The following is a 56109-nucleotide window of genomic DNA, read 5'->3' on the forward strand; positions in this document are numbered from 1 at the left end:
TATTGCAGGCGACTCAGGCGCAAAAACTGGGGCTAAGGGCGGATTACGGCATTGATTATCAGCTGCTGATGGCGGCGCGCGAGAGCAATATCCGCGTGATGGAGCTGGAGGGAGCCGACAGCCAGATAGCGCTGCTGCGGGATCTGCCCGACGGCGGCCTGGCGCTGCTGGAGGATACCCTCACCCACTGGCGCACGAATGCCCGTCTGCTGCAGGTGATGATCGGCTGGTGGCTGGAGCAGCCGCCGTCAACGGGCGCAACCTCGCTGCCGACAACGTTTAGCCAGTCGCTATATGATGTGCTGATGCATCAGCGCAATCTCGCCTGGCGCGAAACGCTGCTGGCGCTGCCGCCGGGGCGCTACGTGGTTGCCGTAGGGGCGCTTCATTTGTACGGGGAAGGAAATCTGCCGGACATGCTGACGTAAAAAAATGGCCAATATTGCTATTGGCCCGTCAAAGAGGAATTTCATCATTATTATTATCCCGGGGTTCGCGCCCCGGATCGTCTGATTGTCGCTCAAAGTGACCATCACTGCCAATACTATTGCGCAAGATGATACTATTTTTTAGACAGCCGTCGGGCGTATGCTTATGTCACATTAAATCGGTTGGTAAGAAGGATAACGATGACTCCCGCCGTAAAATTACTCGAAAAAAACAAAATTAGTTTTCACATTCACAGCTACGATCACGATCCGAACGAAACCAATTTTGGCGATGAGGTGGTGCGTAAGCTGGGGCTCAACGCCGACCAGGTCTATAAAACGCTGCTGGTCGCCGTCAACGGCGACACGAAGCATCTGGCCGTCGCGGTGACGCCGGTAGCGGGTCAGCTGGATTTGAAAAAGGTGGCGAAGGCTTTAGGCGCTAAGAAAGTCGATATGGCAGACCCGATGGTCGCGCAGCGGGTCACCGGCTATCTGGTGGGCGGTATCAGCCCGCTCGGGCAGAAAAAACGTCTGCCGACGGTGATTGACGCGCCGGCCCAGTCGTTTGCCACCATCTATATTTCCGGCGGCAAACGCGGGCTGGATATTGAGCTGGCGGCCAGCGATCTGGCGAAGATCCTTGAGGCAAAATTCGCCGATATCGCGCGTCGCGATTAATTGACGGTTTTTCGTCAGAAAACACTCCCGGAGGCGGTGCTGACGCGCCTTGTCCGGGCTACAAAATCCCAAACCGCTCAGACCTGTTGCCCCGGTAAGCGCAGCGCCACCGGGGCGCTGCTCTGACGTTACTGCCAGCTGACCTCGCCTTTCGGTTCATAAGCTGCCGCGTCCAGCGGTGAGTTTTTCTGGATATACTCTTTCAGCACCTCGGCGTCGATAAAGCCGGTATTCACATAGCCGGGCCTGGTATCGATATGCGGGTAGCCGTCGCCGCCGGTGGCGTTAAAGCTCAGGGTCGCCATACGGTAGGTCTTCGCCGGATCGACCGGTTCGCCTTTGATGGTCAAATTATTAAGCTTACCGTCTTTGGCCACAAAACCGACGTTGGCAAACTGCGGATAGGCGCCAGAATCGGGCTTCATCTGCGCCACGGCGGTCAGATACTCCGTCACTTCCTTACCGCTCATATCGACATACACCAGCACGTTGCCGAAAGGTTGTACCTTCATCACGTCTTTATAGGTGATATCGCCCGCTTCAATCGAATCACGCACGCCGCCGCCGCTCATCACCGCGAAATCGGCATTGCTGCGCGCCATTTGCGCCGCCAGCAGCAGACGTCCCATATTGGTTTGCACAAAACGCACTTTGCTGCGATCGCCTTCCAGGTGCGCGTTTACGCTACCGATTTTGACCTGCAGCTGCGCTTTGCCCTTATTCTGGAACGGCGTCAGCAGGGAGAGCATCTGCGGATTTTCGGCGATTTGTGGCGTATAGAGCACGCGCTCGCTCTCGCCGTTGTCGTAAGTGACCTTTTTCTTCAGGTTGACCGGGATCAGCTGATAGTGCACCAGCTTCATTTCGCCGTTGCGGAATTCGAAGTCGGCGCGGCCCACATATTTGCCCCACTCATGGGCCTGGACGATCCAGATACCGTTCTGCTTGTCCGGCGCGCACGGGCTGCCCGGAACGTAATCCACCTGTTTTTTATTCTCAGAGGCCATGCATACCGGGTCCTGCGAGTGGCCGCCGACGATCATCGCCAGCGAACCTGCCGGCAGGCTGCGCGCCATCTCGACGTCGCCCGGCGCATTCGATCCGTGGGCGCCGTTGTCATAATGGCCCATGTGGGTGGTGGCCAGAATAACGTCCGGTTTTTCATTCTGCTGCAGCTCCTGGATAACGAGTTTGGCCTCTTCCGCCGGTTTGCGGAACTCGATATCCGTAAAGTACTCAGGGTTACCAATTTTGGCCGTATCGTCGGTCGTCAGGCCGATAACCGCAATATTCAGCCCGCCGCGTTTGAACAGCGCCCACGGCTTAAACAGACGCTCGCCGGTGCTTTTCTGGTAAATATTGGCGGAGAGGAACGGGAACTTCGCCCATTTTTCCTGCTGACGCAGTACGCTAAGGGGGTTATCAAACTCGTGATTGCCTACCGCCATCGCATCATAGCCAATCAGGTTCATCCCGCGAAAATCGGGTTCCGCGTCCTGTAAATCGGATTCCGGCACGCCGGTGTTGATATCGCCGCCGGATAACAACAGCACGCTGCCGCCCTCTGCCGCCACCTCTTTGCGAATGCTGTCTACCAGCGTTTTTTGTGCCGACAGCCCGTATTCGCCGTAGTCGCTGCGCCAGAAGTGGCCATGATGATCGTTAGTATGCAGGATGGTAATTTTATAGGTTTTATCCTGCTCATAAGCTTGCGCTGACAGGCTCCCCAGCGATAACGCCGTGAATAGCGCCAGCGCGACGCCTCGTTTAATAAGGTGCATATTTCTCTCCCTGACAAAGTAACAAGTGCCGAAAGTATAGCGAGTTAGCGGATTAGACAAATATGTTTTCAGAATTGCGACTTCCTTCAAACCTTAGCGGCAGGTATGTTAGGCAGATAATAATTCCACCTGCATCCTCTATAAAAAACACTTAAGCGAACCTATGGCAATGAATCAGACCGCACAACCCTTATCCGGCCCTGCTGCTGCGCCGCAAAAAGCACGCACCTCGTTTCGCATTCTCGGGGCCATCAGCCTCTCGCATTTGCTGAACGATATGATCCAATCGCTTATTCTGGCTATCTACCCGCTGCTCCAGGCCGAGTTCTCGCTGACCTTTGTGCAGATTGGGATGATCACTCTCACCTTCCAGCTGGCCTCATCGCTACTGCAGCCGGTTGTCGGCTACCTGACCGACAAACATCCGATGCCGTGGTCGCTGCCGATTGGCATGTGCTTTACCCTGAGCGGTCTGGTGCTGCTGGCAATCTCGGGAAGCTTTGGCATGGTTCTGCTCGCTGCCGCGCTGGTCGGGACCGGATCGTCGGTCTTTCATCCGGAGTCTTCTCGCGTGGCTCGGATGGCCTCCGGCGGGCGCCATGGCCTGGCGCAGTCGATATTCCAGGTCGGCGGCAACTTTGGCAGTTCGTTAGGCCCGCTGCTTGCGGCCCTGATTATCGCGCCCTACGGCAAAGGTAACGTTGGCTGGTTTGTCCTGGCGGCGCTGCTGGCGATCGTCGTACTGGCGCAGATCAGCCGCTGGTATGCCGCTCAGCACCGTATGAACAAAGGTAAACCCAAAGCGGTCATTGTCAATCCACTGCCGAAAAACAAAGTCATTCTGGCGGTTAGCATTCTTTTGCTGCTGATTTTCTCAAAATACTTCTATATGGCGAGCATCAGCAGCTATTACACCTTTTATCTGATGCAAAAGTTTGGATTATCGGTGCAAAACGCGCAGTTTCATCTGTTTGCTTTCCTTTTTGCCGTCGCGGCGGGAACGGTGATTGGCGGGCCTGTAGGCGATAAGATTGGGCGAAAATATGTTATTTGGGGCTCTATCCTTGGCGTAGCGCCGTTTACTCTTGTTTTACCCTACGCATCGCTGGAATGGACCGGCATTTTAACGGTGATAATTGGTTTTATCCTCGCGTCGGCTTTTTCCGCCATTCTGGTCTACGCTCAGGAGCTGTTGCCGGGTCGGATCGGTATGGTTTCTGGTTTGTTCTTTGGATTCGCTTTTGGCATGGGTGGCCTTGGCGCCGCGGTGCTGGGGCTGTTAGCTGACCATACCAGTATCGAGCTGGTCTATAAAATCTGCGCTTTCTTGCCACTGATTGGCATCCTGACGATATTTCTGCCTAACAACCACCAAAAGTCCTGATTCTTTGGCAGCCAAAGTGTAACTTTGGCTGCCTCAATCCCTTACCCCACCAGCGTTACCCCACATAAGCTGCTGCCATTTTGCTGTCCGTGCTTTTTTGCATGCCAATTCCATCTTTCTGCAAAATTCAACGATTATTCATAAACAAAACCGCTAAAATTGTCATAAACTATTATTCGGTTTTTTGGTTTTATACCCTAAATAATTCAAGTTGCAGGAAGGCGGCGACGCAGGGAATCCCCTGGAGCTTACTGAAGTAAGTGACTGGGGTGAGCGAGGAAAGCCAACGCCCATGTAAATTGAAGTATGACGGGTATATGCCGAAAATGGATCAGCTCACCACTGCAAGGAGACGGAATGCACCACGCAACACCGCTAATCACCACCATTGTCGGCGGCCTTGTGCTCGCCTTTATTCTCGGCATGATTGCCAATAAGCTACGTATTTCTCCTCTGGTGGGATATCTATTAGCGGGCGTGCTGGCCGGACCTTTTACCCCAGGTTTTGTTGCTGATACCAAGCTGGCGCCGGAGCTGGCCGAACTCGGCGTGATCCTCCTGATGTTCGGCGTGGGTCTGCATTTCTCCTTAAAAGATTTGATGGCGGTCAAAGCCATCGCCATTCCGGGCGCTATCGCCCAGATTGCAGTGGCGACGCTGTTGGGTATGGCGCTCTCTGCCATGCTGGGCTGGTCGTTAATGACCGGGATCGTTTTTGGTCTGTGTCTTTCTACCGCCAGTACCGTGGTGCTGCTGCGCGCGCTGGAAGAACGACAGCTTATTGATAGCCAGCGGGGGCAAATCGCCATCGGCTGGCTGATTGTGGAAGATCTGGTAATGGTGCTGACGCTGGTGCTGCTGCCGGCGGTCGCCAGCATGACTGAGAAAGGCGACGTTGGCCTGGCTACCCTGGCCCTCGATATGGGCATTACCATCGGTAAAGTCGTTGCCTTTATCGCCATTATGATGCTGGTAGGCCGCCGCCTGGTGCCGTGGATTATGTCACGCAGCGCGGCAACCGGCTCGCGCGAGCTGTTTACGCTGTCGGTGCTGGCGTTAGCGCTCGGCATCGCCTTCGGCGCCGTTGAGCTGTTTGACGTCTCCTTCGCCCTCGGCGCCTTTTTCGCCGGTATGGTGCTCAATGAATCCGAGCTCAGCCATCGCGCGGCCCACGATACGCTGCCGCTGCGCGACGCCTTCGCCGTACTGTTCTTTGTTTCCGTAGGAATGCTGTTTGACCCGATGATCCTGCTCGATCAGCCGCTGGCGGTGCTGGCGACTCTGGTCATCATTATTTTCGGTAAATCGGCCGCCGCTTTCTTCCTGGTACGAATGTTCGGCCACTCGCCGCGCACCGCGCTGACCATTGCCGCCAGCCTGGCGCAAATCGGTGAATTTGCCTTTATTCTCGCAGGGCTGGGAATGGCGCTGGATCTGCTGCCGCAGGCCGGGCAAAACCTGGTGCTTGCCGGCGCCATTATCTCCATCATGCTCAACCCGGTCCTGTTTACCCTGCTGGAAAAATATCTCGATAAAACGGAGACGCTGGACGAACAGACGCTGGAAGAAGTGCTTGAAGATGAGAAACAGATCCCCGTCGATATCTGTAACCACGCGCTGCTGGTCGGTTTCGGTCGCGTCGGGAGCCTGCTCGGTGAAAAACTGATGGCGCAGGGCGTGCCGCTGGTGGTTATCGAAACCTCGCGTACCCGCGTCGACGAACTGCGCGCACGCGGTATTCGCGCGGTATTAGGCAACGCCGCCAATGAAGAGATTATGAATCTGGCTCATCTGGACTGCGCCCGCTGGCTGCTGTTGACCATCCCTAACGGCTATGAAGCCGGGGAAATCGTGGCTTCCGCGCGCGAGAAGTGCCCGAATATCGAGATCATCGCGCGCGCCCACTACGACGATGAAGTGGAGTATATCGTTGAACGCGGCGCCAACCAGGTGGTGATGGGCGAGCGGGAAATCGCCCGCGCCATGCTGCAGCTGCTCGAAACGCCGCCAGCAGGCGAGCTTATAACCGGTTAATGCTTCCGGCCCCGACGTCTCGGGGCCGGCTTTACTTACCGGCTTAGCGATCCCAGTAAGCCTCTTCCAGGCTATCTTCACGCTCCGGCAGGCCGCGGGTCAGACGCGGCGAGTGCTGGTTCAGCACCTGATAGCTCACGCGGTTAGCGTATTTACACACCTGCGCCAGCGATGAATAGGTCAGCCACTTGCACTTGTGCTTGCTGGAGTTCGGCACGTTGTTGCGATGATAGTTATTGGCGGTGATATCGTGCAGCAGCGCCGCCAGCGCGCCATCGCCCGCGCCGTTGGTATTCATGATCTTCTCCGGCCCGCCCATATAGGGTGCAATATGCGAATAAATACGCAGCGGATTTTCGCAATCCTGATGGCGCATCGCGCGGCTGAATTCATACTGGTTAAACTCGGCAATCGCGCCCGGCAGAAGCGGATGCTGCGTTTTGCGCTTAGCCTCATCCTCGGTAAAACTGGCCATATACAGCCCGGCAGGCCCGGCGGTGCATAGTACCAGGTCAACCCACTCCAGCGCCTTGTCGGAAGCCAGCAGCGGATCGGATAGTCCGGTCAGCGCTTCCGCCTCCTCTTCGTTCATCGCCAGAATAGAGACGTGCTCCTTGAGGAACGCCTGCCACCACGCAGGATTATCGGCGATAACGTATTTGGTCCCCAGAGTCAGGACCACCGGTACATCGTGCTTTTTCGCATATGCGATGGCCTGCATCGTCGCGTCCGGCATCGGCTCGCCCGGCTTGCAGCGCACGAGATAGGAGGTCAGCACCAGCGCGGAGGCGCCGGCGATGACGCTTTCCGGAATGCTTTCCGGACGGAGCTTGTTCATATGCCCGGGGCTGATCGCAAAGGTGCGCTCGCCGGAGTCGCTAATCAGCGTAAAGCAGCGCCCAATCGCCCCATCCACCCCCTGCAGGTAGTTCAGATCGGTACGGCTGGAGGTGTTGCACAGATAGCGGTAGGCGTAGCCGCCGATTTCAATATTGCTGCACATGACGCCAAGCAGAACCGAACGGTCATCCGCCAGCACCGAGTAGTTGTGCATGGTGTTACCGATGGTGCCGCCGGCAAACTGGTGGGTAATCAGGTCGTTGCGAACCAGTTCCTGATACAGCGCTTCAGCGACATCATCTTCAATCACCAGCGAATGCCCGGCGCTCAGGCCGTAGCGTACGATAAACGCCTCATCCACTTTCGCTTCGATATCGACCAGGGTTTGATCGATGCCGACCACCCAGGCGACGTTAGACTCATTGTCCGGCTGAATTTGCTGCAGCAGCGGATCGCGAGCGTTGACGGGAAAATAGTGTTTGGATTTGCGTTTACCGGGAAATTTCATAGTGGCGATTTATTGACAGTGAACAAGCGGGGAATAGTAGCATACTCCCCGCCGCACGCGCGATCAGCGATATTTCGCCGTCAGGTTGACCATCATTTCAATATGCGCGGTGTCCGCATTAAGCGCCGGAATGTACTCATATTGCTGGCCGCCGGCTTCGAGGAAGATTTCCCGGTTCTGCACCGCGATCTCCTCCAGCGTCTCCAGGCAATCGGCGGAAAAGCCGGGGCAGATAACCTGAATATGCTTCACCCCTTTCTCACCGAGCATTTTCAGCGTTTCGTCGGTGTAGGGCGTCAGCCAGGGCTCACGACCAAAGCGCGACTGGAACGTCATCATCACCCGGTCAGGCGGCAGCCCCAGGGCTGAAACCAGCTCACGGGTGGTATCGCGACAGCGCTGAGGATAGGTATCCCCTTGCTGGGCGTACCGCTGCGGGATGCCATGATAGGAGAGCAGCAGTAAATCTGGCTCACCGTGCACCGCAAAGGACGCGCGCACGCTGGCGGCCAGCGCGTGAATATAGTCCACGTCATCGGCGTAGTCGCGAATAAAAGAGATGCCGGGGATGGCGCGCTTTTTGGCAAGGATACGCCCTAGTTCATCCCAGACCGCCGCCACGGTGGAGCAGGAGTACTGCGGATAGAGCGGTAGCACCACGATGTGATCCACGCCCTGCTCCAGCAGTTCATCAACCGCGCTCTCCAGCGACGGCGAACCGTAGCTCATCCCCAGCGCCACCGGCGTATCCGCAAGCCGCGCGGCCAGCGCCTGCCGCTGCTGCTGGCTATAGACCATCAGCGGAGAGCCGTCTTCCATCCAGATAGACTGATAGAGCTTAGCGACCCTGGGCGCGCGCAGGGGCAGTATCACGCCGCGCAGCAGCGGCCACCACAGTAGACGGGAGGTATCCACCACGCGCCGATCGCTAAGAAACTGTCGTAGATAGCGCTTTACCGCGTCGGGCGTGGGCGCATCGGGAGTGCCTAAATTGGCTAATAAGATACCTGTTTTCGTCTGATGCATTACCGCCTCTTAACCATTTGAATCGCTGACAATTGTAGCTGAAATGGCGCTAAACGGAACCAATCATAGAAAAAGGTAAAATGAGAGGAGTTCTCACCCCGCCGCGGCGGGATGAGAACTAAGGAATTAACCGAGGATTTTTTCCAGTTCAACGCGAACGTCGGCCACCGCTTTGGTGCCATCGACTTTCGCGTACTGGGTATTGCCCGCTTCGGCTTCTTTCTGATAGTAGCCGATCAGCGGAGCCGTCATCTGATGATACTCAACCAGACGCTTACGCACGGTCTCTTCCTGGTCGTCTTTACGGGTGGTCAGCTCTTCGCCGGTCACGTCGTCTTTGCCTTCAACTTTCGGCGGATTAAATTTGATGTGGTAAACGCGGCCGGAAGCGGCGTGAACGCGACGCCCGATGATGCGGTCAACGATCAGTTCGTCAGGAACATCGAATTCCAGCACGTAATCCACGGCGATACCCGCTTCTTTCATGGCGTCAGCCTGCGGAATGGTGCGCGGGAAACCGTCCAGCAGAAAACCGTTGCGGCAATCTTCCTGAGTAATACGCTCTTTGACCAGGGCGATAACCAGTTCATCGGTGACCAGCTTACCGGCGTCCATAATATCTTTCGCCTGTTTGCCCAGCTCGGAGCCTGACTTCACCGCGGCACGCAGCATGTCGCCGGTGGAGATTTGCGGAATACCGTATTTCTCCATGATGAACTGAGCCTGAGTTCCTTTACCCGCGCCCGGAGCGCCAAGCAGAATAATACGCATTACGAAAATCCCCTCAAAAGTTGATTCAATTTTTCAAAAAACGCTAAACCATACCACCAGAACGCGGATGGCTCAAGGAAGGCGGGGCGGCTGAAACGGTTAATGGTGAGATATTTTACGTAGAGTGCGGTTTGATGCCCTCACCCCGGCCCTCTCCCACGGGGAGAGGGTTAGAGTGAGGGTAAAGATTACGACGCCAGCAGCTGGTTCATGCGGCGGATAAACTGGTTCGGATCTTCCAGCGTACCGCGCTCGGCCAGCAGCGCCTGATCGAGCAGCAGCTCAACCCACTCGCCGAACTGCGCATCATCCTGGGTATCCGCGGCGCGTTTTACCAGCGGATGCAGCGGGTTCAGTTCAAAGATGTACTTCACTTCCGGCGCGGCCTGGCCCGCAGCGGCAAACAGTTTTGCCATCTGGGTGCTCATTTCATCCGCGTCGGTGGTGACGATGGCCGGCGTATCGGTCAGACGATGGGTCAGACGAACCTCTTTCACCCGGTCGCCGAGCAGCGTTTTGGCACGCTCAACGAACGGCTCCAGCGCCTTCTCGGCTTCTTTAGTGGTTTCATCCACTTCGTCCGTCAGCTTATCCAGCGACTCATCGGCTTTCGCCACCGACTGGAACGGCTTACCGTCGAACTCGGTCAGATAGCTCATCATCCACTCATCGATGCGATCGGAAAGCAGCAGCACTTCAATGCCTTTCTTACGCAGCAGTTCCAGATGTGGGCTGCTCTTCGCGGCAGCGTAGCTGTCGGCGGTAATGTAGTAAATCTTCTCCTGCCCTTCTTTCATGCGGGAGACGTACTCTTCCAGCGACACGGTCTGCGCGGCGGAGTCGGTATGGGTACTGGCGAAGCGCAGCAGTTTGGCGATGGCCTGCTGGTTAGCCTGATCTTCCGCTGGCCCCTCTTTCAGCACGAGGCCAAACTGCTGCCAGAAGGTCTGATATTTTTCCGCGTCGTCTTTCGCTAGTTTCTCCAGCATCTGCAGGGCGCGCTTGCTCAGCGCGGTGCGCAGATTGCGGGTGACGCTGCTGTCCTGAAGGATTTCACGCGACACGTTCAGCGGCAGATCGTTAGAGTCGACCAGGCCGCGGACGAAACGCAGGTAGTTCGGCATAAACTGCTCGGCGTCATCCATGATGAAGACGCGCTGCACGTACAGCTTCAGGCCGTGTTTATGATCGCGATTCCACATATCCCACGGCGCCTGCGACGGGATATACAGCAGGCTGGTGTACTCCTGCTTACCTTCAACGCGGTTGTGGCTCCAGGTCAGCGGATCGCTGTAATCGTGGGCAATGTGCTTATAAAACTCGTTGTACTCGTCGTCTTTGATTTCCGACTTATTGCGCGTCCACAGCGCCTGGGCTTTGTTAATTTTCTCCCAGCTAATGACGGTTTCACCGTCAACGTCTTCGCGCTTTTCAATTTCCACCGGCAGCGCGATGTGATCGGAGTATTTGCTGATGATCGAACGCACGCGCCAGTCGTTGAGGAAATCGTCCTCGCCTTCGCGCAGGTGCAGCGTGATCTCGGTACCGCGATCGGCTTTGTTAATGTCGGCAACGGTATATTCGCCTTCGCCAGCGGATTCCCAGAATACGCCGTTTTCGGCGCTGTCGCCCGCCGCGCGGGTACGGACGGTGACTTTATCGGCGACAATAAACGCCGAGTAAAAACCTACGCCGAACTGACCAATCAGCTGGCTATCTTTCGCCTGGTCAGAGCCCATGGACTCAAGGAACGCTTTGGTGCCGGACTTGGCGATGGTGCCGAGATGGTCGATGACCTCATCGCGGTTCATACCAATACCGTTATCGGCGATGGTCAGGGTGCGGTTGTCTTTATCAAATGAAACACGCACGCGCAGTTCGCCGTCGCCTTCGTACAGATCCGGCTGGGACAGCGCGCGGAAGCGCAGCTTGTCGGCCGCATCGGAGGCGTTGGAAATCAGCTCACGCAGGAAAATTTCTTTATTGGAGTAAAGAGAATGGATCATCAGGTGCAGAAGCTGCTTGACCTCTGACTGAAAACCACGAGTTTCTTGTCCTTTCATCTAAATCAACCTCAACAATGCCATTGTTAATGGTAAAAAAACCGTTGAGGGTGAGATGGGGACAGAGGGAGAAGTTTTCAAGCGGAGGCCCCGAAAAGCGCCTCCGTTTGATTAAAAACGAATCTTATGCCGCCCGGCGAGCGAGTGGGATAGCGTGGTGCCGTCAACCATCTCCAGCTCGCCGCCGACCGGTACGCCATGGGCGATACGGCTCGCGTCTACGCCATACTGCGCGCAGAGCTCGGCGATATAATTCGCCGTCGCCTCTCCTTCCACCGTTGGGTTGGTCGCGAGGATCACTTCCTGCATCGATTCGTCACGCAGACGCTGTTCCAGACGATCGAGCCCAATGTCATCCGGCCCGATACCGTCAAGCGGCGACAGGTGGCCCATCAGCACAAAGTAGCGACCGGAAAACTGCCCGGTCTGCTCGATAGCGTAGATATCCGCTGGGCTCTCTACCACGCAAATCTGGCCGTTTTCCTTGCGCCGAGGGTTGCTGCAAATATTGCATACCTCCTGCTCGGTGAAGGTGCGGCAATCGGCACAGTGGCCGATTTCCGACATCGCGCGCGTTAGCGCCTGCGCCAGGCGCATTCCGCCGCTGCGGTCACGCTGCAGCAGGGTAAACGCCATGCGCTGCGCCGACTTCGGGCCAACGCCCGGCAGGCAGCGCAGTGCTTCCATAAGCTGCGTTAACAGCGGACTGGTCTGCATCAGAACGGCATCTTAAAGCCTGGCGGCAGCTGCATACCGGCGGACACGGACGCCATTTTTTCTTTCTGCGTCTCTTCGATGCGGCGGGCTGCGTCGTTAAACGCGGCAGCCACCAGATCTTCCAGCATCTCTTTGTCGTCTTCCAGCAGGCTCGGGTCGATCTCAACGCGACGGCAGTTGTGCGCGCCGTTGATGGTGACTTTTACCAGGCCTGCGCCGGATTCACCGGTCACTTCCAGTCGGGCCACTTCTTCCTGCATCTGCTGCATTTTTTCTTGCATCTGCTGGGCCTGCTTCATCAGGTTACCCAGACCGCCTTTTCCACCAAACATAGGCTTCTCTCTCAGTAAGTCATCGTTAAGGATGCTGACCGCAAGTCAGACTTGCAATCAAATGGGGCGAATACTCTCTTCATCCAGGTCCGCATCGAAGAATCGACGCAGCGTCTGAATGTTATTATCCGCAATAATCGCTTCACGCGCCTGCGCGAGCTTTTCTTCATAAATTGCCTGCCGCCACTCAAGCGGCGTGCGCATCGCGGGATTATCATCTTCCACGATGGTCAATTCAACCGGCGTACCGTACAAAATGCCGAGCGCTTCCGCCAGCTTTTGCTGCGCGCCCGCCGAATTCAGGTGACGCTGGCTCGGACGCAGATGCAGGCAGACGCGATGGCCCTCCTGCTCTTTCCAGGCGTTAAGGGCCACCTGCTCCACCAGTTTTGGCACCGCGAGCCGGCTGACTTCCGCCGCCCAGCTATCGCGCTCGACCGCTTCGACTGCCAGTTTCGCCGCCAGTTCCGGCGTTTTTTCATGCTCCAGCGCTTTTTTCAGCGCCTTCGGCGTCGCCACTTCTTCTTTTACGGTTTCAACAACCGTCGTCGATTTCCAACGATAGGCTTCTTTTTTCGCCGGAGCTTTTTCCAGCGCAGCCGCAGCCGGACGCGCCTGTACGCGCTCGGTAATCGAGCTCAGTCGTTCCAGCGCAGCGTTATTCACCGGCCGCGCGCGGGAAGCGGCTGCCGGTTCACTCTTTTTTGGGGTGGGCGCTCCCTGGCTACGCTGCAGCTGGCTGCGGGCCGCCAGCACCTGGCTGGTGGTCTGCGGCAAATTCGGCGGCGGCGGCGCGGATTCCGGAACGGCCTGCTGGACGGGGGCGGCCTGAATAGCCTGCACCGGCGGCGCCTCCGGTTCCGGCAGCGGCATACGCGGATGGAAAGCCAGCGCACGCAGAAGCGTCATCTCGACCCCCATTCGTCTGTCCGGGGCGTACGGGAGCTCTTTACGGCCAATCAGTAGCGTTTGATAGTACAGCTGAACATCGGTTGGCGGCACCGTCCGCGCCAGCTCGCGCATGCGCAGCTCAATCGCGGCCATATCCGTTCCCAGCGCCGACGGCGAGAGCTGAACCATCGCAATACGGTGCAACAGGCTCTGCATCTCCACCAGCAAGGCCTCCCACTCTACGCCGCGAGCGGCAGCCTCATTCACGCCGGCCATGACCCGCTCGCCGTCGGCAGCCACCAGCGCCTCAATCAGCGATAGGGCCTGATCGTCGTCAAGGGTGCCGAGCATGGCGCTAACGGATTCTGCCGTCAGGCGACCGTCGCCGCTGGCAATGGCCTGATCGGTCAGGCTTAACGCATCGCGCAGGCTACCGTCCGCCGCGCGCGACAGCAGCTGCAGCGCGCGCGGTTCAAAAGCGATCTGCTCGGCGCCGAGAATATGTTCCAGCTGATGGCGAATCTGTTCGACGTCCAGCGCCTTGAGATGAAACTGCAGACAGCGGGAAAGAATCGTTACCGGCAGCTTCTGCGGATCGGTCGTCGCCAGCAGAAATTTAACGTGCGCCGGCGGCTCCTCCAGCGTTTTTAACAACGCGTTGAAGCTGTGGCGCGAAAGCATATGGACTTCATCGATCAGATAGACCTTGAAGCGACCGCGGGCCGGCGCGTACTGGACGTTATCCAGCAGATCGCGGGTATCTTCGACTTTGGTGCGCGAGGCGGCATCGATCTCAATCAGATCGACAAAGCGCCCCTGTTCTATTTCTCGGCAGTTGTCGCAGACGCCGCACGGCGTGGCGGTAATGCCGGTTTCGCAGTTTAATCCTTTTGCCAACAGGCGCGCGATAGAGGTTTTACCGACTCCGCGGGTACCGGAAAAAAGATATGCGTGATGAATGCGCCCTAACGACAAGCCGTTCGCCAGTGCGGTCAGCACATGTTCCTGGCCGACGACGTCAGCAAAGGTTTGTGGGCGCCATTTACGGGCTAAGACCTGATAACTCATGGGCTGGCTCTGAAACGCTGGAAGGTGAAATCACGAGGGGTCATGCTATCACAGCCCCGCTCAATCAGCGAGGCTATGTGGCGGGAAATGCTTAGTGGCCCGGGAAAGGGACCAGGCTATAGCAGTTGATTCCCAGTTTTTCCAGGCGCTGCTCGCCGCCCAGATCGAACAGATTGATAATAAAGGCCGCGTCATGCACTTCACCACCCAGACGACGGATGAGCTTCACGGTGGCGTCGATGGTACCGCCGGTCGCCAGCAGATCGTCAACCACCAGCACCTTATCGCCTGCTTTAATGGCATCAATATGGATTTCCAGCTGATCGGTGCCGTACTCCAGCTCGTAGCTTTCCGCGATGGTTTCACGCGGCAGCTTACGCGGCTTGCGTACAGGAACAAAGCCTACGCCCAGCGCCAGCGCAACCGGTGCGCCAAATAAAAAGCCGCGCGCCTCGGTACCCACCACTTTGGTAATTCCCGCGTCTTTATAACGCTCGGCCAGCAGCTCAATGCTGAGCGCATAGGCCTTCGGGTCTTCCAGCAAGCTGGTGACATCACGGAAAAGGATGCCAGGTTTCGGATAGTCCTGGATGCTTTGGATGCTGTTCTTCAGATATTCAAGCTGCTGTGCTGTTGCGGTCATAAGTGTATGCCTGATTAAAACGGTGTTACTCACGGGCATGCCAAATGGGCCAAAGAAACTTTTGTTTAACCTTTGACCAGGCTTACCCGCGCTCGAAAACGCCAGAATTTACTGGCTGTCAGCGACAATTGCAACCATCATTATTGCGCATCAGTGCTTTTGTTGCTTTGCATCAACCACCGGAATGCGCCACATAAATATCAGCAGACAGGTCAGAATGATCAGCAGCAAGATGCGCACCCAGGTAAGATTAACCAGCCACAGCGAAATGGCAAAGGTCAGCAAAATCATCGCCACCGCCCGCGGCTTCGCGCCCGGCGGCATGGCGCGGTATTTCTGCCAGTGACGCAGGTAGCCGCCAAACCATGAGCGATACAAAAGCCAGTGGTGAAATCGCGGCGACGAGCGCGCAAAGCACCAGGCGGCAAGCAGGATAAACGGCGTCGTCGGCAGTAGCGGTAAAAACACGCCCAGCGTTCCCAGCGCTACCGCCAGCCAGCCAATGATGATCAAAATAATACGTGGCATAATGCGAATCGTTATCACGAAGATAACGCTAATGTAGCACAGTTGCTTATCAGGGGATGGAGGAGTTATTTGAAAACCGCCCGGCTTTTACATTCACTGGAAAACCAGCTTGCGGAGCTGGCCGCTCAGGTGGCGCCCATGGCCAATCACGCGACCCTCAGCCCGCGCTTCGATCGTCAGTTGTTCCGTACCCGCAGCACGCAGATGCAGGCTTATCTCAATGAGGCCAGAGACGGCTTTACGGCGTTAAAACAGGCGGCCGAACGCCAGCAGCTTGCACAAGTCGCCTGGCTGGCAGAACGTCTCGTTGCCCAAATCGCCGCGATTAACCGGGAAACGGCGACCTGGTCATTACGCGCCTGGGATAGCGCGTCGCCAACGCTTAGCCGCTGGCAGCGCAGACGTCTACAGCATCAGGAGTATGAACGGCGCCTGCTGGCTATGCGCAACGACCGACAGAGACGGCTGGCGCAAGCCATAAGCCTTGATGACCAGCAGCGGCTGGCAAAGGAAGTTGAAGCCTATACCGGGCGCCTGGCCCGCTGTCGCGACGCGCTGGAAAAAATTGAAAACAGACTGGCCCGCTTAACGCGCTAATGGGAGGAAGAAGTATGTCGCTGGAAAATGCCCCTGACGAGGTCAAGCTGGCCGTCGATTTAATTATGCTGCTTGAGGAGAATAAAGTTCCTGCGCGAACCGTGCTAGCTGCGCTGGAAATTATCCGTCGAGACTATGAAAACAAAGTAAAAAGTGCGGAAGAGGCCTCGCATAACGCACAGGAGTAGTCTGTTGGCGGATCGTTGGGGGTGGCAGAGTTGTACCCTGCCCCTTACCACAACGGATAGATGCTCATGGAAAGATTCTCACGTACGCCGCACGATGCTATTTTCGTCAAATGCTGGCCCAGAAAGAGGTCGCTCGCGATTTTTTACAGCTTTATCTTCCCGCACAGTTTTTAAGTATCTGCGATCTCAATACGCTGCCGCTGGTGGTCCCGATTCTGTTTTATCACGGCACCGTCAGCCCCTGGCCACATACGCTCAACTGGCTCCAGCTTTACCTTAATCCGCTATATGCTGCAGGCGGGATCCACGGAAAAGCCCGGGCCACTCATTCGCGAACTGGCGAAGCAGTCGCCCGGGTACAAGGAGCTAATGATGACGATTGCCGAATGGCTGGAAGAGAAAGGTTGTAAAAAAAGTAGAAAAGAAGGAAGGCTCGAGGGGCGTAAAGAAATCTCCCGCAGCATTGACCTGAAAATGCTCGCCAGCGGGCTGGAACCAAAGATGGTGATCGAGCTGACCGGTCTGAGCCAGGAAGAACTCTCCTCGCTCAGCCATTAATACCTGCGGGGCGGAATCCCCGCCGCCCCATTATGCTTAGCCCATCGTCGGCGAGGCATCGCCGCCTTTATCCCGCTTCACCTCTGTCACTTCATCGCCTTTCTCATTGCGCAGATGAACCTCAAGCTGGTTAAAGGCGATATCAATATTGTTCTCGCGGCACAAACGATCGATAGCGCGGTTAAGCTCATCCACCGCATAGCTGCGATCGCGAAGTTCACGCACGTACAGGCGCAGTTCATGATCGAGCGTGCTGGCGCCGAAGGTGGTAAAGAAGACCGAGGGCGCGGGCTCTTGCATCACTTTCGGATGCTCATGCGCGGCCTGGAGCAGCACTTCTTTAACCTTATCCAGGTCGGAACCATAGGCCACGCCAAGGCGGATGACCACTCGGGTGACGGTGTCGGAGAGCGACCAGTTGATCAAGCGTTCCGTCACGAAGGCTTTGTTCGGGATAATGACCTCTTTACGGTCAAAATCGGTAATGGTCGTGGCGCGAATGCGGATTTTGCTGACGGTACCGGAGAAGGTACCAATGGTCACCGTATCGCCAATACGCACCGGACGCTCAAAGAGAATAATCAAACCGGAAACAAAGTTACCGAAGATCTCCTGTAAGCCAAACCCTAAACCAACCGACAGGGCGGCCGCCAGCCACTGAAGTTTGTCCCACGAAACGCCCAACGAGCCAAATACCGTCATCGCGCCAATAACAATAATGGCGTAATTAAGGATAGTCGTAATCGCATACGACGCCCCCTGGCGCATATTGAGTCTCGATAGCACCAGCACTTCCAGCAGGCCCGGCAGGTTGCGAATTAACGCCCAGGCGACCATCGACGCGACAATCGCGAACAGCAGGCTGCCCATAGTGACGCTTTTCACGGCGCTGACGCCAGCTTCCGTACCGTTGTAATGCCACAGCGTAATACTGTCGAGATAGGCGAAGACGGTGATCAGATCGGACCAAATCGCCCAGAACAGCACGGCAAACAGCGCAATCATCACCAGCATCGTAATACGCAGCGTTTGCTGGTTAACCTGCTCGAGGGCAATCGTCGGTTCTTCCTGGGGTTCGGCCCCTTCCGCGCCCTCTTTAACCAGATGCTGACGACGCGCCAGCGCACGGCGCCAGGCAATACGCCGGGCGGCCACGCTCAGGCCGCGCAGAACGGTCTGGTACAGCAGGTTCCACAGCATCACCAGGTAAACGGTTTCAATCCAGCGGCCGGCCAGACGCAGCGTGGTGTAGAAGTAGCCGGTTGCCGTCAGCACCATCAGGGCGATGGGCACTATCGATAGCACGGTGACGGTGATAAGGCGCAGGCTGTGGGATTCTTTATCGCGCCAGCTTTCGCGGCACATCGGCAGGACAAGCACCGCGATCAGCAGCAGGTTGAGGAAAATCACGAACTGCCCGAGCACGTCATCCATCAGGTGCAGCGGCGACAGTTCCGACATCACCGACCAGAAATTGAGCGGCAGTAGCGCAAGGCTGACGCGGACAATCTGCCGCCGCCAGTGGCTGGTCAACTGCGACGGCATATTAAAGTGGCGCACCGCCACGCCGTCTTTCTCCAGAACCTTCCAGCACAGGCCAAACACCAGCCAGAACAGTGCCAGCTTCTTACTATAAGCCCATAGCAAATCGCTGATATTCAGCTGCATGGTCAGCAGAATCAGGCCAATGGCCAGAATAACCAGCACTACAGGCAGCGCGCGGATCAGATCGATAAGAATCGCTTTCGGCGTGTGAAGCTGAGTGTCATTGCGCAGTTGCCCCACCTGTGAAGCCAGCTTCGCCTGATACGCTTTCAGCCAGTTAAGGCGCCAGCGAATCAGACCGGCAATCAGCAGCAACGGCAGGCCGGCAAGGAAAGCGATAAATACCGCAGGCCAGGCTTTTTCCCAGTTTACGGTGATTTTCATCGCCTTAAACTGCCCTTTCAGCGCTTCCGGGAAGGCTTTAACCCACTCCCAGTCCATCGGACGGTTACTGTTTACCCAAAAAATCTGCTGCGTCAGAATGGCTTTCAGGTTGGTCGACACGCTCATTAACTGCTGCTGATTGATCTGCAGGTTAATGGCCATCATCAGCTGGTTACCCAGCTGTTTGTTGAACTGATCGAGCAGCTCCCGGCGCATATCAACGATTTCGAGAAGCGCGCTATGCACTTCGGCATTGACATCACTGCCGTGCCCTTCCTCCAGCTTCGCGACGTACGCATCGCTCTGGAACAACGCATCGCGCTGCTGGTTAACCTCAAACTGTTCGAGGCGCAGGTCGGCGATGCGGTTCGTCATATCACTCAGCTCCTCCGCAGAGGGCAGCGTTTGCTGTTGCTGATAAAGGATACGCGACAGCAGCAGGCTGCCTTTCAGCACGGAAATCTGCTCTTTTATGTCACGCTCGGATTGCAAAGCGCGATCGAGCCAGGTCTTCACTTTGATGTTGCGCTGAACCAGCTGATTACCATTTTCCGTCGCCGAAATCAGTCTTTGGCTAAGCTGGTGGTTAATCTCCAGCTCCTGCTTCACCAGCGGGTTTGCCTGAATACGCGCCGTTTCGTCCGGAGAAACCGCTTCCTGAGCCGTCTTTTCCGTCAGCGTCAGGCGCTTGCTATTTACCGCCTCCTGCAATAACTGAAGCTGGTGTTCAAGACGGTTGCTGTAGGCGGTGATGTAATCACGCTGCTTTTGCAGTGTATCCTGCAGGACCGTGTTACCTTCCAGGCTTTTGCGCTGCTGGTCTATCTGCGCATTCAGCAGAGCCTGCTGCGCCAGCAGCAAACTTTGCTGGGTAGGACGCAGCGCCTCCTCCCCCGTCGAGGTGCCATTCAGGCGGTTACGGATCTGCTGCAGCTGCTGCGAAGCGGAGTACATCGCGTTCTGCACGCGTTCCGGCTGGGTTTGTAGGGAGACTAACTGGCTGTTATAGGTTGCCAGATCGTTCTGCGCGTTTTGCAAATCGTCCAGCGTCTGAGAGACGCGCGATTCCAGCTGACGCAGCGATAACGTGCTCAACGTTTTACGCGTCGCCTCATCATCGGGAACATCGCTTAGCGCGTTGAGGCTATCGATAGCCTGATTCATTTTCGCTGGCGCCTGGGCCACCTGCTGACGCAACTGCGTCGTTTCCGACTTAATGCGTTCGATTTTATCGAGGGTTTCCAGGGTCTGGGTCAGGTCCTGCTGAACCAGCTTGTCCTGCGGGGTCAGTTCTTTTTGCTTATTCAGCGTCGTGAGCTGGCTTTGCACCTCGGAACGTTCAGGTAAATCAGCCGCCAGCGCCGTGTTAACGCTAACACAGCCGATGAAAAACATCAGGGTAAGAACAAAAGCGGATATGGCGTTTCGCCAACGAATAGTATGCAGCATAGTGTTAACATGAGTGATTGCAAAAGCCGGAGAATACCGGGGATCGTCGCAGCGCGAAGGATAGCACTTCTGTTATCGCGCGAATAGCGGCGGACAGCAGGAAAAATCCCCCTTTTGTCCGCGAGGGTACTTAAGCTTCCGCGCCTTCAGAACTGCGCAGGGAGGGGCACAATTGATACATTTCAAGCAGCGTTTCAACATATGCCCGCGCTTCATGCTGCAGATCGAAGGCGTTGGGCGCCAGCAGCCAGTTCTCCATCAGGCCAGAAAGATAGCTGCGCATTAAAATCGCCGCCCGCCGGGTGAGTAAATTTGCGGGCAGCATCTTCGCCGCAATGCACTCTTTTAATGTCTGCTCGATACGATCGTAGCTCTCAAGGCATAAACTTCGCTGCGCTTCTTGCAGCGTGACCATCTCTCCGACGAACTCGCATTTATGGAAAATGATTTCCATCATCAAGCGCCTGCGTTTTTCTGTCACCGTTGCTTCAAGGATATACACTAAGATCTCTCTGACAACTGACAGTGGATCGTTGGGGAATTTTGCCCGATACTCAACTTCGAGATCGTTGATGTTGGCTTCTGAAAGTACCCATATTTCATTAAATAAATCTGATTTATTTTTGAAATGCCAATAGATAGCGCCCCTCGTCACACCGGCCTCTTTTGCAATTGCGGCCAGCGAGGTGGATGATACGCCTTGCTGCGAAAACAGACGTAGAGCAACATCCAGAATATGTTGCCGGGTTTCAAGCGCCTGTTGTTTGGTTTTTCGTGCCATAGGTCGATGAGTTTACAGAGGTTACGTTTACATACATTTGTGAATGTATGTACCATAGCATGACCATAATAGAAACACAGCAGTGGGTTTGTGGTCGATTGAGCCACTGAACAATTTGAAATTGGACACTCGAGGTTTACATATGAACAAAAACAGAGGGTTAACGCCTCTGGCGGTCGTTCTGATGCTCTCAGGCAGCTTAGCGCTAACAGGATGTGACGACAAACCGGCTCAGCAAGGAGCCCAACAAATGCCGGAAGTCGGTATTGTGACGCTCAAATCCGCTCCTCTACAAATTACTACCGAACTGCCAGGCCGTACCAGCGCCTATCGCGTTGCGGAAGTTCGTCCTCAGGTCAGTGGCATTATTCTTAAACGTAACTTCACCGAAGGGAGCGATATCCAGGCAGGGGTATCTCTTTATCAAATCGATCCGGCGACCTATCAGGCCACTTATGAAAGCGCGAAAGGCGATTTAGCCAAAGCGCAGGCCGCAGCAAATATGGATCAGCTGACGGTTAAGCGTTATCAGAAACTGTTAGGCACTAAGTACATCAGTCAACAGGATTACGATACTGCCGTCGCGACCGCGCAACAGAGCAACGCCGCCGTGGTTGCCGCCAAAGCAGCGGTTGAAACCGCGCGCATTAATCTGGCCTACACCAAAGTCACCTCGCCAATCTCCGGCCGCATTGGTAAATCCGCGGTCACGGAAGGTGCTCTGGTGCAAAACGGCCAAACCACCGCCCTGGCGACCGTGCAACAGCTGGATCCTATCTATGTTGATGTGACGCAATCGAGCAACGATTTTCTGCGTCTGAAACAAGAGCTGGCCAACGGCAAGCTGCAGCAGGAAAACGGTAAAGCGAAGGTTGAGCTGGTGACAAACGACGGTCTGAAATACCCGCAGAACGGTACGCTGGAGTTTTCTGACGTCACCGTTGATCAGACCACCGGTTCTATCACGCTGCGCGCCATTTTCCCGAACCCGGATCACACTCTGCTGCCGGGGATGTTCGTCCGCGCGCGTCTGGAAGAAGGCGTAAACCCGGATGCGCTGCTGGTTCCTCAGCAGGGCGTAACCCGCACCCCGCGCGGCGATGCCAGCGCGATGGTCGTCGGCGAAGGTGATAAAGTCGAAGTTCGCCAGATTACCGCCACTCAGGCTATTGGTGATAAATGGCTGGTCACCGAAGGGCTGAAAACGGGCGATCGCGTCATCATCACCGGTCTGCAAAAAGTCAGACCTGGCGTGCAGGTTAAAGCGCAGGAAGTCGTTTCTGACGATAAACAGCAAGCCGCAGGCAACGCTCAGTCAGAACAACCCAAGTCTTAACTTAAACAGGAGCCGTTAAGACATGCCTAATTTCTTTATCGATCGCCCCATATTTGCGTGGGTGATCGCCATTATCATCATGCTGGCTGGGGGGTTATCGATCCTCAAGTTGCCGATAGCGCAATACCCGACGATTGCGCCGCCGGCAATTTCCATTACAGCCATGTACCCCGGTGCCGATGCTGAAACCGTGCAGAACACCGTGACCCAGGTTATCGAACAGAACATGAACGGTATCGATCACCTGATGTACATGTCTTCAAATGGCGACTCCACCGGTACAGCAACTATCACCCTCACCTTTGAATCCGGTACCGATCCGGATATCGCCCAGGTACAGGTACAGAACAAGCTGGCGCTGGCAACACCGCTGCTGCCGCAAGAGGTTCAGCAGCAGGGTATTAGCGTTGAAAAGGCATCCAGCAGCTTCCTGATGGTTGTTGGCGTTATCAATACCAACGGCACCATGAATCAGGATGACATTTCTGACTATGTTGCCGCCAACATGAAGGATGCGATTAGCCGTACAAGCGGCGTCGGTGACGTGCAGCTGTTCGGTTCCCAGTACGCGATGCGTATCTGGATGGATCCGAACAAGCTTAATAACTTCCAGCTTACGCCGGTTGACGTGATCAGCGCCCTGAAAGCGCAGAACGCCCAGGTTGCAGCAGGACAGTTAGGCGGTACTCCACCTGTGAAAGGTCAGCAGCTGAACGCCTCCATCGTGGCGCAGACCCGTCTGACCAATACTGAAGAGTTCGGCAACATTCTGCTGAAGGTTAACCAGGATGGTTCCCAGGTGCGTCTGCGCGATGTTGCGAAGATTGAGCTGGGTGGTGAGAACTATGACGTTATCGCGAAGTTTAACGGTCAGCCCGCGTCCGGTCTGGGTATTAAGCTCGCGACCGGCGCGAATGCGCTGGATACCGCCAACGCCATTCGTGCCGAACTGAAGAAAATGGAACCTTTCTTCCCGTCAGGCCTGAAGATTGTTTACCCGTATGACACCACTCCCTTCGTGCAGATCTCCATTCACGAAGTGGTGAAAACGCTGGTTGAAGCCATCATTCTGGTGTTCCTGGTGATGTACCTGTTCCTGCAGAACTTCCGCGCAACGCTGATTCCGACTATCGCCGTGCCGGTTGTACTGCTGGGGACGTTCGCTATCCTCGCGCTGTTCGGCTTCTCGATAAACACCCTCACCATGTTTGGTATGGTGCTCGCCATAGGCCTGCTCGTGGATGACGCCATCGTGGTGGTAGAAAACGTCGAGCGTGTAATGGCCGAAGAAGGGCTGCCGCCGAAAGAGGCCACGCGTAAATCAATGGGCCAGATTCAGGGCGCGCTGGTGGGTATCGCGATGGTGCTTTCCGCGGTATTTATCCCGATGGCCTTCTTCGGCGGTTCTACCGGTGCGATTTACCGTCAGTTCTCGATCACTATCGTTTCCGCGATGGCGCTGTCGGTACTGGTGGCACTGATTCTGACCCCGGCGCTCTGCGCCACGATGCTGAAACCCATCCAGAAAGGCAGCCATGGCGCCACCACCGGCTTCTTCGGTTGGTTTAACCGCATGTTCGATAAGAGCACGCATCACTACACCGATAGCGTAGGCAATATCCTGCGCAGTACCGGTCGTTATCTGGTGCTGTACCTGATCATCGTTGTCGGCATGGCCTGGCTGTTCGTTCGTCTGCCAAGTTCGTTCCTGCCGGACGAAGACCAGGGCGTCTTCCTGAGCATGGCGCAGCTGCCTGCTGGCGCAACTCAGGAGCGTACCCAGAAAGTTCTGGATGAGATGACCGACTATTATCTCACCAAAGAGAAAAACAACGTTGAATCGGTATTCGCCGTAAACGGCTTTGGTTTCGCGGGTCGTGGGCAGAACACCGGTATCGCGTTCGTTTCTTTGAAAGACTGGAGCCAGCGTCCGGGCGAAGAAAACAAAGTTGAGGCGATTACCGGTCGCGCAATGGGGTATTTCTCGCAGATTAAAGACGCAATGGTCTTCGCCTTTAACCTGCCGGCAATTGTTGAACTGGGTACCGCAACGGGCTTTGACTTCCAGCTTATCGACCAGGCGGGACTGGGACATGAAAAACTGACCCAGGCACGTAACCAGCTCTTTGGTATGGTCGCGCAGCATCCTGACGTCTTAAGCGGCGTGCGTCCAAACGGACTGGAAGATACTCCGCAGTTCAAAGTGGACATCGATCAGGAAAAAGCGCAGGCTCTCGGCGTGTCTATCAGCGACATTAACACGACGCTTGGCGCGGCATGGGGTGGTAGCTACGTCAACGACTTCATTGACCGCGGTCGCGTGAAGAAAGTGTATATCATGTCTGAAGCGAAATACCGTATGCTGCCGGAAGATATCGGCAACTGGTACGTACGCGGCAGCGATGGACAGATGGTGCCCTTCTCCGCCTTCTCGACTTCACGCTGGGAATACGGCTCGCCGCGTCTGGAGCGTTACAACGGTCTGCCATCGATGGAAATCCTCGGCCAGGCGACACCGGGTAAGAGTACCGGTGAAGCGATGAACCTGATGGAAGAGCTGGCGGGTAAACTGCCTGCGGGTATTGGTTATGACTGGACCGGTATGTCTTATCAGGAACGGTTGTCAGGCAACCAGGCACCAGCGCTGTATGCTATCTCGCTGATTGTCGTCTTCCTGTGCCTGGCGGCGCTGTATGAAAGCTGGTCGATTCCGTTCTCGGTCATGCTGGTTGTTCCGCTGGGGGTTGTGGGTGCGCTGCTGGCGGCCACCTTCCGTGGATTAACCAACGACGTCTACTTCCAGGTTGGTCTGCTGACCACCATCGGCCTGTCGGCGAAGAACGCGATACTTATCGTTGAATTCGCCAAGGACCTGATGGATAAAGAGGGCAAAGGCCTGATCGAAGCCACGCTGGAAGCCGTTCGTATGCGTCTGCGTCCGATTCTGATGACCTCGCTGGCGTTCATCCTTGGGGTCATGCCGCTGGTTATCAGCTCCGGCGCAGGCTCCGGTGCGCAGAACGCCGTCGGTACTGGCGTAATGGGCGGGATGGTGACCGCGACGGTGCTGGCGATTTTCTTCGTGCCGGTGTTCTTCGTGGTGGTTCGCCGCCGCTTTAGTAAGAAAAATGAGGATATTGAGCACAGCCATCCGGTTGAGCATCATTAATCTCTCCTCTCAGGGCCGCATTTGCGGCCCTTTTCTTTTGTTCCACGTTAAAACGCACGGATTGTTATTGTCTAATTTATAAGCTGAGATATAATATTTAATGATGAGTCGCGGTGCTTATCTCCATTTTTTCCACAATTTTCTTTCCCGTGCCCCCAACTCAGAATATTCTTAATCACTGATTTTATGTATGGTTGTCTCTCTATAACGGCTAAACGCGTCGGCTAACCTGATGAAATATAAGGTCAGCATTCGTTTTTTCCGATCGGGGTAACGGCACGATATAATAAAGTCCGAGGCATTGAGGATAAAAGGACGCTGATAATTGTAATTTTTCGTAATAGCACGATGAAATCTTTTTAAGAGTGGATTATAGTTAAACAGCAAGATTACAATGTATGTGTCAGGTCTGTTAGTCGTGTTCATCCCACAACGGTGTCGATAATCGTCGTTTAAACCACTCAAAAGGGGATGCGTTATGGACGAATACTCGCCAAAAAGGCATGATATTGCGCAGCTTAAATTTCTCTGCGAAACCCTGTATCATGACTGTCTTGCAAACCTGGAAGAGAGCAACCACGGCTGGGTTAATGACCCGACCTCGGCTGTCAATCTTCAGCTTAATGAATTGATCGAGCACATTGCCGCGTTCGCACTTAATTATAAAATTAAGTATGCAGAGGATAATAAGCTGATTACCCAGATTGACGAATATCTGGATGACACTTTCGTCTTGTTCAGCAACTACGGCATTAACAGCGCAGATCTGCAGAAATGGCGTAAATCGGGCAATCGGTTATTCCGCTGTTTTGTCAACGCCAGTCGGGAAAACCCGGTCAGTCTTTCTTGTTAGTATTATTACAATCAAAAGGTGAATTTATGTCTGATAAAACATTAACCAAAGTAGACTATTTGATGCGCTTACGACGCTGTCAGACAATTGATACGCTGGAGCGCGTAATTGAAAAAAATAAATATGAACTTTCTGATAATGAACTGGCGGTATTTTACTCAGCGGCTGACCATCGTCTTGCTGAGCTGACGATGAATAAACTGTATGACAAGATCCCCCCTTCAGTCTGGAAATTTATCCGCTAGTTTATTTCAAATGAAAGTTATACATCTCGTGCCAAAAACGCCCCTCTCTTGTGATGATAATAAGTGTGACAGCGCTCACAGATGTTGGCTCAATGTGAATATGAAACCGGTTTCTTTTTTATACTATGGCGGCCTAACGATAAGGAAATAAGGAAGCCTCCATGAGTGAAGAGAAACAAAAAATGATTGCCGGCGAACTGTATCTGGCAGGTGACGCCACGTTGAAAGCCGATCGTCTGCGGGCCAGACAGCTGCTGCACCGCTACAATCATTCAGCGCCTGAAGAACGTGAATTAAGAAACGCATTACTTTCTGAACTGCTTGGGCGCGCCAGTGACGCGTATATCGAACCCACATTTCGCTGTGACTATGGCTACAATATCCTCCTCGGCAAAAATTTCTACGCTAACTTTGATTGCGTCATGCTTGACGTCTGTCCAATTCATATTGGCGATAACTGCATGCTGGCGCCGGGCGTGCATATTTATACCGCTACGCATCCCCTTGACCCTGTCGACCGCAATAGTGGTCAAGAGTACGGAAAACCCGTCACCATTGGCCACAATGTGTGGATTGGCGGCCGGGCAGTGATTAATCCAGGCGTCACTATCGGCGACAATGCCGTGGTGGCGTCGGGGGCCGTCGTAGTAAAAAATGTGCCAGCTAACGCCGTCGTCGGCGGAAACCCGGCGCGGATAATCAAAATGCTGGAGAGCGAAAAACGGTAACTGTTATGCTTTTATGCAACCAATCTGTTACTTTCCCCATAGATTTACGCAACATAAAATAGCCTTCAGGCTGAGCCCGGTTTGTCACGCCTGGATACGGGCTCATGGCAGAATTTGGGGAATAAGATGACAGAAATACAGCTGCTGCTGAAGAGCACCATTGATGAGCTTAATGTGAAAGAGAAGCGTGACAACCGTCCGCGTTTTAGCATTAGCTTTATTCGCAACCATCCATGGCTTTTTGTCGCCATGTACGCGGCTTTCCTGGCCACGCTTATTGTAATGCTCCGTTCCGAAACGCTGGTAGATTCTGTCTGGCTGTTAATTGTGTTATTTGTTCTGCTAAACGGTTTCTTCTTCTTCGACGTCTACCCACGCTATCGTTATGAAGATATTGACGTTCTTGATTTCCGCGTGTGCTACAACGGTGAATGGTATAACACCCGATTTGTCCCTGACCAGCTGCTTGAACGCATCCTGCAATCGCCACGCGTTGGCGGCGAACAAAAGGCCCAGCTACAAAAAATGATCGCCACCAAAGGCGAACTCTCCTTTTACGATGTGTTTTCCCTTACCCGCGTCGGTCCAGCACAATAAGGCGGTTCAGCGTCCGTACCGCAGCCATAAAATGTGAGGCTGACGTATTACCGTAGCCCAGAACAAAGCCGCTTCGCGCCGTTTTTACATCCAGGTAAAAACGGCTTAATGCCCCGGGTGCAAGCTGAAACCGCCGGGCCTGCTGCACAATCGCCTGGTCATCTACGTTGTCGATAGCGACGGTCAGGTGCAGGCCCCCCTCTCCGCCAAACAGTTTATAAGGATGCCTGAGCTCTTGAGCCAGAATCTCCCGCAGCTGCTGCTGACGTTTGCGGTATAAACGGCGCATGGCGGCTAAATGACGTGCGTAGTGCCCCTCCTCAATGAACAACGCCAGCGCCCTCTGTTCGGCCCGATGGCCGCCGCGTAATAGCGAACCAACGGCGCCACGTGCGGCCTCCGCCAGCGCGGGAGGCATCACCATAAAGCCAATGCGCAGCGCCGGAAATAGCGTTTTGCTGAATGTCCCCAGATAAACCACCGGCGCCTGCCTGGCCATCCCCAGCATGGCCGGAATGGGCTCACCGCTGTAGCGAAACTCGCTGTCGTAATCATCTTCAATAATCCATGAATCATGCCGGCGGGCATACTCCAGTAGCGCCAGTCGCCTCCCGGCGCTCATCACTGCCCCGCAGGGGTATTGATGGGAAGGTGAAGTAAAGATCAATCGCGGCGCTTCACTATCATTATGACTATCAAAACGCATCCCTTCATGATCCACCGGCACGCCCTCTATATGAAGTCCGGATTTGAGAAAGATGCTTTTTGCTCCCGGATAGCCGGGTTCTTCTACCCATGCCGTATCGCCAGCGACGCTCAGCAAATGCGTGCATAAATCGACGCCTTCCAGCGCACCTTCCGTAATCACAATCTGGCTGGCTTCACAGCGGATCCCCCGCGAGAGCGCAAGGTGGCGGGCAATGGCTTTTCGCAGTACGAGCTCTCCCTGCGCATCGCCGTAGCCCAATAATGCGCTTCCCTCTTCACGCAGTACGCGATCCAGGAGCCGGCGCCAGATGGAAAGCGGAAAGTAGTTAACCGCAGGCATTCCCGGCGTAAAGAGCAGCGTGGGTGAATCACGATGGATTGCCGCCGGTAATCCCTGTAAGTATTCAGGGAGCACAATATGGCGCGCCTCAACGTCTCCCTCTCCCTGAGTTCCTAAAGGCGCGACGGACGTCCCCTGGCGGCTACGTAATAAATACCCCTCTATCGCCAGCTGCTCCAGCGCGCCGTTGATGGTGTTGCGCGACAGTCCCAAACGCTGGGCCATGGCGCGCGAGCCGGGTAAACGGCTATCACCTGCCAGCGCCCCTGCAAAATCGCCTCGCGTAGTGTCTGATAGAGTGTACGCTGTAGAGTTCCACCTCCCCTGCCGCGCAGGGCCTGCTCCAGTAAAGCAAAAAAAGCATCATCCGGAATATTCATCATCGCTCCTCGTGGCACCATAAAAACATACTCATGTGGTTCTTTTTATGGAACCAATAAGCGCCTAATCTTGCAGCATTCACCCGCCAAAGGAAAACCTCATGAGCCATCTTAATCAATTCGATCAACCCGTTGGCGCAGCCCTGCCCGACTGGCAGCCCCGTCCACATCCTGAAAGGTTGAATCTGCAAGGTCGCCTTTGCCGGCTTGAGCCATTGCGCTCCACGCACGCCGGTGCGCTGTTTGACGCCCATCGGCTGGCCCCGGACACCCGAAGCTGGACGTGGCTGCTGCGTGATCCGGATAACAGCGTAGAGGAATACCGCGCGTGGATAGAGCGCGTTTCCGGGCATGCCGATCCCATTCACTTTGCCGTGATAGATCAGCAAACTGACCAGCCCGTCGGCTCACTGGCGCTGATGAGAATCGATGCTAAAAATGGCGTTGTTGAAGTCGGCCACGTTCACTTCTCGCCTTTACTAAGCCGGACGGCGATGGCCACTGGGGCCCAATGGCTGCTGATGCATTATATTTTCGCAACGCTCGGCTATCGTCGCTACGAGTGGAAATGCAACAGTTTGAACGAGCCTTCACGCCGGGCGGCGCTGCGGCTGGGATTTCAGTATGAGGGGCGTTTTCGTCAGGCGCTGGTGATAAAGGGCCACAACCGAGATACCGACTGGTTTTCGATTATCGATTCCGAGTGGCCGCATATTGACAAGGCAATGCAGCAGTGGCTGGCCGCCGACAACTTTAGCGCCGACGGCCGGCAGTTACGAACGCTGGAGAGCTTCCGTTAACGTCTCTTCTTGCGCCCCTGGACGGCCTTAAAGCGAGGATTACTTTTGCAGATAACGTATAGCCGCCCTTTACGCTTGACGATCTGGCAATCCGGGTGGCGCTGTTTCGCGCTACGCAATGAGTTGAGCACCTGCATTATTTACTCCTTTTCGCATCAATAAAACCGCCGAAGCGCTGGCGGAAACGCGCGGTGCTGCCTTCATTGTTGAAGGCCTTCTGTTTACCGGTGTAATACGGATGCGATTTGGAGGAGACATCGAGCGTTACGTAGGGATACGTCTCACCTTCCAGCTCAATTTCACGCTCGGTACGGATCGTTGATCCGACTTTGAAGTATTCGTTGGCGCTGGTATCGTGAAAAACCACCGTGCGATAATGCGGATGAATATTGGGTTTCATAGCGACCTCAATCATTACGTTATAACATAACATTATGGTACGCCGGGTGAATACAAAGATCAACCCTGAGAATGGAAGGGGCTAAAGGGCGGCCCAGGCCGCCCGTTGCGGATTAAGGATTAAGCTGATGCGCCAGCGCTCTGAGCTGTTCGGCAATAGACTGCAGGTTTTTGCCCGGCTCCGTTTTCGGCCCGGTAGAGTGGCGCACGACCAGACGAGCCGGAAGGATAGAAGAAGTATGAGATGTCTCGCGATCGCCACTATCGAGAAGGCGCCGGACGGCCTCTTTTCCTTGTAAATCAAGATCCAGCGAAACGGTGGTGAGCGCCGGGTAAAAGAACGAACTCTCATAGGTGTCATCATAACCAATAACCGATTTTTCCCCCGGAATCGGCACCTGGTGCTGGTGAAACGCGCTCAGTACGCCCAGCGCCATCTGATCGTTACCCACCAGAACGGCGGTAAAGTTTGGCGTCTCCCGCAGCATTTGTAGCGCCCCGGCATAGCCGCTCTGCGCATCCCAGTTACCGCGAATCACCGTGACCGGCTGTAGGCCATATCCCTCAAGGGTCTCAATCCAGCTCTTCAGACGCAGTTTGGCCGATACCGAGCTTTCCGGGCCGGCTAGCAGCGCGATCTCCCGATGCCCCATTTCATAGAGATATTTGACGCTGGCCCGGGTGCCGTCAGCCGGGTTAAACGAAACGTTAAACACGGAGCTGTAGGGGTCAACATCTAAAAAAAGACAGACAATATCATCGTTATCAGCGGCAATTTTTTGAGCCAGTTCAGTCTCCAGCGGCACGTTGATGATGACCTTATCCACCAGTTGAGACTTCAGTTCATTAATGGAATCTTGAATACTTTGGTTGACGCTCTCATCGATCATAGAGATGAGTACCTGATAGCCTTCCACATTCGCATAGCGTTTTACCGCAGCAGCCACCTGAGAAGGCGCGTGCAATGCGAGGGAGATGGTGACCAGGCCCACGGTGCGGCTTTGCTTTCCTACAAGCTGCTGCGCCAGGCGGTTTGGGACATAGCGTAGCTCCTCGATGGATTTCTCCACCTTGCTGCGTGTGGCTTTGGATACATTAGCAGATTTGTTGAGTACCCTGGACACGGTCTGATAGGAGACGCCCGCATGGCGAGCAACGTCTTCTAAGGTCGCGCTTTTAGACTTCATAGTCCGGTTCCTTATGTTGTTATCCCTGGATTGTAACAGGGGCAATGTGAAAAAACGCTCATCGCCGCGTCCTACGAACCACAATCACCACAAAAAGTATTACGCTCACAATACAACAAATTGTGAATGGACTCACTAGTCGTAACAAAACCCGCCAATTTATTTGCAGTTAATCACACTATAGCGATCATTCAATTGCCTGAATTCGGGTTTAGGCATTTTATGACATCGGTTATGTGAACGTAATACAAAACAATAAGAGGATAGACATGAACACTACGCTGCGCACACTCTCCGCTGCGTTGGCCGCTGCGCTGATTTCACCATCCGTGTTTGCTGCTTCCGCCACGCTTCCGGGTATCGATTTTCATGGCTATATGCGCGCCGGGGTTGGGGTCTCCGGCGACGGTAGTCAGGCCGAATGGCAAAAAAACAAAATTGGCCGTCTGGGTAATGAGTCCGATACCTACGGCGAGCTGGAGCTGGGATCAGAGGTCTATAAGAAGAATGACGTGAGCTTCTATCTTGATAGCATGGTCAGCATGGTCTCTGACGGTTCTAACGATAACGAAACCACGCTCGATGATGATGCCCAATTCGGCCTGCGCCAGCTCAACCTGCAAATAAAAGGGCTGGTCCCCGGCGATCCGAACGCGGTCATTTGGGGCGGTAAACGCTACTACCAGCGCCACGATCTCCACATCATTGATACCAAATACTGGAACATTTCCGGATCCGGTGCCGGGATCGAAAATTATACGCTCGGCCCGGGGGCCGTTTCATTTGCCTGGATCCGCGGCGATGCCAATGACGTCGACTACCGCGTCGATGGCGATAGCAACGTCAACATTAACTACCTCGACCTGCGCTACGCAGGCTGGAAGCCGTGGGCCGGTTCGTGGACCGAATTTGGTATCGACTACGCGATGCCGAATACCACTAAAAAGCAGGACTCCTACGGTGGTCTGTACGATGCTGAAAACGGCGTCATGCTGACCGGTGAAATCAGCCAGGATATGCTGGGTGGTTACAACAAAACGGTGCTGCAGTACGCAAACAAAGGGCTGGCGCAGAACATGGTTTCCCAGGGCGGCGGCTGGTACGACATGTGGAACTACGTCAATGACGCCACCGGATACCGCGTGATTAATACCGGTTTAATTCCGATTACCGAAAAGTTCTCCTTTAACCACGTTCTCACCTGGGGCTCCGCGGACAACATCACCGATTACACGGATAAAACGCGCATGCTGTCGCTGGTGGCTCGCGGGCAGTATCAGTTCACCGAATACGTGCGCCTGATTGGCGAAGTGGGTGGCTTTTACCAAAAAGATAGCTACAAGAACAATACTGATTATAAGCAGGCCGGTGAGAAATATACCATCGCGCTGGGCCTGGCCGATGGCCCTGACTTTATGTCTCGCCCGGAACTGCGCATTTTCGCTTCGTATCTGAATGACTCTGAAAACGGTAAACCGTTCGAAGATAAAACAGCCAATAATACGTGGAACTTTGGTGTACAGGTCGAGGCCTGGTGGTAGTCGTCATTTAACTGTTTTATCTCCAGCTGTAAGGTCGTTAATTACCCTCCGGTAATCATTATTGCCATTGAATGCTTTGTTTTTTTCGGGATAACTCATTATTGCGTTATCCCGTTTTATTTTATTTACGGCTGGCAAAGTGTTCGTCAAGTAATTGACGCAAAGCATCCGACTGTTTACCGAAAATAGCATGTACCTGCTGCCCAAGGATAATAACGCCAAGCGCTCCCTGCTGCTGTAGCCTCTGAGAGTCAACAATCGACAGATTATTCACCGTGACGCGTAAGCGGGTGATACAGGCGTCAACGTTGACAATATTCGCCTCGCCGCCAAAAGCCTGAATTAAACGTTCAATCTGTTGTTGTTCCGCCGGGCTTAACGTTACCGCCGGACGAGACTGGGAGAAGTAATTCAGAAAGGATTTTAAACTCACCATAATAGACTCCTGATAAGCAGATAAAAAAACGCCTGCTCTTGTGAGCAGGCGTGGATAGAGAAAAATTACGCGTGACGACTGAGAATGCGGCAATCCCACGCTTTTAAGGTCAACGGCGCGTTCAGTGCCGTGCCGGTGAGACTGTCCTGATAGCCCTGCGGTAAGGTCACCTGCTGCTGCTGCGCGCTGTAGTTTTGCAGGAACACGTAGGTGGTCTCACCGTCCGTCCGTGCGGTCGCCACCACCCCCGGCGGGAAATCGGCCGCCACCGCACGCGGCAGCGACAGCTCTTTACTTATGGCGGTGAAGAAGTCCCGCTGGAAAGCCAGATCGTTGCGCGAAGCGACGTGCCAGGCCTTACCTTTACCCACGTGATTGACGGTAACCGCTGGTCTTCCCGCGTAAAAATCATCGCGGTAGGTCGCCAGAGGCTGCGCCGTTTCGGCATGGATCAGTTCACACAGATGGCGTACCTGATACGGTCCCTGCAGGCCCCCTTCATTGCCCGCCAGCCCCTGCACCAGATTGCGTTCGCCGTCGTTCAGGCAGTCAATCTCTTCCGCCCAAATGCCCAGCAGTTTACGCAGCGGGCCCGGGAAACCACCGAGATGGCAAAGGTCGGATTCGTTAACAATACCCGTCCAGTATGTTGTAACTAAATAGCCACCGTTAGCCACAAAGGCCTCGGCGCGTTCGGCAAAGCCGTCGCGAACCATATACAGCATTGGCGCAATGACCAGTTGGTAAGCGCTCAGGTCAACGTCGGCATCGATGATATCTACCGCAATTCCCTGTTCCCAGAACGGACGATAGTGCTCATTGACGGTATTTTCATACTCCATGCCGAGATTTCGCGGCCCCTGTGCATCATCCAGCGCCCAGCGGTTTTGCTGGTCGAAGATAATCGCCACTTTTGCATCCGTCCGGCAGCCCACGACGCCCGGCAGCTGGCTTAATATCTCGCCGAGCGCCGTCACTTCACGACCCACGCGCGTATCCAGATGACCGACATGATCGATAATCGCACCATGAAACTTCTCAACTGAACCGCGGCTCTTACGCCACTGGAAGTACTGCACCGAATCCGCGCCGTGCGCCACCGCCTGCAGAGAAGAGAGAATATGCATTCCCGGTTTCTTCAGCTTACTGGTCGGCTGCCAGTTGGTCGCACTCGGGGTGGATTCCATTAATACAAACGGTTTGCCGCCCTTCAGGCTGCGCATCATGTCATGATACATAGCGGTGTAGCAGGCCAGCGTGGTTTCATCTTTATCACGGTGCCACATGGGGTAGCTGTCCCATGAGATAAAGTCCAGCACCTGCGCCAGCTGCCAGTAGTCGTAATCGTAGAAATACTCCATAAAGTTGGTTGTTACCGGCAGCGCAGCATTCGCCGCTTTCAGCGGCGCAATTTCGTGGCGGCAGAAGTCCGTCACCTGAGCGGTATTGAAGCGATGCCAGTCCAGGTTCAGACCATGAATGGAGACTTCCCCCTGCGGGGCCGGAGATTCGATCTGCGACCAGTCGCTGTAGGTGTGGCTCCAGAAGGTGCTCCACCAGGCGTGATTGAGATTATCCAGCGTTTCATAGCGCGCTTTCAGCCAGTCGCGGAAACGCTCCTGGCACAGGCTACAGTGGCACTCTCCGCCGTATTCATTGGAGATATGCCAGCCCAACACCGCCGGATGCTGCGAGTAGCGCTCCGCCAGCAGGGAATTTATTTTCAGGGTTTTATCACGGTAGACCGGCGACGACATACAGTGGTTATGACGCCCACCGTGCAGCGCAGGCACCCGATCGCGACCGACGCGCAGGACCTGAGGATATTTCTGCGACATCCAGGCCGGGCGCGCGCCGCTTGGGGTCGCGAGAAAGACATGAATGCCGGCGGCATAGAGTTTATCCAGGATACTGTCCAGCCAGCCAAACTCAAATACGCCTTCCTGAGGTTCAAGTTTCGCCCAGCTAAATATCCCTACCGACATGACATTACATTTTGCCTGCTGCATCATGGCAATATCTTTATCGATAATATCGGGATAGTTCTCCCACTGCTCCGGGTTATAGTCGGCGCCATGCAATAGCGCATTGACCTTCGGACTCAAAGGCGCAAATTTTTTCATAATAAACATCCTGAAGTGTAAAGCTGAATAATTAATTGAATACCTTCATCGACGGCAATGCTTTTCCCTGGCAATCAAACAGCGCCTGATTTTCCCGGGCATTCCCCTCTTTCCATTCATCATGGATATATTTCATTCCGGCAGGCGTCGCCCAGGTATTTCCCGGTACGGCAATCCACGTCGGCTCCCAATAAAAAATACCTTTACCGCGGTGGTCCGGTACGTCCGCAACGGCCTGCATTAAGTCGTGAATATAATTATATTGCCCCTGTACGGTGGCAGGATAACCGCCATCCTTTTCCTCTTTCGCCTGGAAACTATTTTCGGCGTTGTCGCAGTTTTCCAGGGTATAGGCGTAAGCGGCTTCCACCACTATCACGTCTTTGTTATAGCGCTTGCTGATATCGTCCATATTGGCTTTCAGCGCGCTAATCGGACCGTTCCAGTAGGTGTACATCGACAGACCAATGATGTCGTAAGGCACGTTGCGCTTGCTGATTTCATCAAACCACCAGCGGAAGGTGTCGTTTTTCGTGCCTTCGGCCAGATGAAGCATAATTTTAATCTGCTCGCCGCCGGTGAGGTTTTCCTTCAGGCCGTCAATGGCGGCGTTAAGCAGCCCCGCCAGGCGATCGAACTCGCCGCCGCCCTGCCCCCAGCTTTTGCCCTCCGGCCACAGCATACCGCCGTTGATCTCGTTGCCGATCTGGACCATATCCGGCAGCACCCCCTCCTGCTTAAAGCGGGCAATCGTGTCGCGGGTGTAGTCGTGGATCGCGGTTTTCAGCTGCGGATAATCCATTTTCTCCCAGGCCTTCGGCTTGAACTGCTTGCCCGGATCGGTCCAGAAATCGCTATAGTGAAAATCAAGCAGCAGCTTCATACCCTGCGCTTTTGCGCGCTTCGCCAGCGCCAGCGTCGCCGCCAGATCGTTATCGCCGCCGCCGTAACGCTGACCCTGGGCGTCTTTTGGATCCACCCACAGGCGCAGGCGAACATAGTTCACGCCGTCGGCCTTCAGAATCGCGATCGGATCCTGCGGCTGATTACTGTGGTTAAAGAACTTCGCGCCGTGCTTTTCCGCATCCAGCAGCGTGGAGATATCCGCGCCTTTAATAAAATCAGCGGGCATATTGCTAAACGCCTTCGTTTGCAGCGCATCTGCCGCCAGCGTACCGGCGGAAAAACAGCATGCCAGAGAAACAGCAAGCCACGCGGGTGTTAATCTTTTCATGGGGTTATCCTTTTGTACTGCCTGAGGTGAGGCCGGAAACAAAGTATTTTTGTAGCGCCAGATAGAGAATCGCCACCGGGACGGCAATCAGCACCGCGCCCGCCGCGTAGGTGGTGTAGCTGGCGCCCATTTTCTGCGCTACCAGGTTATACAGGCCAATCGGCAGCGTGTATTTATCCGGGGTACGCAAAATGGTGCTGGAGAGGATGAAATCCCCCAGCGGGCCGGTAAATGAAAACAGCGCCACCACCGCCAGAATCGGCTTCGACAGCGGCATAATGATTTCGATAAAGATGCGGAAGCTGCTGGCGCCATCCATCCGCGCGGATTCATCCAGATCTTTGGGGATCGCGTCCAGATACCCCTTCATGAGCCAGGTATTCATCGGGATCATGCCGCCAACGTAGATCAGCACCAGCGCCAGATGGCTATTGATCAGCCCCAGCAGCTGAGAGAGAACAAAGATCGCAATCAGCGCCGAGAACTGCGGGATCATCTGCAGCAGCAGAAACAGCATCAGCCCGTTCTGCCGCCCTTTGAAACGAAAGCGGGAGAACGCATAGGCCGTGAAGCTCACGCTGATTAAGGTCAACGCCATGGTCATGAAGCTGATTTTCATCGAGTTCCAGTACCAGGTGAGATAATTCACATTGCCGTTAAACAGATCCGCGTAATGCTGGAACGACAGGTTTTCAGGAATAATCGACGTACTCAGCAGACTGTTCCCGGCGTTCAGAGACGCCCCTACCGTCCAGACCAGCGGATATATAATGATCGTCGATACAAAGAGGACCACCAGCCAGGTGAGAGACAGGCGAATCCACTTTTCGCGTTTAATACTCGGTGATTTAGCCATGTTGCTTCCCTTACGCCATGTCGTCGTTTTTGAAGGATTTCGTGGCGCGGAACTGCCACAACGCCAGGCCGACGACAAAAATCGACAGCAGAATCGTGATGGTGGCCGCGATGGCGTATTGCGAAGACGACATTGTTAATTTGTAGATCCACGACACCAGAATATCCGTACCGCCGGCATTCGACCCGGCTACTGCCGGCCCGCCGTTATTGAACAGGTAGATGATATTGAAGTTGTTAAAGTTGAAGGTGTACTGAGTGATGATGATCGGCGCAATGGAGTAGAGCACCAGCGGCAGAGTAATGGTCCGCAGGCGGGTAAACGCGCTGGCGCCGTCCATGGTGGCCGCTTCATACAGATCGTCCGGGATCGCCTGCAGGACGCCGGTGGTCATGGCGAAAACAAACGGAAAGCCCAGCCAGGTTTGCATCATGATCAGCGCCGTTTTAGTCCAGAACGGGTCGGTCAGCCAGGCCTTCGGCGTGATGCCAAAGAAGGACAAAATGGCGTTGTTAATCACCCCGAATGAATCATTGAACATGCCGGCAAAAACCAGAATCGTCACGAAGCCCGGCACCGCCCACGGCAGAATGAAAATTGTGCGGATCATCGGCTTAAAGCGCAGATCTTTCTGGTTGACCAGAATCGCCAGCAGCACGCCGACGGTACATTGCAGGGTCGTCGCCAGTAGCGTCCACACCACCGTCCACTGCAGTACGTCAAAGAAGGTCGAGCGCCAGATGGATAATGTGAAGATATTGATGAAGTTTTTGAATCCCACCCAATCCACCAGCTTCGCCGGCGGCGTGTGATAAAGGTTGTAGTTAGTAAAGGCGATAGCAAAACCAAACAGGATCGGGAAGATGACCACAAACACCAGCAGTATGAAGCCGGGCGTGATCATCAGATACGGGAAACCCTCGCTGAGCAGCATCTGATACTGCTTGCGTACGCTATTCAGCGCCATGCCTTCATCGCGCTTTTTGCCGTTAACCCAGGCATCGCGCAGCGAGAGGAAATAGACCAACAAACCAAATGCGATAATCAGTACGCTGATTATCCCTTCCGCCAGCAGGAAAATAGAGTTATCCCGCGGGACTTCCTCGCCTAAGGTATATAACCCCCACAGGCCTTCGCTGAGAAAGTCATAGAAAATGCTCATAAAACTGCTCAGCAGCACCAGGAAGACAATCCCCTTCAGCCACTGGCGGTGATAAAACTGCCCAAAACCCGGCACGATAGCCAGCAACAGGCCGCACCACGCATGGCGTCCTGCGCCGCGCGCTTCGGCAATATTTTCGCTGGGATTGATAATCACACACGACTCCTTCTGAAAACGGGAGGACGGCCCTCCCGTTCTGTTACATCACCGGATTATTGATTGCTGGCCTGCATGGCTTCGATCTGCATTTTGATCTGCTTTTCAGCGTTATCGAGCGCTGCCTTCGGCTCCTGTTTACCGGTCAGGCTAAGCTCGAGCGCGGCGTTCGCCGGGCCCCATACCTCTCCCATTTCCGGGATCCCGGGCATCGCCGTCGCCCGCGCTGACTGCACCGCCACCGCGCTGGCCTTTTCGTCATTCTTAATCAGCGGATCGTCAATCATGGCCTTCAGCGGCGGGATTTCCCCGGTGGCGACATAGCGCGCTTTCACGTACTGCGGCTGGTTGATGAACTCGATAAACTGCTGCGCCAGCGCTTTATCTTTACTCCACGTCGAGACGACATAGCCCTTCACGCCGAGGAAGGAGCTCATCGGTTTGCCATCCGGCAGCGTCGGCAAAGGCGCGACGCCATAATGAATGCCTGCCGCTTCATACGGCTGGAAGGCCCACGGGCCGTTAATCACCGCAGCCGCTTTCTTCTCGGTGAACAGCGAGTCGATGGCGTTCAGCCCGTTATCGCCGAGGATCCCCGCCGGGAATACCTTGTCGGTGTAGAATTTTTTCAGGAAAGTCACCGCTTCCACCGCGCCGGGCTTATTCAGGCCGACATCCTGCGGGTTGAAGCCGCCTTTGTCGTTTTTGCCAAAGATATAGCCGCCCATTGGGCCAATAGCGCCCCAGCTGTAATAGATCTGGTCAAACTTCGCCAGCAGGCCGTACTTACCCTCTTCGCGCTGCTTCTTCGAATAGTCGAACCACGCCTGCAGGCTATCCAGCGGCTTATCGATCAGGTCTTTGTTGTAAATCAGCACCAGGGTTTCCACCGCTTTCGGTACGCCGTAAAGCACGTTATCCATATGGAACGCGTTGATTGATGCCGGCGTAAATGCCTCCTGCTTCGCCTGGTCCAGCGTCAGGGGAGACAGCAGTCCCTGGACGACCGCACCGCCTAGCTGGTCATTAGGGATCACCAGCACGTCCGGGCCAATGCCCGCCGGGCCATCAAGGCGCAGCTTTTCCAGCTGCTGGGCGTACGGCATTTCCTGCACGTTCACCTTAACGTTGAACTGCTTTTCAAAATCGCTTACCGCGGCCTTAATGCCGTCGGATTTTTTGATGTCTTCCCAGACGTTGAGCTGTCCGGCCGCGTGCGCCTGCAGGCTAACCAGCTGCCCGGCAGCCAGAGTAGTAAGGATCAGTGCAGCAAGAGTGTTCTTTTTCATTATCAACCTCATGTGAAGGTATAACAATTTAATGGTTTTTATTGGGCGATGTGACTTCCGAGAATCTTTCAGTTAACTGATAAACGGTGATTCATCAACAAATATGCCGTTATTCCTGATTTGTTATACGGTACGCTTTGAATGCTGACAAAACTACTGAAAGCTGCCAGTTGTGTGATCGTGATTGCAGAAATGAAACATCGATATAGGGCGCTAAAACTCTGGAAGTTATAGTCACTGCATGATTTTAGTGTCGTTGAGCATCGCCAGGCTGAATTGTTACACGTTATACAAATAATGCGTCACAGCCCAAATCCCAACGGCAAAAACGGCTACTAACCCGGGGAATGTTGATGTCCAATATACGACTGAGGAATGTCACCAAACGGTTCGGCAGTACAGTGACGCTGCATCAGGTAAATCTTGATATTGAAGATGGCGAGTTTGCGGTTTTCGTCGGTCCGTCAGGCTGCGGCAAATCGACGCTACTGCGAATGATTGCCGGTCTCGAAGAGGTGAGCGAAGGTGAAGTGCTTATTGGCGATGAGGTGATGAATGATGTCGTTCCTGCCCATCGCGGCGTCGCCATGGTATTCCAGTCCTATGCGCTCTACCCGCATATGACGGTAGCGGAAAATATGGGCTATGGCCTGAAGGTGAATAAAGTGCCAAAAGATGAAATTCGCCGCCAGGTTGAAATGGTGGCGAAAACGCTGCAGCTCTCTCATCTGCTGGATCGCAAACCTAAGCAGCTTTCCGGTGGCCAGCGCCAGCGCGTGGCGATCGGTCGCGCCATCGTGCGTAATCCACGGGTGTTTATGTTTGATGAACCCCTCTCCAACCTGGATGCCGAGCTGCGCGTTGAGATGCGCCTGCATATTGCTAAACTGCATCATGAACTCAAAACCACCATGGTTTATGTCACCCACGATCAGGTTGAAGCGATGACGCTGGCCGATAAAATCGTGGTAATGAACTACGGCAAAGTTGAGCAGATGGGTTCGCCGATGTCGCTGTATTACAACCCGGTCAATAAGTTCGTTGCGGGATTTATCGGTTCGCCGAAAATGAACTTCCTGCCCGCGACGGTCACCGCATGGCAGCCGGGCCAGCTTAGCGTGAAGATGGCGCAAGATCATAATCTGACGCTCAATATCACTACATCGCCGCTGCAGCCCGGCGCTGCCGTTACCCTCGGTATTCGCCCTGAACATCTCTCAACTGATGTGAATATCGGTACCGTGGTTGAGTTTCAATGTGAAGTCGTGGAGAGACTGGGTAACAACACCTATCTGTTCGGCCAGTGCTACGGCCACGATAACGTCAAAATTCTGCTGCCCGGCGACGTTCATTTCCGTCCATGGCAGAAGATAAGGGTCGCGTTTGACGATCGCTACTGCATGGTCTTCGACGAAAACGACCAGCGGATTAGCGCTGACATCGCTGCGCCGGACGCCCATTAAGCGCAACATATGACTGTCATGATTGCGCTTTAGAATATGAATCTGTGCTGACAACGCTTATTGCCAGCATACCAGCCCTCGTTTTTCTCCGCGACGCTCCAGGCCTTGGGCGTCGCGGTTCATCCACTGTTAGCCCGAATTCGTTGCTATCTTGCGATTCGGGCCTTTTTCTACCCCGTGCTGAACCCTCTTTTATCTTTCGCGTATACTCATCGAACCCCTCAATAAAATAAGGAAATACTCATGACGACCCGGCATCAGGTGAGTCTGGTTACAGGGGTATTGATACTCGCCATTATCCTGCCGGTCGCGCTGAGCATCTGGCTGGCAATGCAGCAGGCCAAAGAGCAATTTTATAGCGAACTGGACAACTTTTCCGTCCGCGTACTGGCCCGCGTTCAGCAGGTTGCCGATCAGGCAAGAGAGGCGCTGAACGAAGCTGATGCGCATGCGGCTACCACCTGCAGTCCGCAGCATTTGCTCACGATGCGACGGATCGCCTATACCCATCGCTACGTTCAGGAAGTGCTGTGGTTACATGAGGGTATTCCGCAGTGCTCTTCCCTCGAAGATCATCAGGTTTCGGTTACCTTTCCTGCACCCGACCATATCACGGCCGATGGCTATCGTACCTGGCTTACCTCAGTTAACGACCTGGGTCTGAAACATAAAATGACGGCCATGGGTAGTGAGCATCACGTGGTGATGATCGATCCCGTGTCGTTTATCGATGTCATTCCATTAGGCCATGAAGAGATTCACACGCTCTTGTTCGGCACGCAGCGCGATCAAATCATCATTAGCAGTAAACCGCTCAACGCTGCCGTCTGGGAGAAAATTAAGCATCAGTATGCCAGGACCCTAACCCTCGATAGCACCGTTTATCGTATTCATCGTCTCCCGGATCTGGGGCTGGCCATTGCCACCTGGTCCTCGACGGTGCCGCTGCAGAAAAAGCTACATCAGCAGCTGATGCTGTGGCTGCCGATCGGTCTGTTCACCAGCCTTCTGGCCTCATTTCTGCTGCTTCGCCTGCTGCGGAGGCTGCGCTCGCCGCGTAATGGGATGCTGGACGCGCTGAATTCCCATGCCATTCAGGTCTATTACCAGCCCATTATTTCGCTACAGAGTGGAAAGATCGTCGGCGCGGAGGCGCTTGCTCGCTGGAGGCAGCCCGATGGCAGTTTCTTATCGCCAGATATTTTTATTCCGCTTGCCGAACAAACCGGGCTGATAACCCGCTTAACCGAAGATATTGTACGGAAAATATTTACCGATCTCGGTACCTGGCTGCGGCAGCGCCCGGAGATACATATCTCGATAAACCTGTCGGTTGATGATTTGCGTTCGCCAAAGCTGCCGATGCTGTTACAAGAGCAGCTTCAGCGCTGGGGAATCAGCGCTCAGCAGATCATTCTGGAAATCACCGAGCGCGGTTTTGTCGACCCGCAAACCACTCTGCCAGTCATCGCCGGCTATCGTCAGGCCGGACACCGTATCTCCATCGATGACTTCGGCACCGGCTATTCCAGCCTGAGCTATTTACAAAAGCTGGACGTTGACACTCTAAAAATCGATAAAGCATTTGTCGATACGCTGGAGTGTGAATCGCTGACGCCGCACATCATTGAAATGGCGAAAGCGCTCAATCTGGCGACCGTCGCAGAAGGCGTCGAAACCGAAAGCCAACGCGACTGGCTGCGCATGCATGGCGTGCTGTATGCCCAGGGCTGGCTTTATAGTAAGGCGCTGCCAAAAGAGAAATTTATTCTGTGGGCCGAGAATAACCTTAAGGCGTATTCATCGCCGTCCGGAACACATGATGACTGAGCCTATTTCAGATAGGATTTTATCACCTGCATCACCACATCAAGGTCAGCCTCACGCTGACCTTCTTCCGGCTCCTTCACGACATGATCCGTTAAATGCCCCTGGATAACCTGCATCATCATGCCGTTTACCGCACCGCGAATGGCAGCCAGCTGCTGTAGAACCTCTGCGCATTCATGCTCGCGGTTAAGCATTTTTTCCAGCGCGGCGCTTTGCCCCTGAATTTTCTTCAATCGGGTCAATAACATCTTCTTGTGACGAACGGTATGTGACATTTCGCAATCCACTATTTGATTAATCGATCGTTTCCACTAACGACCCTTGTATGCAATCAGAACAGCATAACATGCCCTACTCCCCCGGAGTATTTTTCTACTGGGGGGTAGTATTTGTGTACTGGGGGGGGGGTAGCATACAAGCACTTTTTAGTTAGGGATCACGTTATGAACGATTTCGCTTCACTCCTGCAGCAGGGCAACGCCTGGCTATTTATTCCCAGCGCGATTCTGCTGGGCGCGCTGCACGGCCTTGAGCCCGGGCACTCAAAAACCATGATGGCGGCATTTATCGTGGCGGTGCGGGGAACATTAAAGCAGGCGGTGCTGCTGGGGCTGGCGGCAACGGTATCGCATACGGCGGTGGTCTGGCTGGTGGCCATGGCAGGCCTGTGGCTCGGCCGCGGCTGGAATGCACAAACGTCGGAACCCTGGTTTCAGCTGATCTCAGGGGGCCTTATCGTACTGATTGCCTGCTGGATGCTGGCGCGTACCTGGCGCGAATCGCGTTCACATACCCATACCCATGAACATGAACATGAACATGAACATGAACATGAACATGAACATGAACATGAACATGAACATGAACATGAACATCATCACGATCGCCACCTTGCGCATCAACATCATCCTCACGCTCACCAACCTTCGCGGGTTGCCGCCGATGACTGGCAGGACGCCCATCAGCGCGCGCATGCGCAAGCGATCAATCGCCGCTTTAACGGCCAGCGGGTCACCACCGGGCAGATCGTCTTATTCGGACTGACCGGGGGACTCATTCCCTGCCCGGCATCCATTACCGTGCTGCTCATTTGCCTGCAGTTGAAAAAGTTCTCGCTGGGGGCAACCCTGGTACTGGGGTTTAGCGTTGGGCTGGCAATCACCCTGGTGGCTTCCGGCGCAATTGCCGCCCTCAGCCTCAAGCACGTGGCAAACCGCTGGCCCGGGCTGAACGATCTCTCGCGCAAAGCGCCGTGGATTTCCGGCACCCTGATTATGGGGGTGGGTTTTTATATGCTGCTGCATGGCTGGAGTCATCTGTAGCGCGTCTATCGCCATCCCCAAAAGCGATGGGGATGGCAAAGATGAATTACTCATCCAGAAGCGGGGCAAAGCCGCCGTATATCATTCGTTTTCCATCAAAGGGCATCGATTCGCCAAACTCTTTCATTCGCGGGTCGGCCATCATTTTAGCATTCGCGGCATCGCGAACCTCTTTAGAGGGATACTCAATCCAGCTGAACACCACCTCTTCACTCTCCTCCGCTTTCACCGCCAGGCGAAAATCGGTCAGCTTGCCATCCGGGACATCATCCGCCCAGCACTCGACCACGCGGAGTGCGCCAAACTCTTTAAATAATGGCGCGGCCTTTGCTGCCATCTCGCGGTATGCCTCCTTATTTTCCGCCGGTACGGCAACAACAAAACCATCAACGTACTTCATGAGTCTGCTCTCCGAAGTGAACAGTACGGCCGGAGAATCCGGTCGTATCTGAATTGATAAGTTTAGTCTCCAGGTCTGATGGCAGCGTAAAATCAGGAGATAGCCTCACCGGGTTTCACCAGAGCCTTCCGCGCGACTGGCTGATGAAACCACGGCAGGCACAGCTGGATTAGCGGGCCGATAGTTAACGCATAGAGTACGGTTCCCACGCCAAACTTGCCGCCCATCATCCAGCCAATCAGCAGGACCGAAACTTCAATCGCGGTACGGATACCGCGCAGCGACCACCCCGTACGAGCATGCAGACCGGTCATCAGCCCATCGCGCGGCCCGGGACCAAAGCCCGCGCCAATATACATCCCCGTCGCCAGCGCATTCAGTACGATAGCGCCCGCCAGCAGCAGGCTACGCGCCACCAGCGAATCCAACGGCGGCAGCACGGCCAAGGTCGCGTTTGCCGCCAGCCCCAGCACGATCACGTTGCTCACCGTACCCAGCCCCGGCATTTGCCGTAGCGGGATCCACAGCAGCAGCACTGCCGCTCCCGTCAGGATCATGACCGTACCAAAATCCAGATTAAACTGCTTACCGATCCCCAGATGAAAAACATCCCACGGATCGGCCCCCAGATTGGCATGCACAAATAACGCGGTCGACACGCCGTACAGGACCAGACCAATATAAAGTTGCAGCAAGCGACGTACCATTTTTCACCTCAGGACAATTGCGATTTCCCTTATCATCAGTAAAAATGGATTGATAATTAATGGCCAGTTTTTAAAAAGTGGATTGCTATGTTATCTCGTCGCTTTGGTGCACAATCGCTGGTACGGCTGCTCGGCCACTGGCAGGAGTCCACTTCTCGCACGCCTATCTGGCGTCAGCTTGCAGAAGCGCTGCGCCTGCTCATCCTCGATGGCCGCCTGGCGCTGGAAACGCGACTGCCCGGCGAACGTGAACTGGCGGCTGCCCTGAATATCAGCCGCACCACGGTTGCCAGCGCGCTCGGTCAGCTTCGGGAAGAAGGCTATCTCTACAGCCGTCAGGGAAGCGGTTCGCGGATCGCCTTGCCGGAGCGTCCAGTAGAGGCGGCGGCCAAACAAACGGACCCGCTATCGGTGAATCTGGCCGTTGCCGCCCTTAGCGCCGGCCCCGAGATCCATCAGGCCTACAGCCAGGCCTTAAAGATCATGCCTGAACATTTATCCAACACCGGTTACGATCAACAAGGGCTCCCGCTTCTGCGCGAAGCCATCGCCCGCCGCTATAGCGAACGCGGGCTGCCAACCCGCAGCGATGAAGTGATGATTGTCAACGGAGCCCTTAGCGGCTTTGCGCTGGTACTGCGTTTATTCACCGGGCCCGGCGATCGAGTGGTGGTGGATGCGCCAACTTACCCCATGGCGCTTAGCGCGATACAGGGCGCATCATGTCGTCCGGTTAGCGTGGCATTACCGCAGCATGGATGGGATTGCGACGGTCTGGCGGCAACGATTGCCCAAACGGCTCCGCGTCTGGCATGGCTGATGCCGGATTTTCATAATCCCACCGGCCGCTGTATGGATAGCGCTACGCGCCAGCGGGTAGCGGACATCGCCGCACAAACCCGCACCACGCTGGTGGCAGACGAAACGATGGTGGATTTATGGTATGACGCCCCGCCGCCGCCGCCTTTAGCGGCATTTAATCCTGATGCCCCGGTGATAACCATCGGTTCAGCGGGAAAAAGCTTCTGGGGCGGCCTGCGCATAGGTTGGATCCGCGCATCTTCGCGAACCATTGCTTCGCTGGTTCAGGCCCGCGACTCTCTCGATCTCGGCTCCCCGCTGCTGGAACAGCTGGCCTGCTGCTGGTTGCTTGAGAATGAGCACAGGCTGCTGCCGTCACGGCGCGCCATGCTGGCGACTCGCCGGAATATGTGCGGCGCGCTGATGGCAGAATATTTTCCCCACTGGCGCTTTACGCCGCCGGAGGGAGGACTCTCTTTTTGGGTGGAATTACCGGGAATGCTGGCGACGCTCTTTTCCGTTCGCGCTGAAAGCCGGGGAATTCACATCGGGACGGGAACTCGCTTTGGCCTGGCCGGCGCGTTTGATCGCTATTTGCGTTTGCCCTTTACCCTTTCGGATGACGAACTGCGCAGCGCATTTACGACATTGCAGCCGTTGTGGCATAGTCTGACTGAGCAGAAAGAGAGCTTCCGCCTGAGGAAAATCATTTAAGAAAATATCGACGGGCTGGAGCCAGCCCGTCAAAAACCATCATCCATGACGCATATGAGATGTTTTTATAAAATTGCGCTTCAATTTTGTCTTTCTGACGTGTCAGCCCGATGACAAAATTGCAATAGTTTCATTAATGCTGACGCGGGATCGGAAACCCTTTCAGAGAAATAATAAAGCCGTCTTCATCTTTTTTTATTTTTGCCCCTGTGTCACACCAGTCGGAGGCAATGCGAAAGAACTCATCGCTACCGATATTCCAGTTCAGGCGTACGTGCTTAACGTATCCGGAACGTAGCATATCGCAGGCTTCGCTATAGTTGCTGGCTGTAGAGAGTTGTTGTTTCATTTTTTCTTCTTCAGAATTTTACGTAATGCTTTGATTTCTTTAGGGGTTAATGGAGACGCTTCCTCTTCGGTATGCTGGCTATCGATATCTTCTTCCGAAACCCCCGCCTCGTCTGCTGATTCCGCTACCTGAAAGGCCAGCAGCAGCAGTTTCTCCGTAGCTGTTCCTAAATTTTCGTTATTTTCTTCCGCATACTGACGCAGCTTTTCTTTTAACTCGCCATCAATTTTTACGTTCAGAACCACAGTGGTCATAGTCACGCTTCCCGTGAAATAAAATCATCATATAATTAATACACGAAGTTAACATGCTGATCCAGAGATATATTTTTAGCTTATATCAAACAACATTTTCCCATGAATAATCTGCACGTTATATATGACATAAAGATGACAATAATATTTCAGTTAAATTTCAAATTTATGACGCAGTGAATTTTTGGCATAAAAAATAGAGAGTTTAGAAACGAAAAATACTCACAATCTATTTGTGGATATTAAATATGAAGGCTGAGGGAAACCATGGAATGAATGCGAATAGCGAGAGGGTCCCCTGAAATGGGTGGGGGCCCTGCCAGCTACATCCCGGCACACACGTCGTCTGCTCTGGCTGCTTCCTTCCGGACCTGACCTGGTAAACAGAGTAGCGTTGCGGGAGAACCAACAGAGCCCCCATTGAGAGCGCTAGTTACCTAACGCGCTGGCGCATTATCCCTGCTGAACCCCTGAATTGCAAGCCGCCGGTGATTGGGTGCTGGTTTATTGCGCAAAGGCGCGTCTACAGCGGCTTTTCACCGTAAAATGGTCCCGATCCCTTTATGAGATTGCGAGCACACTCTCAGCGGAAATCCTCGCCAGCGGCCATAATGAGGCTTATCTACCGTCTTTTTTAATCAACGCACTATCTCAATGGTATATGAATGAGTGAATCACCGCGTTTAATCACTACCCTGGCGATGCCGGCCATCGCGGAAGTGACCGTTCCCTTCCGCGGTTTAAACTTTCTGCGTCCGGAGGTCATCCTCGATTTTGTGACGATTAGCAATAATCAGCTGCTCGCCGTCACCCCGGTCGCGCTGCTCTACTCTACCGTCGGCGTCCTTCAGCACATTGAATTACGTAAACTCCCTATCGACGTCAGCGGTCGCGTGGTGTATCCGATATCAACGCTTAAGCTTCCGGCAATGCGCGCAAAGCTGGTGATTAACGCCCAGTCAAAACGCCTGAAGTTTCTTGAAACACTGCTGAGCAATTCGGCGAATGAAAATGTTCATGGCATGCAGGTGCTGGGTCTGGCGCTGGAATTTACCGTCGTTAAATCGGCCTGACCCGCTATCTGTACAGCCCGTCATACAACGCTTATCCTGAGCCTTTTCCGGCAACAGGACGTACTATGGATTCTCACGATACTTTTCCGCAGCGGGTCTGGCAGATAGTCGCCTCGATTCCAGAGGGATACGTTGCCACCTACGGCGACATTGCTCAGCTGGCGGGTTCACCGCGAGCGGCTCGCCAGGTGGGCGGAGTATTAAAGCGCCTGCCGGAAGGATCGACTCTCCCCTGGCATCGGGTCGTCAACCGCCACGGCGATATCTCCCTTACCGGACCAGATCTGCAGCGCCAACGCCAGGCGCTACTGGCGGAAGGCGTCCAGGTTTCAGGCAGCGGACATATTGATCTGCAGCACTACCGCTGGATTTATTGAAGGCAAAAAAATGCCCCTGTAAAGGGGCATGGTGGGGAGTTACTGGGCAGCAGGAGCGCTGTTGTTCGCCACCGGCACCGCCGTTTGCTGAACCGGCACCAGCACCAGATCGGCCCGGTTACCGCCCTGGTTAATCACCGGCTGCACGGTATCGGTAATAAACATCAGCTGACCGTTAACGGTAATCGCCGCGCTAAGAAGAATGCGGGCATTAGGCTGAATTTGCGCCTGGTTATAGGGCAGGACAAAGTTAAACGGCGCCTGCTTCCCTTCGGTCCTTACCGCTTTTTGCGACAGCACGTGCGCTGGCGCATCGGCCAAAGACGCATCCGACAGGGTTACGGTCAATACCGCGTCCGGCGGTAACGCCACGCGCTGTCGAATATTGATGGTCCCGGATACGTTAGGCTGCTGCTGCGAGGAGCTTAGTGAGGCAATGCCATAAGGATCGGGCGCCGCCTGGTTCGCTGCATTGCTGTTGTGGTTGTTCGCACAGGCAGACAGCGTAGCCGCTACGGCTAAAGCACTTAACATATAGGCAAATTTCATTCTTTTCTCCTTTTCATCCCTTCTTTAACAGGAGTACATCCAGCCACAATCGGGGACAGGACATTAGTATCGTGAATAAGTGTGGCACAGATCTCAGATCTCTTCCTGGAAAAGAGCCCATATTCAGATTATTGAACCCATCGGACCACTTGCGATTCCAGGTTATACTTTGCCTCAATAACGCGCTGCGCCAGGCAGTCATCATTGATTGAGGATAACTATGAGTCAGGCACTAACCCATTTACTGGCATTGTTAAATCTGGAAAAAATTGAAGAGGGATTGTTCCGCGGACAGAGCGAAGATCTGGGATTGCGACAGGTCTTTGGCGGCCAGGTAGTGGGTCAGGCGCTGTATGCGGCAAAAGAGACGGTGCCCTCAGAACGCCTGATTCACTCGTTTCACAGCTACTTCCTGCGTCCCGGCGATAGCCTGAAACCTATCATCTATGATGTTGAAGTCCTGCGCGATGGCAATAGCTTCAGCGCCCGCCGGGTGGCGGCGATTCAAAACGGGAAGCCCATTTTCTATATGACCGCCTCTTTCCAGGCGCCAGAACCCGGCTATGAACATCAGAAAACCATGCCAGCGGCACCCGCTCCGGACGCGCTTCCCTCCGAAACGGATATTGCCCGCAAGCTGGCCCACCTGCTGCCGCCGCAGGTCAAAGAGAAATTTCTCTGCGATAAACCGCTGGAGATTCGCCCGGTCGAATTCCATAACCCTCTGAAAGGGCACGTTGCAGAACCAACGCGCCAGGTCTGGATCCGCGCCAACGGCGCAGTGCCGGAAGATCTCCGCACCCATCAGTCTCTGCTGGGCTACGCTTCAGATTTTAACTTCCTGCCCGTTGCCCTGCAGCCTCACGGCGTCGGTTTTCTGGAGCCGGGCATGCAGGTTGCCACCATCGATCACTCAATGTGGTTCCACCGCCCGTTCAACATCAACGACTGGCTGCTGTACAGCGTTGAGAGCACCTCCGCCTCCAGCGCGCGCGGTTTTGTGCGCGGCGAGTTCTACACTCAGGACGGTACGCTGGTGGCTTCCACGGTGCAGGAAGGCGTCATGCGTAATCGCAACGCATAAAAAAGCAGAGCCTCCCCAAGGGGAGGCTCTGCAGCTTCAGGAGATAACTCGTTTTATCAGGCGTTGTAGGCGTTTTCGCCGTGGCTGTTTACGTCCAGCCCTTCACGCTCTTGATCTTCCGGTACGCGCAGGCCAACGGTCATGTCGGCAACCTTGTAACCGATAAAGGCGACGACGCCGGACCAGACGATGGTGATACCGATGCTTTCCAGCTGTACCAGAACCTGATGGCCCATGGTGACGCCTTCCGCGTAGCCCACACCGCCCAGAGAAGTCGCGGCGAAGATACCGGTCAGAATGCAACCTACGATACCGCAGACGCCGTGGACGCCAAACACATCACACGGGTCATCAACGCGCAGCCAGCGTTTCAGAACGGTGACGCCCCACAGACCCGCAAGGCCCGCAGCGATACCCACAATCAGCGAGCCGCCGACGCCAATGTAGCCACAGGCCGGAGTGATGCCGACCAGACCGGCAATCGCCCCTGAACAGGCGCCGAGCAGTGACGGCTTGCCGCGGGTTGCCCACTCGCCAAAGGTCCATGCCAGGATAGCCGCCGCCGTTGCAACCACGGTGTTAACGAACGCCAGACCGGCAATTTCGTTCGCCGCGCTTGCTGAACCGGCGTTAAAGCCGAACCAGCCAACGTAGAGGATAGCGGTGCCGGTGAAAACCATCGGCAGGTTATGCGGTTTGAACGCTTCTTTACCAAAGCCGACGCGTTTGCCCATCATGTATGCGCCCACCAGCCCCGCGACCGCGGCGTTGATGTGAACAACCGTACCGCCGGCGAAATCAAGCGCGCCGTGTGTAGCCAACAGACCACCGCCCCATACCATGTGCGCAATCGGCACATAAGAGAGCGTCATCCATACCACAACGAATATCAGTACCGCCGAGAAGCGAATACGTTCCGCCAGAGCACCGACGATCAGGCCAACGGTAATACAGGCAAAGGAGCCCTGGAAAGCAACGTGGATGTACTGATAGAAGCTCCCCATCAGCGCTTTCAGTTCAATATTTTTCAGCAGTACCCAGTCGAAGTTGCCGAAGAAGCTGCCGCCAGCGCCGAAGGCCAGCGTGTAGCCATAAACCACCCACAGTACGCAGACCAGCGCAAACGTCACGATGACCTGCGTCAGCATGGAGAGAACGTTTTTACCGCGGATCAGCCCGCCGTAGAACAGCGCAATGCCCGGAATCGTCATAAACAGCACCAGCGCGGTGCAAATCATCATAAAAGCGTTGTCGGCTTTGTCCGCGACCGCCGGTGCGGCCATCGCCAGCCCCGGAAGAAGAGCCAACGCTCCCAGACCTGTTTTCATTGTTGCTATCTTCATTGTTTCGTTCCCCATCACTGTGTGGTCTGAAAGTTACAGTGCCGCTTCGTCTGATTCGCCGGTACGGATGCGAATCACGCGCTGCAGCTCGGCGACAAAGATTTTGCCGTCGCCAATCTTTCCGGTGTAAGCCGCTTTACTGATGACATCGACGACTTCGTCCAGCTGATCGTCGGCAATCGCGACGTCAATCTTCACTTTCGGCAGAAAATTGACGCTATATTCCGCGCCGCGATAGAGCTCCGCGTGGCCTTTCTGACGGCCGAACCCTTTAACTTCAGTGACCGTCAGGCCCTGAATACCCATTGAAGATAATGCTTCACGCACGTCTTCCAGTTTGAATGGTTTGATTACCACGGTAACCAGCTTCATAAGTCCCCTCCAGTCAGAATTCGGTAATGGCCGCAGCTAACACGTCTCTAATAAAGCAAGGGCTATGCCAGAAATGAAAAAGGACCGCCAGGCGGCCCTTTTTGAGGAGGAAGGAGAATAATTCGGCGGAAACGAAGCGGCAAAATGCCTCTTTTGCCTGAAACTGCACCATTTCAGTGCGCAGCTTGTGACGATTTTGCACCACCTCAGGCCGCGGCGGCGTCGCTGCCTGTTTATGGTGCATCAGGCGATAAGCGACTCTTCCTGCGCGCTGGCCGCGAGCTCTTCGCCAGCCAGCTGCAGTTGATACATCTGCCAGTAGCGGCCTCTGGCCGCCAGCAGCTGCTGGTGGCTTCCGCGCTCAACGGCCTGACCGCGGTGCAGTACCAGGATCGTATCGGCCTCGACGATGGTCGATAAGCGGTGCGCAATCACCACCAGCGTGGTGTGCTCGCGCACCCGAGCCAGAGCCTGCTGAATCGCCTGCTCGGTACCGGAATCGATATTGGCCGTCGCCTCATCAAGAATCAGCACCTGCGGCGTATCGACCAGCACCCGCGCCAGCGCCAGCAGCTGTTTCTGGCCAACGGAGAGGTTATTCCCCTGCTCGCCCAACTGCGTATAAATACCGTTTTCCATTTCACGGGCCAGCGCCGCCAGCTGTACCGCTTCCAGCGCTTCCCAGACCTGCTCTTCGCTGATATCGCGACCGAGGGTGACGTTGGCATAGAAGGTGTCAGCCAGCACCACCGGATCCTGCTGCACCATCGCAATCCCCTGACGCAGCGCGCTGTGGCTTAAGGAAGAAAGCGGACGACCGTCGATGCGAATCTCTCCCTGGGTTAACGGGTAGTAGCCCATCATCAGGCTGGCCAGGGTGCTTTTACCGCTCCCGGTATGACCAACCAGCGCCACAAAGCTGCGGGAGGGGATATCGAGATTAATATCCTGCAACACCAGGCTATCGTCGCGGTAGGCAAAAGAGACATGATCGATACTCATCGCCCCGCTGCGCAGCGGCTCGCTATCTTCTCCCCACGCCTGACGTGGTTTGTCCATGAGCTCGAAGACGCGCTCGCCCGCCACGACCGCCTGCTGCAGCATTGACTGCTGGGTGGTCAGCTCGATCAGCGGCTCGTTCAGTCGCCCAAGATAGCTAATAAAGGCGTAGAGCACCCCGACTTCGATCGTTCCGCTACTGCTGAAACCAAACAGCATCAGCAGGCCGCAGAGTATTAATGAAGAGAACAGGCTTAGCAGCGGACGCAGCAGGAAGCCATCAAGACGCAGAGTTTGCATGCGCGCCAGATAGTGGGCGTAGCTGGCCTCGCGCATCCGCTCGCCGAACCGCGCCTGCTGGCGGAACTGCTGGATAACGCCCATGCCGTTAATCACTTCATTAAAACCATCGTTGATATCCGCCAGCCAGGCGCGGACCCGTCTGACGATGGGCGTGCTGTAGCGCTGATAAATCATCATCACGATCAGCACCGCCGGGAAAATAGCGATAGCCACCAGCGCCATCCGCCAGTCAAGGCTGAACATCGCCACCAGCATCGCGCCAATCAAAGCGGCGCTACGCAGCACGGTCGCCACCACGGTCACGTAGAGATCGCGAATCACTTCGGTATCGTTGGTAACCCGCGAGATGAGCTGCCCGACCGGCTGCGTATCAAACTCGCTGAGCGGCTGACGCAGCGCGGCGTCCATCACGTCGCTGCGCAGCTGCTGCACTACGCCGACTGCCGCGCGATTAAACAGCAGCGCCTGACAGTAATGCAGACCCGCAGCGAGGATTTGCAGGCCAATGTAGGCCGCGGCGAGGCCGCAGACCAGCTTCAACGGCAGCGAGTGCTTTGCCACCATATTGTCGATAAAGTAGCTGATCAGCAGCGGACCGCTGACTTCCGCGACCGCCGCAACCCACATAATGGCAACCGCTATCATCAGCGGTTTACGCCACGGGGAGCCGTAGGCCAGCAGGCGCTTTAGCGTCGGCCAGAGTTCAGTAAAACTACGCACCGGCGACCTCCTTATCTTCCTGCGGGACATCATCCAGCGCCGCTTCCAGCTGCTGATAACGGTACATATCCCGATACCAGCCCGGCTGCGCCGCCAGCGCCTCATGGCGACCGCGCTGGGCAATATGCCCGTGCTGCATCACCAGAATTTCGCTGGCCTCGGTCAACGCCGACAGGCGATGGGCGCTAATGATCACCGTCCGTCCCTCTCCCCACTGCCGCAGGTTATGCAAAATCTGGTGCTCCGTTCTGCCGTCCACCGCCGACAGCGCATCATCAAGGATCAGAATCTCCGCCTCCAGCAGCAGCGCGCGGGCGATGGAAATTCGCTGCTTTTGCCCGCCGGAAAGCATCACGCCGCGCTCGCCGACTTCGGTGTTATACCCCTGCGGCAGGCGCAGGATATCCTCATGCACGCTGGCAAGCCGCGCAACGTGCTCGATTTGCTCCTGCGTGGCATCCGGTTTACCGAGGGCGATGTTGCTGGCGACGGTATCGGAGAACAGGAACGGTGTCTGATTAACCACCGCCAGCCGGGCGCGCCAGCTATCCAGCTGTAGCCGGGTCAGGGGAACGTCGTGGAAGCGGATATCGCCTTCAGTCACGTCAAAGTGGCGCTGAATCAGCGCCAGAATGGTGCTCTTGCCGGAGCCGGTCGGCCCGCAAATCCCCAGCATTTGCCCGGGCTGGAGCGTAAAGTTGACCTTTTCCAGC

General features: G+C 55.0%; 54 protein-coding genes, 1 other RNA gene, 2 pseudogenes and 1 other annotated feature (1 of these 58 only partly in view). Of the genes and pseudogenes, 22 read left to right on the forward strand and 35 right to left on the reverse strand.

Features of this window, described 5'->3' with window-relative positions; genetic code table 11:
• On the forward strand, positions 1-428 hold a 428-nt coding region (locus tag HMPREF1144_RS17710; protein ID WP_042927982.1), incomplete at its 5' end, for a TraB/GumN family protein.
• A gap of 201 nt (positions 429-629) precedes the next feature.
• Positions 630-1109, forward strand: a complete 480-nt coding sequence (gene ybaK / locus HMPREF1144_RS17715; protein ID WP_004848374.1) for a Cys-tRNA(Pro)/Cys-tRNA(Cys) deacylase YbaK — start codon at positions 630-632, stop codon at positions 1107-1109.
• Between the two features lie 128 nt (positions 1110-1237).
• On the opposite strand, the gene ushA is transcribed toward ybaK, so the two are convergent.
• On the reverse strand, positions 1238-2890 hold the full coding sequence (ushA, locus tag HMPREF1144_RS17720) for a bifunctional UDP-sugar hydrolase/5'-nucleotidase UshA (protein WP_004848372.1): 1653 nt from the start codon (positions 2888-2890) through the stop codon (positions 1238-1240).
• Positions 2891-3053: 163 nt separating this feature from the next.
• On the opposite strand from ushA, the gene HMPREF1144_RS17725 reads away from it, so the two are divergent.
• Both HMPREF1144_RS17725 and ybaL read left to right on the forward strand, forming a co-directional pair.
• Positions 3054-4274 carry an MFS transporter gene (locus tag HMPREF1144_RS17725; protein WP_004848370.1) on the forward strand — a complete coding sequence of 407 codons (1221 nt, stop codon included), beginning with the start codon at positions 3054-3056 and terminating at the stop codon, positions 4272-4274.
• 357 nt (positions 4275-4631) lie between these two features.
• The gene (gene ybaL, locus HMPREF1144_RS17730; protein WP_004848368.1) at positions 4632-6308 is read left to right on the forward strand and encodes a YbaL family putative K(+) efflux transporter; all 1677 of its coding nucleotides are present in this window, start codon (positions 4632-4634) and stop codon (positions 6306-6308) included.
• A 43-nt stretch (positions 6309-6351) separates the two neighbouring features.
• Here the strand turns inward: ybaL and HMPREF1144_RS17735 are convergent, their stop codons facing one another.
• The 9 genes from HMPREF1144_RS17735 to HMPREF1144_RS17775 form a co-directional block, all read right to left on the reverse strand.
• A complete protein-coding gene (locus HMPREF1144_RS17735; protein WP_004137947.1) occupies positions 6352-7656 on the reverse strand; it encodes an inosine/guanosine kinase in 1305 nt (434 codons plus the stop codon).
• A 63-nt stretch (positions 7657-7719) separates the two neighbouring features.
• Positions 7720-8682 carry a ferrochelatase gene (gene hemH, locus HMPREF1144_RS17740; protein WP_009653568.1) on the reverse strand — a complete coding sequence of 321 codons (963 nt, stop codon included), beginning with the start codon at positions 8680-8682 and terminating at the stop codon, positions 7720-7722.
• A gap of 126 nt (positions 8683-8808) precedes the next feature.
• Positions 8809-9453 (reverse strand): adenylate kinase, encoded by a 645-nt coding sequence (adk, locus tag HMPREF1144_RS17745; protein WP_009653605.1) that lies wholly within the window; start codon positions 9451-9453, stop codon positions 8809-8811.
• 188 nt (positions 9454-9641) lie between these two features.
• On the reverse strand, positions 9642-11516 hold the full coding sequence (gene htpG, locus HMPREF1144_RS17750; RefSeq protein WP_009653565.1) for a molecular chaperone HtpG: 1875 nt from the start codon (positions 11514-11516) through the stop codon (positions 9642-9644).
• 111 nt (positions 11517-11627) lie between these two features.
• On the reverse strand, positions 11628-12233 hold the full coding sequence (gene recR, locus HMPREF1144_RS17755; protein WP_004129946.1) for a recombination mediator RecR: 606 nt from the start codon (positions 12231-12233) through the stop codon (positions 11628-11630).
• Positions 12233-12565, reverse strand: a complete 333-nt coding sequence (locus tag HMPREF1144_RS17760) for a YbaB/EbfC family nucleoid-associated protein (protein WP_004099673.1) — start codon at positions 12563-12565, stop codon at positions 12233-12235. The genes recR and HMPREF1144_RS17760 overlap by 1 nt, the downstream gene beginning before the upstream one ends.
• Positions 12566-12622: 57 nt before the next feature.
• A complete protein-coding gene (gene dnaX, locus HMPREF1144_RS17765; protein ID WP_042927986.1) occupies positions 12623-14524 on the reverse strand; it encodes a DNA polymerase III subunit gamma/tau in 1902 nt (633 codons plus the stop codon).
• Positions 13226-13290, reverse strand: a sequence feature (DnaX frameshifting element). It overlaps the preceding gene by 65 nt.
• A 91-nt stretch (positions 14525-14615) precedes the next feature.
• Complete coding sequence (gene apt / locus HMPREF1144_RS17770) at positions 14616-15167, reverse strand: adenine phosphoribosyltransferase (RefSeq protein ID WP_004848355.1); 552 nt, start codon at positions 15165-15167, stop codon at positions 14616-14618.
• 150 nt (positions 15168-15317) lie between these two features.
• Positions 15318-15695: a DUF454 family protein gene (locus HMPREF1144_RS17775; RefSeq protein ID WP_004848353.1), complete on the reverse strand. Its 378-nt coding sequence runs from the start codon at positions 15693-15695 to the stop codon at positions 15318-15320.
• 69 nt (positions 15696-15764) lie between these two features.
• Between HMPREF1144_RS17775 and priC the strand changes: the two genes are divergently transcribed.
• From priC to HMPREF1144_RS31735, 3 genes and pseudogenes are all read left to right on the forward strand, one after another.
• A complete protein-coding gene (priC, locus tag HMPREF1144_RS17780) occupies positions 15765-16292 on the forward strand; it encodes a primosomal replication protein N'' (protein ID WP_004848351.1) in 528 nt (175 codons plus the stop codon).
• A gap of 14 nt (positions 16293-16306) precedes the next feature.
• Entirely contained in the window at positions 16307-16480 is a 174-nt protein-coding gene (rsmS, locus tag HMPREF1144_RS31730) for a pleiotropic regulatory protein RsmS (protein WP_009653570.1), read from the forward strand.
• Positions 16481-16546: 66 nt separating this feature from the next.
• Positions 16547-17038 (forward strand): annotated as a pseudogene (locus tag HMPREF1144_RS31735) (Rpn family recombination-promoting nuclease/putative transposase).
• 36 nt (positions 17039-17074) lie between these two features.
• Here the strand turns inward: HMPREF1144_RS31735 and mscK are convergent.
• Together mscK and acrR are read right to left on the reverse strand one after the other, a co-directional pair.
• Complete coding sequence (gene mscK / locus HMPREF1144_RS17790; RefSeq protein ID WP_009653587.1) at positions 17075-20416, reverse strand: mechanosensitive channel MscK; 3342 nt, start codon at positions 20414-20416, stop codon at positions 17075-17077.
• Positions 20417-20546: 130 nt separating this feature from the next.
• Positions 20547-21197 carry a multidrug efflux transporter transcriptional repressor AcrR gene (gene acrR, locus HMPREF1144_RS17795; RefSeq protein WP_004848342.1) on the reverse strand — a complete coding sequence of 217 codons (651 nt, stop codon included), beginning with the start codon at positions 21195-21197 and terminating at the stop codon, positions 20547-20549.
• Positions 21198-21339: 142 nt separating this feature from the next.
• Here acrR and acrA point away from each other — a divergent pair, with 142 nt between their 5' ends.
• The 5 genes from acrA to maa all read left to right on the forward strand — a co-directional run bounded on the left by acrA (position 21340) and on the right by maa (position 27528).
• On the forward strand, positions 21340-22533 hold the full coding sequence (gene acrA, locus HMPREF1144_RS17800) for a multidrug efflux RND transporter periplasmic adaptor subunit AcrA (protein WP_004136054.1): 1194 nt from the start codon (positions 21340-21342) through the stop codon (positions 22531-22533).
• A gap of 22 nt (positions 22534-22555) precedes the next feature.
• Positions 22556-25702 carry a multidrug efflux RND transporter permease subunit AcrB gene (acrB, locus tag HMPREF1144_RS17805; protein WP_004848339.1) on the forward strand — a complete coding sequence of 1049 codons (3147 nt, stop codon included), beginning with the start codon at positions 22556-22558 and terminating at the stop codon, positions 25700-25702.
• 478 nt (positions 25703-26180) lie between these two features.
• Positions 26181-26555 carry an Hha toxicity modulator TomB gene (gene tomB, locus HMPREF1144_RS17810; protein WP_009653563.1) on the forward strand — a complete coding sequence of 125 codons (375 nt, stop codon included), beginning with the start codon at positions 26181-26183 and terminating at the stop codon, positions 26553-26555.
• Positions 26556-26581: 26 nt separating this feature from the next.
• Entirely contained in the window at positions 26582-26800 is a 219-nt protein-coding gene (locus tag HMPREF1144_RS17815) for an HHA domain-containing protein (RefSeq protein ID WP_004848333.1), read from the forward strand.
• 161 nt (positions 26801-26961) lie between these two features.
• Positions 26962-27528, forward strand: a complete 567-nt coding sequence (maa, locus tag HMPREF1144_RS17820) for a maltose O-acetyltransferase (protein WP_004848331.1) — start codon at positions 26962-26964, stop codon at positions 27526-27528.
• Here the strand turns inward: maa and HMPREF1144_RS33705 are convergent.
• On the reverse strand, positions 27500-27634 hold the full coding sequence (locus HMPREF1144_RS33705) for a hypothetical protein (RefSeq protein WP_223226670.1): 135 nt from the start codon (positions 27632-27634) through the stop codon (positions 27500-27502). The two genes, maa and HMPREF1144_RS33705, sit on opposite strands and share 29 nt — an antisense overlap.
• A 20-nt stretch (positions 27635-27654) precedes the next feature.
• Here HMPREF1144_RS33705 and HMPREF1144_RS17825 point away from each other — a divergent pair, with 20 nt between their 5' ends.
• The gene (locus tag HMPREF1144_RS17825) at positions 27655-28125 is read left to right on the forward strand and encodes a YlaC family protein (RefSeq protein WP_004848329.1); all 471 of its coding nucleotides are present in this window, start codon (positions 27655-27657) and stop codon (positions 28123-28125) included.
• Here the strand turns inward: HMPREF1144_RS17825 and HMPREF1144_RS17830 are convergent.
• Positions 28100-29553 (reverse strand): annotated as a pseudogene (locus tag HMPREF1144_RS17830) (PLP-dependent aminotransferase family protein). The gene HMPREF1144_RS17825 and the pseudogene HMPREF1144_RS17830 sit on opposite strands and share 26 nt — an antisense overlap.
• Positions 29554-29654: 101 nt before the next feature.
• Here HMPREF1144_RS17830 and HMPREF1144_RS17835 point away from each other — a divergent pair.
• Positions 29655-30353, forward strand: coding sequence for a GNAT family N-acetyltransferase (locus HMPREF1144_RS17835; protein ID WP_009653606.1), 699 nt, complete (start codon positions 29655-29657; stop codon positions 30351-30353).
• Here HMPREF1144_RS17835 and ykgO read toward each other — a convergent pair.
• The 3 genes from ykgO to HMPREF1144_RS17850 form a co-directional block, all read right to left on the reverse strand.
• A complete protein-coding gene (gene ykgO / locus HMPREF1144_RS17840) occupies positions 30350-30490 on the reverse strand; it encodes a type B 50S ribosomal protein L36 (RefSeq protein ID WP_003859006.1) in 141 nt (46 codons plus the stop codon). The genes HMPREF1144_RS17835 and ykgO overlap by 4 nt on opposite strands.
• Entirely contained in the window at positions 30490-30753 is a 264-nt protein-coding gene (locus HMPREF1144_RS17845) for a type B 50S ribosomal protein L31 (RefSeq protein ID WP_004848323.1), read from the reverse strand. The genes ykgO and HMPREF1144_RS17845 overlap by 1 nt, the downstream gene beginning before the upstream one ends.
• Positions 30754-30865: 112 nt before the next feature.
• Positions 30866-31939 (reverse strand): LacI family DNA-binding transcriptional regulator, encoded by a 1074-nt coding sequence (locus HMPREF1144_RS17850; RefSeq protein ID WP_009653595.1) that lies wholly within the window; start codon positions 31937-31939, stop codon positions 30866-30868.
• A 269-nt stretch (positions 31940-32208) separates the two neighbouring features.
• On the opposite strand from HMPREF1144_RS17850, the gene HMPREF1144_RS17855 reads away from it, so the two are divergent.
• Positions 32209-33480 carry a maltoporin gene (locus HMPREF1144_RS17855; RefSeq protein WP_009653556.1) on the forward strand — a complete coding sequence of 424 codons (1272 nt, stop codon included), beginning with the start codon at positions 32209-32211 and terminating at the stop codon, positions 33478-33480.
• Positions 33481-33601: 121 nt separating this feature from the next.
• Here the strand turns inward: HMPREF1144_RS17855 and HMPREF1144_RS17860 are convergent, their stop codons facing one another.
• The 6 genes from HMPREF1144_RS17860 to HMPREF1144_RS17885 all read right to left on the reverse strand — a co-directional run bounded on the left by HMPREF1144_RS17860 (position 33602) and on the right by HMPREF1144_RS17885 (position 40736).
• A complete protein-coding gene (locus HMPREF1144_RS17860; RefSeq protein ID WP_004848318.1) occupies positions 33602-33916 on the reverse strand; it encodes a glucose PTS transporter subunit EIIB in 315 nt (104 codons plus the stop codon).
• Positions 33917-33981: 65 nt separating this feature from the next.
• Positions 33982-36039 carry a beta-galactosidase gene (locus HMPREF1144_RS17865; RefSeq protein ID WP_004848316.1) on the reverse strand — a complete coding sequence of 686 codons (2058 nt, stop codon included), beginning with the start codon at positions 36037-36039 and terminating at the stop codon, positions 33982-33984.
• 31 nt (positions 36040-36070) lie between these two features.
• On the reverse strand, positions 36071-37273 hold the full coding sequence (locus tag HMPREF1144_RS17870) for an arabinogalactan endo-beta-1,4-galactanase (protein ID WP_009653601.1): 1203 nt from the start codon (positions 37271-37273) through the stop codon (positions 36071-36073).
• 4 nt (positions 37274-37277) lie between these two features.
• A complete protein-coding gene (locus tag HMPREF1144_RS17875; protein ID WP_004848313.1) occupies positions 37278-38129 on the reverse strand; it encodes a sugar ABC transporter permease in 852 nt (283 codons plus the stop codon).
• Positions 38130-38139: 10 nt separating this feature from the next.
• Positions 38140-39447 carry a carbohydrate ABC transporter permease gene (locus tag HMPREF1144_RS17880; RefSeq protein ID WP_004848312.1) on the reverse strand — a complete coding sequence of 436 codons (1308 nt, stop codon included), beginning with the start codon at positions 39445-39447 and terminating at the stop codon, positions 38140-38142.
• A gap of 56 nt (positions 39448-39503) precedes the next feature.
• Positions 39504-40736: a maltodextrin ABC transporter substrate-binding protein gene (locus tag HMPREF1144_RS17885; protein WP_004129876.1), complete on the reverse strand. Its 1233-nt coding sequence runs from the start codon at positions 40734-40736 to the stop codon at positions 39504-39506.
• A gap of 353 nt (positions 40737-41089) precedes the next feature.
• Between HMPREF1144_RS17885 and HMPREF1144_RS17890 the strand changes: the two genes are divergently transcribed.
• A complete protein-coding gene (locus tag HMPREF1144_RS17890; protein WP_004848307.1) occupies positions 41090-42199 on the forward strand; it encodes an ABC transporter ATP-binding protein in 1110 nt (369 codons plus the stop codon).
• Positions 42200-42442: 243 nt separating this feature from the next.
• Positions 42443-44029: an EAL domain-containing protein gene (locus HMPREF1144_RS17895; RefSeq protein ID WP_009653597.1), complete on the forward strand. Its 1587-nt coding sequence runs from the start codon at positions 42443-42445 to the stop codon at positions 44027-44029.
• A 2-nt stretch (positions 44030-44031) separates the two neighbouring features.
• Here HMPREF1144_RS17895 and HMPREF1144_RS17900 read toward each other — a convergent pair whose 3' ends face one another.
• A complete protein-coding gene (locus HMPREF1144_RS17900) occupies positions 44032-44304 on the reverse strand; it encodes a metal-sensing transcriptional repressor (RefSeq protein ID WP_004129869.1) in 273 nt (90 codons plus the stop codon).
• A 168-nt stretch (positions 44305-44472) separates the two neighbouring features.
• Between HMPREF1144_RS17900 and HMPREF1144_RS17905 the strand changes: the two genes are divergently transcribed.
• Positions 44473-45351: a nickel/cobalt efflux protein RcnA gene (locus HMPREF1144_RS17905; RefSeq protein WP_009653555.1), complete on the forward strand. Its 879-nt coding sequence runs from the start codon at positions 44473-44475 to the stop codon at positions 45349-45351.
• A gap of 46 nt (positions 45352-45397) precedes the next feature.
• Here HMPREF1144_RS17905 and HMPREF1144_RS17910 read toward each other — a convergent pair whose 3' ends face one another.
• Entirely contained in the window at positions 45398-45751 is a 354-nt protein-coding gene (locus HMPREF1144_RS17910) for a DUF1428 domain-containing protein (RefSeq protein ID WP_004848301.1), read from the reverse strand.
• A 92-nt stretch (positions 45752-45843) separates the two neighbouring features.
• Complete coding sequence (locus HMPREF1144_RS17915; RefSeq protein WP_004848299.1) at positions 45844-46458, reverse strand: YczE/YyaS/YitT family protein; 615 nt, start codon at positions 46456-46458, stop codon at positions 45844-45846.
• An 87-nt stretch (positions 46459-46545) separates the two neighbouring features.
• On the opposite strand from HMPREF1144_RS17915, the gene HMPREF1144_RS17920 reads away from it, so the two are divergent.
• Positions 46546-47973, forward strand: coding sequence for a PLP-dependent aminotransferase family protein (locus HMPREF1144_RS17920; protein WP_009653592.1), 1428 nt, complete (start codon positions 46546-46548; stop codon positions 47971-47973).
• Between the two features lie 133 nt (positions 47974-48106).
• Here HMPREF1144_RS17920 and HMPREF1144_RS17925 read toward each other — a convergent pair whose 3' ends face one another.
• From HMPREF1144_RS17925 to ffs, 3 genes are all read right to left on the reverse strand, one after another.
• Entirely contained in the window at positions 48107-48322 is a 216-nt protein-coding gene (locus tag HMPREF1144_RS17925) for a hypothetical protein (protein WP_004129860.1), read from the reverse strand.
• Positions 48319-48576, reverse strand: coding sequence for a hypothetical protein (locus HMPREF1144_RS17930; protein ID WP_004848294.1), 258 nt, complete (start codon positions 48574-48576; stop codon positions 48319-48321). The genes HMPREF1144_RS17925 and HMPREF1144_RS17930 overlap by 4 nt, the downstream gene beginning before the upstream one ends.
• A gap of 314 nt (positions 48577-48890) precedes the next feature.
• Positions 48891-48987: signal recognition particle sRNA small type (ffs, locus tag HMPREF1144_RS30755), an RNA gene on the reverse strand.
• Positions 48988-49241: 254 nt separating this feature from the next.
• On the opposite strand from ffs, the gene HMPREF1144_RS17935 reads away from it, so the two are divergent.
• Together HMPREF1144_RS17935 and HMPREF1144_RS17940 are read left to right on the forward strand one after the other, a co-directional pair.
• Positions 49242-49649 (forward strand): hypothetical protein, encoded by a 408-nt coding sequence (locus tag HMPREF1144_RS17935; protein WP_004848292.1) that lies wholly within the window; start codon positions 49242-49244, stop codon positions 49647-49649.
• A 65-nt stretch (positions 49650-49714) separates the two neighbouring features.
• Positions 49715-50026, forward strand: a complete 312-nt coding sequence (locus HMPREF1144_RS17940; RefSeq protein ID WP_004848290.1) for an MGMT family protein — start codon at positions 49715-49717, stop codon at positions 50024-50026.
• A 39-nt stretch (positions 50027-50065) separates the two neighbouring features.
• Here the strand turns inward: HMPREF1144_RS17940 and HMPREF1144_RS17945 are convergent, their stop codons facing one another.
• Positions 50066-50575: a YbaY family lipoprotein gene (locus tag HMPREF1144_RS17945; protein ID WP_009653589.1), complete on the reverse strand. Its 510-nt coding sequence runs from the start codon at positions 50573-50575 to the stop codon at positions 50066-50068.
• A 220-nt stretch (positions 50576-50795) separates the two neighbouring features.
• Between HMPREF1144_RS17945 and tesB the strand changes: the two genes are divergently transcribed.
• Positions 50796-51659, forward strand: a complete 864-nt coding sequence (gene tesB, locus HMPREF1144_RS17950) for an acyl-CoA thioesterase II (protein ID WP_004848287.1) — start codon at positions 50796-50798, stop codon at positions 51657-51659.
• Between the two features lie 56 nt (positions 51660-51715).
• Here the strand turns inward: tesB and amtB are convergent, their stop codons facing one another.
• The 5 genes in view from amtB to HMPREF1144_RS17975 are tightly spaced (at most 33 nt apart) and all read right to left on the reverse strand, a layout consistent with a single transcriptional unit that may run on beyond the window.
• On the reverse strand, positions 51716-53002 hold the full coding sequence (amtB, locus tag HMPREF1144_RS17955; protein WP_004848284.1) for an ammonium transporter AmtB: 1287 nt from the start codon (positions 53000-53002) through the stop codon (positions 51716-51718).
• Positions 53003-53035: 33 nt separating this feature from the next.
• Entirely contained in the window at positions 53036-53374 is a 339-nt protein-coding gene (gene glnK, locus HMPREF1144_RS17960; protein WP_004099573.1) for a P-II family nitrogen regulator, read from the reverse strand.
• A gap of 13 nt (positions 53375-53387) precedes the next feature.
• Positions 53388-53618: a hypothetical protein gene (locus HMPREF1144_RS17965; RefSeq protein WP_009653598.1), complete on the reverse strand. Its 231-nt coding sequence runs from the start codon at positions 53616-53618 to the stop codon at positions 53388-53390.
• A complete protein-coding gene (locus tag HMPREF1144_RS17970; RefSeq protein WP_004848278.1) occupies positions 53618-55396 on the reverse strand; it encodes a SmdB family multidrug efflux ABC transporter permease/ATP-binding protein in 1779 nt (592 codons plus the stop codon). Before HMPREF1144_RS17970 ends, HMPREF1144_RS17965 begins: the two co-directional genes overlap by 1 nt.
• A protein-coding gene (locus HMPREF1144_RS17975; RefSeq protein ID WP_009653566.1) for a SmdA family multidrug ABC transporter permease/ATP-binding protein crosses the window boundary here: on the reverse strand, positions 55389-56109 show its final stretch. Its footprint extends 1052 nt past the window's final position; 721 of the gene's 1773 nt are visible here — the last part of the coding sequence; its start codon lies beyond the right edge, outside the window — the gene reads right to left on this strand; it ends in the stop codon at positions 55389-55391. The genes HMPREF1144_RS17970 and HMPREF1144_RS17975 overlap by 8 nt, the downstream gene beginning before the upstream one ends.

The organism is Klebsiella sp. OBRC7 (assembly GCF_000293135.1).
Classification (GTDB): Bacteria; Pseudomonadota; Gammaproteobacteria; order Enterobacterales; family Enterobacteriaceae; genus Klebsiella; species Klebsiella michiganensis.

Bases quoted from the DNA above. Each gene is read 5' to 3' on its own strand.
- maa (WP_004848331.1), top strand. From the start codon at position 26,962: ATGAGTGAAGAGAAACAAAAAATGATTGCCGGCGAACTGTATCTGGCA.
- HMPREF1144_RS17925 (WP_004129860.1), bottom strand. From the start codon at position 48,322: ATGAAACAACAACTCTCTACAGCCAGCAACTATAGCGAAGCCTGCGAT.
- tesB (WP_004848287.1), top strand. From the start codon at position 50,796: ATGAGTCAGGCACTAACCCATTTACTGGCATTGTTAAATCTGGAAAAA.
- HMPREF1144_RS17900 (WP_004129869.1), bottom strand. From the start codon at position 44,304: ATGTCACATACCGTTCGTCACAAGAAGATGTTATTGACCCGATTGAAG.
- HMPREF1144_RS17850 (WP_009653595.1), bottom strand. From the start codon at position 31,939: ATGAAGTCTAAAAGCGCGACCTTAGAAGACGTTGCTCGCCATGCGGGC.
- htpG (WP_009653565.1), bottom strand. From the start codon at position 11,516: ATGAAAGGACAAGAAACTCGTGGTTTTCAGTCAGAGGTCAAGCAGCTT.
- HMPREF1144_RS17725 (WP_004848370.1), top strand. From the start codon at position 3,054: ATGGCAATGAATCAGACCGCACAACCCTTATCCGGCCCTGCTGCTGCG.
- ykgO (WP_003859006.1), bottom strand. From the start codon at position 30,490: ATGCAGGTGCTCAACTCATTGCGTAGCGCGAAACAGCGCCACCCGGAT.
- HMPREF1144_RS17895 (WP_009653597.1), top strand. From the start codon at position 42,443: ATGACGACCCGGCATCAGGTGAGTCTGGTTACAGGGGTATTGATACTC.
- HMPREF1144_RS17890 (WP_004848307.1), top strand. From the start codon at position 41,090: ATGTCCAATATACGACTGAGGAATGTCACCAAACGGTTCGGCAGTACA.
- HMPREF1144_RS17935 (WP_004848292.1), top strand. From the start codon at position 49,242: ATGAGTGAATCACCGCGTTTAATCACTACCCTGGCGATGCCGGCCATC.
- acrB (WP_004848339.1), top strand. From the start codon at position 22,556: ATGCCTAATTTCTTTATCGATCGCCCCATATTTGCGTGGGTGATCGCC.
- HMPREF1144_RS17735 (WP_004137947.1), bottom strand. From the start codon at position 7,656: ATGAAATTTCCCGGTAAACGCAAATCCAAACACTATTTTCCCGTCAAC.
- adk (WP_009653605.1), bottom strand. From the start codon at position 9,453: ATGCGTATTATTCTGCTTGGCGCTCCGGGCGCGGGTAAAGGAACTCAG.
- acrR (WP_004848342.1), bottom strand. From the start codon at position 21,197: ATGGCACGAAAAACCAAACAACAGGCGCTTGAAACCCGGCAACATATT.
- acrA (WP_004136054.1), top strand. From the start codon at position 21,340: ATGAACAAAAACAGAGGGTTAACGCCTCTGGCGGTCGTTCTGATGCTC.
- HMPREF1144_RS17855 (WP_009653556.1), top strand. From the start codon at position 32,209: ATGAACACTACGCTGCGCACACTCTCCGCTGCGTTGGCCGCTGCGCTG.
- HMPREF1144_RS17945 (WP_009653589.1), bottom strand. From the start codon at position 50,575: ATGAAATTTGCCTATATGTTAAGTGCTTTAGCCGTAGCGGCTACGCTG.
- HMPREF1144_RS17815 (WP_004848333.1), top strand. From the start codon at position 26,582: ATGTCTGATAAAACATTAACCAAAGTAGACTATTTGATGCGCTTACGA.
- tomB (WP_009653563.1), top strand. From the start codon at position 26,181: ATGGACGAATACTCGCCAAAAAGGCATGATATTGCGCAGCTTAAATTT.
- HMPREF1144_RS33705 (WP_223226670.1), bottom strand. From the start codon at position 27,634: ATGAGCCCGTATCCAGGCGTGACAAACCGGGCTCAGCCTGAAGGCTAT.
- HMPREF1144_RS17965 (WP_009653598.1), bottom strand. From the start codon at position 53,618: ATGCACCATAAACAGGCAGCGACGCCGCCGCGGCCTGAGGTGGTGCAA.
- amtB (WP_004848284.1), bottom strand. From the start codon at position 53,002: ATGAAGATAGCAACAATGAAAACAGGTCTGGGAGCGTTGGCTCTTCTT.
- HMPREF1144_RS17835 (WP_009653606.1), top strand. From the start codon at position 29,655: ATGAGCCATCTTAATCAATTCGATCAACCCGTTGGCGCAGCCCTGCCC.
- hemH (WP_009653568.1), bottom strand. From the start codon at position 8,682: ATGCATCAGACGAAAACAGGTATCTTATTAGCCAATTTAGGCACTCCC.
- HMPREF1144_RS17760 (WP_004099673.1), bottom strand. From the start codon at position 12,565: ATGTTTGGTGGAAAAGGCGGTCTGGGTAACCTGATGAAGCAGGCCCAG.
- glnK (WP_004099573.1), bottom strand. From the start codon at position 53,374: ATGAAGCTGGTTACCGTGGTAATCAAACCATTCAAACTGGAAGACGTG.
- HMPREF1144_RS17920 (WP_009653592.1), top strand. From the start codon at position 46,546: ATGTTATCTCGTCGCTTTGGTGCACAATCGCTGGTACGGCTGCTCGGC.
- HMPREF1144_RS17825 (WP_004848329.1), top strand. From the start codon at position 27,655: ATGACAGAAATACAGCTGCTGCTGAAGAGCACCATTGATGAGCTTAAT.
- ybaL (WP_004848368.1), top strand. From the start codon at position 4,632: ATGCACCACGCAACACCGCTAATCACCACCATTGTCGGCGGCCTTGTG.
- HMPREF1144_RS17870 (WP_009653601.1), bottom strand. From the start codon at position 37,273: ATGAAAAGATTAACACCCGCGTGGCTTGCTGTTTCTCTGGCATGCTGT.
- apt (WP_004848355.1), bottom strand. From the start codon at position 15,167: ATGACCGCAACAGCACAGCAGCTTGAATATCTGAAGAACAGCATCCAA.
- mscK (WP_009653587.1), bottom strand. From the start codon at position 20,416: ATGCTGCATACTATTCGTTGGCGAAACGCCATATCCGCTTTTGTTCTT.
- HMPREF1144_RS17915 (WP_004848299.1), bottom strand. From the start codon at position 46,458: ATGGTACGTCGCTTGCTGCAACTTTATATTGGTCTGGTCCTGTACGGC.
- HMPREF1144_RS17845 (WP_004848323.1), bottom strand. From the start codon at position 30,753: ATGAAACCCAATATTCATCCGCATTATCGCACGGTGGTTTTTCACGAT.
- ybaK (WP_004848374.1), top strand. From the start codon at position 630: ATGACTCCCGCCGTAAAATTACTCGAAAAAAACAAAATTAGTTTTCAC.
- recR (WP_004129946.1), bottom strand. From the start codon at position 12,233: ATGCAGACCAGTCCGCTGTTAACGCAGCTTATGGAAGCACTGCGCTGC.
- HMPREF1144_RS17875 (WP_004848313.1), bottom strand. From the start codon at position 38,129: ATGGCTAAATCACCGAGTATTAAACGCGAAAAGTGGATTCGCCTGTCT.
- rsmS (WP_009653570.1), top strand. From the start codon at position 16,307: ATGTCGCTGGAAAATGCCCCTGACGAGGTCAAGCTGGCCGTCGATTTA.
- HMPREF1144_RS17865 (WP_004848316.1), bottom strand. From the start codon at position 36,039: ATGAAAAAATTTGCGCCTTTGAGTCCGAAGGTCAATGCGCTATTGCAT.
- HMPREF1144_RS17905 (WP_009653555.1), top strand. From the start codon at position 44,473: ATGAACGATTTCGCTTCACTCCTGCAGCAGGGCAACGCCTGGCTATTT.
- HMPREF1144_RS17885 (WP_004129876.1), bottom strand. From the start codon at position 40,736: ATGAAAAAGAACACTCTTGCTGCACTGATCCTTACTACTCTGGCTGCC.
- ushA (WP_004848372.1), bottom strand. From the start codon at position 2,890: ATGCACCTTATTAAACGAGGCGTCGCGCTGGCGCTATTCACGGCGTTA.
- HMPREF1144_RS17940 (WP_004848290.1), top strand. From the start codon at position 49,715: ATGGATTCTCACGATACTTTTCCGCAGCGGGTCTGGCAGATAGTCGCC.
- HMPREF1144_RS17775 (WP_004848353.1), bottom strand. From the start codon at position 15,695: ATGCCACGTATTATTTTGATCATCATTGGCTGGCTGGCGGTAGCGCTG.
- dnaX (WP_042927986.1), bottom strand. From the start codon at position 14,524: ATGAGTTATCAGGTCTTAGCCCGTAAATGGCGCCCACAAACCTTTGCT.
- HMPREF1144_RS17930 (WP_004848294.1), bottom strand. From the start codon at position 48,576: ATGACCACTGTGGTTCTGAACGTAAAAATTGATGGCGAGTTAAAAGAA.
- HMPREF1144_RS17860 (WP_004848318.1), bottom strand. From the start codon at position 33,916: ATGGTGAGTTTAAAATCCTTTCTGAATTACTTCTCCCAGTCTCGTCCG.
- HMPREF1144_RS17910 (WP_004848301.1), bottom strand. From the start codon at position 45,751: ATGAAGTACGTTGATGGTTTTGTTGTTGCCGTACCGGCGGAAAATAAG.